Source organism: Embleya sp. NPDC050493 (genome assembly GCF_044458105.1).
Lineage (GTDB): Bacteria > Actinomycetota > Actinomycetes > Streptomycetales > Streptomycetaceae > Embleya.
In genome coordinates, this window is the sequence record NZ_JBITHP010000014.1 from 104005 (window position 1) to 159968 (window position 55964).

53 protein-coding genes and 1 pseudogene (1 of these 54 running past the window's edge) are annotated in these 55964 nt (G+C 72.0%); 23 read left to right on the top strand and 31 right to left on the bottom strand.

Features of this window, described 5'->3' with window-relative positions; translation table 11 throughout:
• Positions 1–84: 84 nt before the first annotated feature.
• The 11 genes and pseudogenes from ACIBM5_RS25710 to ACIBM5_RS25760 all read right to left on the bottom strand — a co-directional run bounded on the left by ACIBM5_RS25710 (position 85) and on the right by ACIBM5_RS25760 (position 10219).
• Positions 85–1338: a cytochrome P450 gene (locus ACIBM5_RS25710; RefSeq protein WP_396008985.1), complete on the bottom strand. Its 1254-nt coding sequence runs from the start codon at positions 1336–1338 to the stop codon at positions 85–87.
• Positions 1339–1586: 248 nt separating this feature from the next.
• Complete coding sequence (locus ACIBM5_RS25715; RefSeq protein ID WP_396009108.1) at positions 1587–2816, bottom strand: cytochrome P450; 1230 nt, start codon at positions 2814–2816, stop codon at positions 1587–1589.
• Positions 2817–2974: 158 nt separating this feature from the next.
• Positions 2975–3583, bottom strand: coding sequence for an ATP/GTP-binding protein (locus tag ACIBM5_RS25720; RefSeq protein WP_391583477.1), 609 nt, complete (start codon positions 3581–3583; stop codon positions 2975–2977).
• Positions 3564–3932: a DUF742 domain-containing protein gene (locus ACIBM5_RS25725; protein ID WP_391583476.1), complete on the bottom strand. Its 369-nt coding sequence runs from the start codon at positions 3930–3932 to the stop codon at positions 3564–3566. Before ACIBM5_RS25725 ends, ACIBM5_RS25720 begins: the two co-directional genes overlap by 20 nt.
• Complete coding sequence (locus ACIBM5_RS25730) at positions 3929–4330, bottom strand: roadblock/LC7 domain-containing protein (protein WP_020551519.1); 402 nt, start codon at positions 4328–4330, stop codon at positions 3929–3931. Before ACIBM5_RS25730 ends, ACIBM5_RS25725 begins: the two co-directional genes overlap by 4 nt.
• Positions 4327–5640 (bottom strand): ATP-binding protein, encoded by a 1314-nt coding sequence (locus ACIBM5_RS25735; RefSeq protein ID WP_396008986.1) that lies wholly within the window; start codon positions 5638–5640, stop codon positions 4327–4329. The genes ACIBM5_RS25730 and ACIBM5_RS25735 overlap by 4 nt, the downstream gene beginning before the upstream one ends.
• A 748-nt stretch (positions 5641–6388) precedes the next feature.
• Positions 6389–7561: a hypothetical protein gene (locus tag ACIBM5_RS25740; RefSeq protein ID WP_396008987.1), complete on the bottom strand. Its 1173-nt coding sequence runs from the start codon at positions 7559–7561 to the stop codon at positions 6389–6391.
• A 20-nt stretch (positions 7562–7581) separates the two neighbouring features.
• Complete coding sequence (locus ACIBM5_RS25745) at positions 7582–8067, bottom strand: indole-3-glycerol phosphate synthase (protein ID WP_396008988.1); 486 nt, start codon at positions 8065–8067, stop codon at positions 7582–7584.
• A 169-nt stretch (positions 8068–8236) separates the two neighbouring features.
• Positions 8237–8444, bottom strand: a pseudogene (locus tag ACIBM5_RS25750) (VOC family protein); the annotation flags it as partial.
• Positions 8445–8530: 86 nt separating this feature from the next.
• On the bottom strand, positions 8531–8992 hold the full coding sequence (locus ACIBM5_RS25755) for a MarR family transcriptional regulator (RefSeq protein WP_396008989.1): 462 nt from the start codon (positions 8990–8992) through the stop codon (positions 8531–8533).
• Positions 8993–9259: 267 nt separating this feature from the next.
• Positions 9260–10219, bottom strand: coding sequence for an EamA family transporter (locus tag ACIBM5_RS25760; RefSeq protein WP_396008990.1), 960 nt, complete (start codon positions 10217–10219; stop codon positions 9260–9262).
• A gap of 39 nt (positions 10220–10258) precedes the next feature.
• Between ACIBM5_RS25760 and ACIBM5_RS25765 the strand changes: the two genes are divergently transcribed.
• The 4 genes from ACIBM5_RS25765 to ACIBM5_RS25780 all read left to right on the top strand — a co-directional run bounded on the left by ACIBM5_RS25765 (position 10259) and on the right by ACIBM5_RS25780 (position 13549).
• Complete coding sequence (locus ACIBM5_RS25765; RefSeq protein WP_396008991.1) at positions 10259–10828, top strand: CGNR zinc finger domain-containing protein; 570 nt, start codon at positions 10259–10261, stop codon at positions 10826–10828.
• Between the two features lie 95 nt (positions 10829–10923).
• Positions 10924–11565, top strand: coding sequence for a TetR family transcriptional regulator (locus ACIBM5_RS25770; RefSeq protein ID WP_396008992.1), 642 nt, complete (start codon positions 10924–10926; stop codon positions 11563–11565).
• Positions 11562–13235: an acyl-CoA dehydrogenase family protein gene (locus tag ACIBM5_RS25775; protein ID WP_396008993.1), complete on the top strand. Its 1674-nt coding sequence runs from the start codon at positions 11562–11564 to the stop codon at positions 13233–13235. Before ACIBM5_RS25770 ends, ACIBM5_RS25775 begins: the two co-directional genes overlap by 4 nt.
• A 155-nt stretch (positions 13236–13390) precedes the next feature.
• Positions 13391–13549, top strand: a complete 159-nt coding sequence (locus ACIBM5_RS25780) for a hypothetical protein (RefSeq protein WP_396008994.1) — start codon at positions 13391–13393, stop codon at positions 13547–13549.
• 79 nt (positions 13550–13628) lie between these two features.
• Here the strand turns inward: ACIBM5_RS25780 and ACIBM5_RS25785 are convergent, their stop codons facing one another.
• The 7 genes from ACIBM5_RS25785 to ACIBM5_RS25815 form a co-directional block, all read right to left on the bottom strand.
• Entirely contained in the window at positions 13629–14087 is a 459-nt protein-coding gene (locus ACIBM5_RS25785) for an SRPBCC family protein (protein ID WP_396008995.1), read from the bottom strand.
• A 477-nt stretch (positions 14088–14564) separates the two neighbouring features.
• Positions 14565–14777, bottom strand: coding sequence for a hypothetical protein (locus ACIBM5_RS25790; RefSeq protein ID WP_396008996.1), 213 nt, complete (start codon positions 14775–14777; stop codon positions 14565–14567).
• Positions 14778–14809: 32 nt separating this feature from the next.
• A complete protein-coding gene (locus ACIBM5_RS25795; protein ID WP_396008997.1) occupies positions 14810–17110 on the bottom strand; it encodes a peptidase domain-containing ABC transporter in 2301 nt (766 codons plus the stop codon).
• A gap of 2 nt (positions 17111–17112) precedes the next feature.
• Positions 17113–20427, bottom strand: a complete 3315-nt coding sequence (locus ACIBM5_RS25800) for a type 2 lanthipeptide synthetase LanM family protein (RefSeq protein WP_396008998.1) — start codon at positions 20425–20427, stop codon at positions 17113–17115.
• A 452-nt stretch (positions 20428–20879) separates the two neighbouring features.
• The gene (locus ACIBM5_RS25805) at positions 20880–21521 is read right to left on the bottom strand and encodes a TetR/AcrR family transcriptional regulator (RefSeq protein ID WP_396008999.1); all 642 of its coding nucleotides are present in this window, start codon (positions 21519–21521) and stop codon (positions 20880–20882) included.
• 149 nt (positions 21522–21670) lie between these two features.
• A complete protein-coding gene (locus tag ACIBM5_RS25810; RefSeq protein ID WP_396009000.1) occupies positions 21671–23590 on the bottom strand; it encodes a VWA domain-containing protein in 1920 nt (639 codons plus the stop codon).
• A 373-nt stretch (positions 23591–23963) separates the two neighbouring features.
• Positions 23964–24590, bottom strand: a complete 627-nt coding sequence (locus ACIBM5_RS25815) for a VOC family protein (RefSeq protein WP_396009001.1) — start codon at positions 24588–24590, stop codon at positions 23964–23966.
• A gap of 346 nt (positions 24591–24936) precedes the next feature.
• Here ACIBM5_RS25815 and ACIBM5_RS25820 point away from each other — a divergent pair, with 346 nt between their 5' ends.
• The 5 genes from ACIBM5_RS25820 (at position 24937) to ACIBM5_RS25840 (ending at position 29661) form a co-directional block, all read left to right on the top strand.
• Positions 24937–25737 (top strand): alpha/beta fold hydrolase, encoded by an 801-nt coding sequence (locus ACIBM5_RS25820; RefSeq protein WP_396009002.1) that lies wholly within the window; start codon positions 24937–24939, stop codon positions 25735–25737.
• Positions 25737–27062 carry a PP2C family protein-serine/threonine phosphatase gene (locus ACIBM5_RS25825; RefSeq protein WP_396009109.1) on the top strand — a complete coding sequence of 442 codons (1326 nt, stop codon included), beginning with the start codon at positions 25737–25739 and terminating at the stop codon, positions 27060–27062. The genes ACIBM5_RS25820 and ACIBM5_RS25825 overlap by 1 nt, the downstream gene beginning before the upstream one ends.
• 98 nt (positions 27063–27160) lie before the next feature.
• The gene (locus tag ACIBM5_RS25830) at positions 27161–27847 is read left to right on the top strand and encodes a TetR/AcrR family transcriptional regulator (RefSeq protein WP_396009003.1); all 687 of its coding nucleotides are present in this window, start codon (positions 27161–27163) and stop codon (positions 27845–27847) included.
• On the top strand, positions 27844–29232 hold the full coding sequence (locus ACIBM5_RS25835; protein WP_396009004.1) for an MFS transporter: 1389 nt from the start codon (positions 27844–27846) through the stop codon (positions 29230–29232). The genes ACIBM5_RS25830 and ACIBM5_RS25835 overlap by 4 nt, the downstream gene beginning before the upstream one ends.
• Positions 29233–29313: 81 nt before the next feature.
• Positions 29314–29661 (top strand): DUF1330 domain-containing protein, encoded by a 348-nt coding sequence (locus ACIBM5_RS25840; RefSeq protein ID WP_391583456.1) that lies wholly within the window; start codon positions 29314–29316, stop codon positions 29659–29661.
• A gap of 63 nt (positions 29662–29724) precedes the next feature.
• On the opposite strand, the gene ACIBM5_RS25845 is transcribed toward ACIBM5_RS25840, so the two are convergent.
• From ACIBM5_RS25845 to ACIBM5_RS25855, 3 genes are all read right to left on the bottom strand, one after another.
• Entirely contained in the window at positions 29725–30345 is a 621-nt protein-coding gene (locus tag ACIBM5_RS25845) for a TetR/AcrR family transcriptional regulator (RefSeq protein ID WP_391583455.1), read from the bottom strand.
• Positions 30346–30421: 76 nt separating this feature from the next.
• Complete coding sequence (locus tag ACIBM5_RS25850) at positions 30422–32068, bottom strand: alpha-keto acid decarboxylase family protein (RefSeq protein ID WP_396009005.1); 1647 nt, start codon at positions 32066–32068, stop codon at positions 30422–30424.
• Positions 32065–33297 (bottom strand): amidohydrolase family protein, encoded by a 1233-nt coding sequence (locus ACIBM5_RS25855; protein ID WP_396009006.1) that lies wholly within the window; start codon positions 33295–33297, stop codon positions 32065–32067. Before ACIBM5_RS25855 ends, ACIBM5_RS25850 begins: the two co-directional genes overlap by 4 nt.
• 172 nt (positions 33298–33469) lie before the next feature.
• Between ACIBM5_RS25855 and ACIBM5_RS25860 the strand changes: the two genes are divergently transcribed.
• Positions 33470–35185, top strand: coding sequence for an amidohydrolase family protein (locus tag ACIBM5_RS25860; protein ID WP_396009007.1), 1716 nt, complete (start codon positions 33470–33472; stop codon positions 35183–35185).
• Between the two features lie 243 nt (positions 35186–35428).
• On the opposite strand, the gene ACIBM5_RS25865 is transcribed toward ACIBM5_RS25860, so the two are convergent.
• Positions 35429–35659 (bottom strand): hypothetical protein, encoded by a 231-nt coding sequence (locus ACIBM5_RS25865; protein ID WP_396009008.1) that lies wholly within the window; start codon positions 35657–35659, stop codon positions 35429–35431.
• A gap of 204 nt (positions 35660–35863) precedes the next feature.
• Positions 35864–36478: a DUF2867 domain-containing protein gene (locus ACIBM5_RS25870; protein WP_396009009.1), complete on the bottom strand. Its 615-nt coding sequence runs from the start codon at positions 36476–36478 to the stop codon at positions 35864–35866.
• Positions 36479–36606: 128 nt separating this feature from the next.
• Between ACIBM5_RS25870 and ACIBM5_RS25875 the strand changes: the two genes are divergently transcribed.
• A complete protein-coding gene (locus ACIBM5_RS25875) occupies positions 36607–37170 on the top strand; it encodes a TetR/AcrR family transcriptional regulator (protein ID WP_396009010.1) in 564 nt (187 codons plus the stop codon).
• 113 nt (positions 37171–37283) lie between these two features.
• A complete protein-coding gene (locus ACIBM5_RS25880) occupies positions 37284–37874 on the top strand; it encodes an HAD family hydrolase (protein WP_391583448.1) in 591 nt (196 codons plus the stop codon).
• A 19-nt stretch (positions 37875–37893) separates the two neighbouring features.
• Here the strand turns inward: ACIBM5_RS25880 and ACIBM5_RS25885 are convergent, their stop codons facing one another.
• A complete protein-coding gene (locus tag ACIBM5_RS25885) occupies positions 37894–38787 on the bottom strand; it encodes an alpha/beta hydrolase (protein WP_396009011.1) in 894 nt (297 codons plus the stop codon).
• A 414-nt stretch (positions 38788–39201) separates the two neighbouring features.
• On the opposite strand from ACIBM5_RS25885, the gene ACIBM5_RS25890 reads away from it, so the two are divergent.
• The 3 genes from ACIBM5_RS25890 (at position 39202) to thrS (ending at position 41909) form a co-directional block, all read left to right on the top strand.
• On the top strand, positions 39202–39399 hold the full coding sequence (locus ACIBM5_RS25890) for a hypothetical protein (RefSeq protein ID WP_391583446.1): 198 nt from the start codon (positions 39202–39204) through the stop codon (positions 39397–39399).
• 169 nt (positions 39400–39568) lie between these two features.
• The gene (gene nadE / locus ACIBM5_RS25895) at positions 39569–40411 is read left to right on the top strand and encodes an ammonia-dependent NAD(+) synthetase (protein WP_396009012.1); all 843 of its coding nucleotides are present in this window, start codon (positions 39569–39571) and stop codon (positions 40409–40411) included.
• Between the two features lie 214 nt (positions 40412–40625).
• A complete protein-coding gene (gene thrS, locus ACIBM5_RS25900) occupies positions 40626–41909 on the top strand; it encodes a threonine--tRNA ligase (protein WP_396009013.1) in 1284 nt (427 codons plus the stop codon).
• A 139-nt stretch (positions 41910–42048) separates the two neighbouring features.
• Here thrS and ACIBM5_RS25905 read toward each other — a convergent pair whose 3' ends face one another.
• Positions 42049–43080 (bottom strand): helix-turn-helix transcriptional regulator, encoded by a 1032-nt coding sequence (locus ACIBM5_RS25905; RefSeq protein ID WP_396009014.1) that lies wholly within the window; start codon positions 43078–43080, stop codon positions 42049–42051.
• A gap of 100 nt (positions 43081–43180) precedes the next feature.
• On the opposite strand from ACIBM5_RS25905, the gene ACIBM5_RS25910 reads away from it, so the two are divergent.
• From ACIBM5_RS25910 to ACIBM5_RS25925, 4 genes are all read left to right on the top strand, one after another.
• Positions 43181–43768, top strand: coding sequence for a DinB family protein (locus tag ACIBM5_RS25910; protein ID WP_396009110.1), 588 nt, complete (start codon positions 43181–43183; stop codon positions 43766–43768).
• 330 nt (positions 43769–44098) lie between these two features.
• Positions 44099–44287: a hypothetical protein gene (locus tag ACIBM5_RS25915; RefSeq protein WP_396009015.1), complete on the top strand. Its 189-nt coding sequence runs from the start codon at positions 44099–44101 to the stop codon at positions 44285–44287.
• On the top strand, positions 44284–45393 hold the full coding sequence (locus ACIBM5_RS25920; protein WP_396009016.1) for a winged helix DNA-binding domain-containing protein: 1110 nt from the start codon (positions 44284–44286) through the stop codon (positions 45391–45393). The genes ACIBM5_RS25915 and ACIBM5_RS25920 overlap by 4 nt, the downstream gene beginning before the upstream one ends.
• 356 nt (positions 45394–45749) lie before the next feature.
• Complete coding sequence (locus ACIBM5_RS25925) at positions 45750–46829, top strand: MerR family transcriptional regulator (protein WP_396009017.1); 1080 nt, start codon at positions 45750–45752, stop codon at positions 46827–46829.
• Between the two features lie 133 nt (positions 46830–46962).
• Here the strand turns inward: ACIBM5_RS25925 and ACIBM5_RS25930 are convergent, their stop codons facing one another.
• On the bottom strand, positions 46963–48084 hold the full coding sequence (locus tag ACIBM5_RS25930) for a sulfite oxidase (RefSeq protein ID WP_396009018.1): 1122 nt from the start codon (positions 48082–48084) through the stop codon (positions 46963–46965).
• 175 nt (positions 48085–48259) lie between these two features.
• On the bottom strand, positions 48260–49591 hold the full coding sequence (locus tag ACIBM5_RS25935) for a phosphoribosyltransferase family protein (protein ID WP_396009019.1): 1332 nt from the start codon (positions 49589–49591) through the stop codon (positions 48260–48262).
• Between the two features lie 351 nt (positions 49592–49942).
• Here ACIBM5_RS25935 and ACIBM5_RS25940 point away from each other — a divergent pair, with 351 nt between their 5' ends.
• Positions 49943–50980 (top strand): zinc-dependent alcohol dehydrogenase family protein, encoded by a 1038-nt coding sequence (locus ACIBM5_RS25940; RefSeq protein ID WP_396009020.1) that lies wholly within the window; start codon positions 49943–49945, stop codon positions 50978–50980.
• 650 nt (positions 50981–51630) lie between these two features.
• On the opposite strand, the gene ACIBM5_RS25945 is transcribed toward ACIBM5_RS25940, so the two are convergent.
• The gene (locus ACIBM5_RS25945) at positions 51631–52038 is read right to left on the bottom strand and encodes a RidA family protein (protein WP_396009021.1); all 408 of its coding nucleotides are present in this window, start codon (positions 52036–52038) and stop codon (positions 51631–51633) included.
• Positions 52039–52328: 290 nt separating this feature from the next.
• Here ACIBM5_RS25945 and ACIBM5_RS25950 point away from each other — a divergent pair, with 290 nt between their 5' ends.
• On the top strand, positions 52329–52607 hold the full coding sequence (locus tag ACIBM5_RS25950) for a hypothetical protein (protein WP_396009022.1): 279 nt from the start codon (positions 52329–52331) through the stop codon (positions 52605–52607).
• Between the two features lie 79 nt (positions 52608–52686).
• On the opposite strand, the gene ACIBM5_RS25955 is transcribed toward ACIBM5_RS25950, so the two are convergent.
• On the bottom strand, positions 52687–53097 hold the full coding sequence (locus tag ACIBM5_RS25955) for a VOC family protein (protein ID WP_396009023.1): 411 nt from the start codon (positions 53095–53097) through the stop codon (positions 52687–52689).
• 10 nt (positions 53098–53107) lie between these two features.
• The gene (locus tag ACIBM5_RS25960) at positions 53108–53545 is read right to left on the bottom strand and encodes a helix-turn-helix transcriptional regulator (protein ID WP_396009024.1); all 438 of its coding nucleotides are present in this window, start codon (positions 53543–53545) and stop codon (positions 53108–53110) included.
• Between the two features lie 306 nt (positions 53546–53851).
• Here ACIBM5_RS25960 and ACIBM5_RS25965 point away from each other — a divergent pair, with 306 nt between their 5' ends.
• On the top strand, positions 53852–54340 hold the full coding sequence (locus ACIBM5_RS25965) for a hypothetical protein (RefSeq protein ID WP_396009025.1): 489 nt from the start codon (positions 53852–53854) through the stop codon (positions 54338–54340).
• Positions 54341–54448: 108 nt separating this feature from the next.
• Here ACIBM5_RS25965 and ACIBM5_RS25970 read toward each other — a convergent pair whose 3' ends face one another.
• A complete protein-coding gene (locus ACIBM5_RS25970) occupies positions 54449–55447 on the bottom strand; it encodes a helix-turn-helix transcriptional regulator (protein ID WP_396009026.1) in 999 nt (332 codons plus the stop codon).
• A 192-nt stretch (positions 55448–55639) separates the two neighbouring features.
• Between ACIBM5_RS25970 and ACIBM5_RS25975 the strand changes: the two genes are divergently transcribed.
• A protein-coding gene (locus ACIBM5_RS25975; protein WP_396009027.1) for a VOC family protein crosses the window boundary here: on the top strand, positions 55640–55964 show its 5' portion. It continues 137 nt past the right edge of the window; 325 of the gene's 462 nt are visible here — the first part of the coding sequence; the start codon lies at positions 55640–55642; the stop codon falls past the right edge of the window.

A 55964-nucleotide genomic window follows, 5' to 3' on the forward strand; every position in this document is an offset into this window, starting at 1 on the left:
GGGGGGGGGGGGGGGCGGGCGGGGGGGGGGGGGGGGGGGGGGGGGCGGGCCCCCCCCCCCCCCCCCCCCCCCCCGGCCGATCGCTCAGCGCACGCTCACCGGCATCAGGGTGATCCGACGAAAGGCCAGCCGGGGCTCCCAGGTGGGCGGTGCCACCACCCGCAGCGCCGGGAGGCGACGCAGGACGGTTTCCAGCAGGACACCGGCCTCCAGGCGGGCCAGGCCGGCCCCGATGCAGTAGTGGATGCCGCCGCCGAAGGAGATGTGCCGGGCGCGGCGCGAGACGTCGAAGGTGCCGGCGTCGGGCGTCAGGGCGGGATCGTGATTGGCCGCGCCCAGCATCGTGTGCACGACCTCGCCGCGGGCGATGGGCACACCGGCCAGAATCAGGTCCCTGCCCGCGTGGCGGGTGGTCACATGGATCGGCGGGTCGTAGCGGAAGACCTCCTCGACGGCATCGGCCAGGGCCGCCGGGTGCGCGCGCAGCCACGCCCGCTGCGCCGGGTGCCGGTCGAAGGTCCAGATCATCGTGGACAGCAGCGTGGAGGTGGTCTCCAGGGACGCGATGACCACGAACATGGCCAGCGAGTAGACGTTCTCGTCCGCGAGTTCGCGATCGGGTTCGAGGGCGTCCCAGGCGCGCAGCCATCCGGAGATCACGTCGTCGCCGGGGTCGGCGCGGCGGCGCGCGATCAGCGTGGTGAAGTACTCGCGCAACCCCCGGATGGCGTCGTCCGCCGCCAGGAGTTGCCGTTTGGTGGGCAACAACTCCTGGGCGTACGCCTGCGCGTGGGTGAGCGCGCGGAGCAGGTCGAAGTCCTCCGGCGGCAGGCCGAGCCAGTGTCCGACGGTGGCCACCGGCAGTTGCTCGCCGACGAGTTCGGCGAAGTCCGCGTCGGCGTCCCCGGCCTGCTCGATCAGGGTGTCGAGCAGGGTGTTCGCCACTCGTTGCACCGTCGGGCGCAGCGCTTCGAGGGTACCGCGGTCGAAGATGTTGTTCACGGACCTGCGAATGCGGGTGTGCTCCGGCGGATTGAGTGCCACCAGGGTCTGTTCGAGTTCGCGGGACGACGGCGTCGACCAGCGCGAGCCCTCCGTCTGCCGCGCCCGCCACGCCCGGTCCAGGGCGAGCCAGTCGGGGCTGCGCAGCACCTCGTCGCACGCACGGTGACCGGTCACCAGGAAGCCGCCCCAGGGCGCGGGCACCACCTCGCCCATCTCGCGTAGACTCGCGTACAGCGGCAGGGGATCCGCCTGGCCGGCCACGGAGCGCAGCCGGGACAACAGGGCGACGACACTTCGGCTGTCGATGACGGTGGTGGGCGCTGAAGACTGCACGACGGCTCCTTCTGACTCGACACGAGGTCGCCTGACGACGACTCGGCACAGCGTTGATCGATCGGCCGCCCCGGGTGTGGGCGACCGACGGTGAAGGGTGTCTGCGGTTGTCGGGCGGGGCGTTCGGCACGCATGTCGAACGCCCCGCCCGCGGGCATCGGCGGCGGGCCCGAAAGACGCGCGTCTCCCGGGCCACGGCCGGTCCCGGCGGTGGGCGCGGCCCGCCTGGGCGGCGGGTCAGGGTGCGGCTATTGGCCTCGCCACCAGTTCAGGAACGAGCTCCACACTCCGCCCTTGCGCGCGCCGGGGTCCGGCCGCTCGGGGGTGGCGGGGCGTGCGGGTGCCGGATCGGCGGGCCGGGCCGCACTGCGCGGCGCGACGGGGGTGAAGCGGGCCGGCAGCGCGGTGAGCGCCCGGTTGAAGGGGCCCGGTCGCCAGTCCAACTCCGATACCGGAACGGCGAGTTCGAGGTCGGGCAGGCGGTTGAGCAGCTTTTCGATCGCGGCGGTGGCGATCAGCCAGGCGGAATCCTTGGCCGGGCAGGCGTGCGGTCCCGCGCTCCAGGCCAGGTGGGAGCGGTTGTTGGGCCTGCGGCCGTTCGCGAACAGCGCGGGGTCGCTGTTGGTGGCGGCGAAGCTGATCACCACCGGGGTGCCCCGGCGGAGCGGGACGCCGGCCAGGTCGACGTCGCGCACCGGGTAGTGCACGGCGTAGTTGGCCATCGGCGGGTCGGTCCACAACACTTCGTCGAGTGCGTCCTCCACCGATGCCCCGCCGCCGAACAGGCTGACCGAGAAGCGCTCGTCGGAGAGGATCAGCCGCAATCCGTTGGCGATCAGGTTGCGTTGCGGTTCGGTACCGGCGCTCATGAGCATGACGAGTTGATGGATCATCTCCTCGTCGGTGAGACGGTTGGGGTGGGCCATCAGCCACGAGGTGACGTCGGCGCCGGGCTGTTCGCGTTTGAGCGCGACGAGTTCGATCAGGGCGCCGGTGAGCATCCGGTTGGCCGCCTCCGCGTCCCCGACGGCGTCGAAGATGCCGGCGATGCCCGCGACCAGGCGGTCGCCCAACTCGGGAGGACTGCCGAAGAGTTCGCTGAACACCAGGAGCGGCAGGGTCTTGGCGTAGGAGTTCAGCAGATCGACGGTGCCGGCGCCGGACCACTGGTCGACCAGGTAGTCCGAGCTGCGTTCGACGAAGCGGCGCAACTGGTACGGGTCGATCCGGTCCAGGCTGTCGGTGACGGCCTGGCGCAGCCGCAGGTGCTCGGCGCCGTCGGAGAACAGGGCGTTGGGGCGGTGCATCATCATGGGCACGACCGGGCTGTCGGCGGGGACCGTACCGTCCGCCAGCGCGAGCCAGCGTCGGGGGTCCTTGGCGAACAACTCGGGGGAGTGCAGGACGCGCAGTGCGGCGGCGTGATCGGTGACCAGCATCGCGTCGACCCCGGGCGCCAGTTCCACCGGCGCGGCCACGCCCTGGCGGCGCAGGTGTGCGTACACGGCGCGCGGGTCGGCCGAGAACGCCTTGTCGTACAGGGGGATCGCTCCGCCTGCGTGGTGGGCGGGGCAGCCCGGGGGTGGTGTGGGGTGATCGCCGGACGAGGATGCCGGACGGTCGAGTGGGCCAGTGTTCACGCGAGTTCCTTGGATGCCCGGAGCTGGAGGTAGCGGACGAGGGCCATCAGGGCCTCGGTCGAGGAGGCGCGGTCGCGGGCGTCGCAGGTGACCAACGGGGTCTCCGGCAACAGGTCGAGCGCGGCGCGCAGCTTCTCCAGGGGATGTTCGAGGGCGCCGTCGAACCGGTTGACGGCGACGGCGTAGGGCACGTCGTACTCCTCCAACAGGCCGATGACGTCGAAGGATTGGTCGAAGCGCTGAGGGTCGATCAGGACGATCGCGCCGAGGGCGCCGAGGGTCATGTCCTTCCATACCTGGGCGAAGCGCTGCTGCCCGGGCGTGCCGAAGAGGTAGAGCACGAGTCGGTCGCTGAGGGTGAGTCGGCCGAAGTCCAGCGCGACCGTGGTGGTGGTCTTGCGACCCGCGCCCGTCAGGTCGTCGACGTGGGCGCCGGCCTGCGTCATCGTCTCCTCGGTGCTGAGGGGACGGATCTCCGACATCGTGCCGACGAAGGTGGTCTTGCCGACGGCGAAGTGCCCGACCACCAGGATCTTCGCCGCGACCTTGACGGAGTCGGCCAGGTAGACGTCGGTGGCGGCGCCGTTAGAGACGGGCGAGCCCATCGAGCACCTCCTGTAGAAGTTGGGCCTTGGGAAGCTCGGCGGCGGGGATGGGTCGGCGGGTGGCCACCAGGCCGGTGTCCATGAGGTCGGACAGCAGCACCTTGACCACGCCGATGGGCAGCTTCAGGTGTCCGGCGACCTCGGCGACCGAGAGGATCCCGCCGCGGCACAGGGCGAGCAGGCGGGTGCTCTCGGGGTCGAGGATGTGTGGGGACTCGTCGCCGGGCAACGCGATCACCAGGCTGACCAGGTCCAGACCCTCGCGGGTCGGGTGGCCGCGGCCGCGGGTGATGACGTAGGGGCGCACTAAGTCGGGGGCGTCGGATTTCGCCGTGCGATCGTTGGTCATACCGAATGATCCGCATTCCGTCGGGGCGGGCTGGTCATTTCCTTTCCGAGTTGGCGAACCAGCTGCTGCATGCGGAACGTGATGATCTCCATGTCCACGTTCTGCGTGGCCGATACCGCCAGATAGGCGCCGGGGCCGGCCGCCACGAGGAAGATGAACCCGTCACCGAACTCGACGAGCGTCTGGCGCCAAGGCGTCTCGGAATCGCCGATGAACTCCGCCGTGCTCCGGCTGATCGATTGCAGTCCGGACAGCGCCGCAGCCTGCCGATCGGCCTCGTCCCGAGATATCCCGTCGGAATGCGCGCGCAATATTCCGTCCGCGGACAACAGGATGGCGTGCCGCGCCTCCGGGACCTTGAGGGCGTCGTTGAGAATCCAGGCCAGGTCGTTGTTCATCGGTTTTCTTGCCCTTTGTCGTCTGTCTCGGGAACGCGGCCGGAGCGGGTTCCGCGCAGGAACGCACCCATCAGCCCCGCGGTCTCCGCGTCCGATCGGTCGGGGGCGTCCGTCGGCGCCGGTTGGTGCGTGCGGTCGACCGGCAGCGGGGCCCGGCGGCGGCGCTGCGGCAGTTCTCCGTCCAGGGCGGCGGTTCCTTCGTCGGCGACGGGAGCGGTGGTCGCGGGCGCGGCGGGCCGGGATTCCGCGGGCGCGGCCGCGGCACGGGGGGCGCGGGTGACGCGGCGCTGCGCGGGGACCGGGGCGGGGTCCGCGTCGACGGCGGTGGTGAGCAGTTCCGAGGGGAGCATCACCACCGCGCGCATGCCACCGTAGGGCGATCGGGTGTCCACCGAGACGGTGAAGCCGTACTGGGCGGCGAGCATGCCGATGACGGGGAAGCCGAACTGCGGCGGGTGGCCCAGGCGGGTGATGCCGACCGGCTCGGTGGCGCCCAGGTAGCGGGCCGCGCTTTGCCGGGCCTCCTCGTGCATGCCCACGCCCGCGTCGTCGACCATGATGCACACCCCGTTGGGCACGGTCTGGAAGTTGATCTCGACGGTGGTGTGCGGCGGGGAGTAACTGGCGGCATTGTCGAGGAGTTCGGCCACCGCGAGGGCGACCGGCTCGACCGCCCGGCCGATGACGGCGACGTTGGACTGCATCCGGATCTCCACGCGGAGGTAGTCGCGGATGCGGCCCTTCGCGCCGCGCATGACGTCGTACAGCGGCGCCGCGGCGCGCTGGCGTCCGGTCCAGCCGCCGCAGAGGGCGGCGATGACCTGGGCGCGGCGGCCGAATTGCGAGTTCATGTGGTCGATCGCCAGGAGATCCTGGAGCAGTTGCGCGTCGACATAGTTGTTCTGCATGTCGGAGATCGCCAACTGCTGTTCGCCGGCCAGCGCCTGAAGTGTGCGCATGGCGGCCTTCAGCGCGTTCTTGGCCGAGTGGTCGGCACGATCGCGGGCGTCCTCGACGGCGGTGGTGAACATCTCCACGACCGTCTCGATGTTGTGCGCGTACGGCGTGGTGCGTAGTTCCTCGTGGCGGAGAAGCGATCCCTTGAGTCGTTCCCCGGTCTCGACCAGGGCCGGCAGCAACACCCGGACGACGTTGTCGATTTCGTCGTCGCGCATGCGCACGTCCTCGGCCAGCAGGCGATTCCTCTCCCTCAGGTCCTTGACGGTTATTCGGCTGCGGGCCACATAAACGGCCGCAGCACAGGTGCCGGCCACCCCGTACCAGAGTGCGGGGTCCTGTACAAAGTTCATTCCCACGGTCCTCGTCGCGCAATCAGGCGGGCAACGGCGCGCGCAGCGAGTCGATTTCGGCGTCGTCCGGGTGCGCGAGGCACGTCGCCCGGTCTCCGTCCGGCGCATCGCGGAAAGCGCGACCCGCCCGCTGCACGTATCACTCTCCGCTGCTCTCTCGTCGATGGGGCGTAGCGAGTGTAGTGGCGTCGACTTCCCCGTTCCGGGCGGCGCCGACACTTCTTCTTTCGCGCCGACTACAGCTGGGCGACCATTCCCGGGATCGAGTTATATGTCCGGTATATCGAGCCATGGCGCCCGAATTCGATGCGCCGGGTGTCCGGGGCGAGTATTCGAAAACACGACCGGACGAACGTGGAAAATGGCTTGAATGCATGGGTCATTCGGAGCATTGCGACCATTGCGACCGCCCGCACGCCGGCGCGTCCCGAGGGCCGCGCTCCCGGCCGCCGGACGCCGACGGCCCGGGTCGAGAGGCAGGGCAAGGAGGCGTTGTGAGGATGTTCACGCATTGGCGGTCTGACCGACACAACTTCTCGACGTGGTGCGGAGGTTCGAGGCATTGGATCTTGGGGGGCTTCGAGGGTCCCGCGGTTCGGCGACGACGCCCGGCGAGGGGGTACGTCGTCGACCCGGAAGGGCACGATCCCGGAAGGCGTCGAACTGCCACGCACGACCCTGCCCACACCGGTGCGCTGAACCCGGGCCGGGGCGGGTCCTCGACGCGTTCTCGTCGGCCCTGCAGGCCCTACCCGCGCGCGGGGTCGGAGGCGGCGTGGCCGGCCCGGTCCCCGGCCGGGTCGGGCCGGGGAGATGCGCCGGCGGTCCTCCTCGTTGCGGTCCCGCTTCGGTAGGGGCAGGCGAGTTGGGTCAGGATCGCCGGCGCCACCAGATCCGCGGGCCCCTTCAACGCGTCCGCCAGACGGTGGTCGAGGGGGAACACCAGCTCCGCCGCGACGTTGTCCTGCACGATTCGGGCGAGGTTGTCCAGGGCGACGTGGATGGGGTCGGCGGGCGGCTGGGCGGTCTGCAGGTCGATCAGGTGCGAGTCGGCCGTCGCGGGGTCCATGAAGCGCTTGACGATGATCGAATTCTGGTTCGGGGCGGACGTGGTCCAGATCGACAACACGACGACGTACAGGCCGGGCCAGTCCGCCGTGCCGACCTTGTCCCGCCAGCGCGTCATGAGCGCTTCGACGCCCTCGATCTGGGCCCGCGCCGCATGTGCGAGGTTGGTCGGGATGTCGTCGGTCAACCGGCTCGTGTAGTTCTCGAACGACGCCATGTCGAAGGAGCGTCGCCGTACCGACTCTTCGACGAACCCGAGCGACGCGTCGAGGATCCGGGTGCTCGATGCCTCGAGGTCCGATGGCATGTCGGCGTCGCCGAGTTGCCGGCGGGCGACGGTCAAGGTGGCGGCGAAGGACTGGAGGGGAGCGACCCAGTCGGTCGTCCCGGGCCCTTTGAACGCCACCATGTCCAGGTCGTGCCGGTCCAGGCGCTCGGAGCCGGGGAGTTCCGGGATCCGACCACCGAGATACGGCGCGATGATCGAGTAGATGCCGAGCGGCGCATGGGCGATCGACTTGGCCAGTTCGAAGATCTCGGACACCGGGTGCAGGGACTCCTGCTCGCCGTTGTGGATCAGGGTGTACCGGCCGCCCCGGTCGTCGTTCCGGACGATGACCACCGGGCCCAGATGTCTGATCAGTTCGGCCCGGAGCGCGTCGTAGTGCGTCTGCGTGTCGGTGTCGATCGCGAAGATCGCATTGCGGGCGTGGAGTTGCCGCGCCGGGTCCGTCCCCGGATCGGCCGCACTCGGTTCCGCCGCTGCGGCTCGACCGCCGCCCAGGAACGTCACGGCACCGAAGGTGCCGACGCCGCCGACGAATTGCCGCCGCGTGGTCAACGTCCGTCCCACCCCGTGCGGGCCACCTCGGATTACTCCTGTTCGCCCTGCTCGTCCTCGCTGTGGGCGTAGAGCTTGAGCACCGGGACGCCCACCTTGTGGCGGGCCCGGCTTGCCCAGTCCCGGTGGAAGAACTCCTCGACCAGGTGCGGGGCGGTCAACACGATCACCTCGTCGGCGCCGACCTGGTCCACGACGGAACGCAGGAGATCCAGCGGGTGGCCGTCGACGACCTGGCCGACGGCCTCGGAGCCGGCCTCGCGCAACAGTCGGAGCGTGTGTTCGAGCGCGAGGGCTGCGGGCCGGCGGGCCTCCTCGCCCTCGGGCTCGTCGCCCTCGTGGACCGCCTCTTCCAACTCGCCGAGGGCGACATCGTCGATGGTGCGCAGGAGTCGGTCCTCCGCGCCTCGCGGGTTCATCAGGATGACGAACGAGATCTGCTCGTCGTGGAGGGTCGTGACGAAGTCGACATCTGTCACGGACAACGGTTGCTCGACCATGAGGACGCTCGTGATCACGGCGGACCTTCCCTCGGCGCACCCGAACCGGCGCGGACGGGGAGTAACGATAGCGACACCGATGGCCTGAACCCGGTCTTCGGCGAGGTCGGGACCGGCGCGTCGTTGTTCCCGTGGTGTCGTGCGCAAGGGCCTCGACCTCCGCAAGGGACCCGGGAGAGCGTCGGAAGGGTCGGAGCCGGGTGCGCGGGAGGCGGAATTCGTTGCCCTCCGGGTCGGCCGGGACGTGCCGGCTCTCCGCGCCGGTCCGGCCGACGTCGACGGGTCGGGCGCCGAGGGCGAGCAGCCGCTCCGACTCGGCGTCCTGGTCGCGATGGTTCGGCGTCCTGGTCGCGATCGGTGGCGTCGACGTCGATGTGCAGTCGGAGCTTCCCGGGCCCGTCGGTTCACCTGGACACCCGAGAGTCGACCGTAGGCCGCGCGCCGGGAGGCGAGGTGCCCCGCGACCGCGTCGCCCACCGGGTCACTCCTCGGTTTTTGCCTTGGCTTCGTCCGCATCGAGGAGGCGGGTGAGGAGTTCGGTGAGTTGCCCCAGGTCTTCGGCCGGGAGGGTGTCGATGGCCGGGGGCGGGCGCAGCAGGATGGCGTCGGCGGTGGCGATGGCCTCGTGCCCGGCGGCCGTGAGCGTGACCAGCTTGCGGCGGCGATCGTCGGGGTGCGGCCGGCGTTCGACGAGGCCGTGGGCTTCGAGCTTGTCGACGATGAGGGTGGCGTAGGGGGCGTCGAGGCGGTTGGCGCCCGCGAGTTGGCTGAGGGTCTTCGGTCCGTCGCGGAGTTGGAAGAGGATTTTGCCGCGGCCGCCGCCGAGGCGGAACCCGAGCGCGTCGGCGAGTTCGCGCCGGCGGTTGTGGGCTTCGACGAACCGGTGCATGAGGGCCCAGGCCTCCCGGCCGGGCTCGGCCGATCGTTTCGAAGTGGCTGCCATCGGTGGTCTCTCCCGCGTCCCTCACGCTGCGCGGTCCGAGCCGCCGCGTCATGTGCCGGCGTGCTGTGGTGCCGCGTTCACCACGCTACCGTGCGGCCGAGATGGTCGACGCAGTGCAGGCCGGGTGCGCCCCCCGGGGCGTCGAGGGTCTCGACGACGTTCGGGGCGCTCTCGTCGATGCCGAACCGGGCGTCCGGGCCGCCAATGTCGGCATGTCGTCCGGATGTTCGGTCTCGTTGTCCGGAGCCGAATCGGCTGATCGGGCCGTCAGGGCGTCTCGCGAGGCGGTCGGTCGTCGAGTTTGGCCAGGGTGACGCCGCCGATGATCAGGAGGCCGCCGGTCGTCTGAGAGGGGGTCGGTGTCTCGTTGATCAGCAACCAGGCGCAGATCACACTGGCGACGACTTCCAACAGCGCGACGAACGAGGCCGTGCGTGAGCCGAGTCGGCGGCCGGCCGCGGTTCCCGTCGTGTAGGCCAAGGCGGCGGTGACCAGGCCGAGCAGGAGCACGGGCAGCCACCAGGGCACGTCACCGATCCGGTAGCCGGCCGGTTCGACGCCGGCGTGCATCGGCAACAGTCCGACGGCCGCGAGGGCGGCGAGGGCGAGCGTTCCGACCGCGAGCCCGGCACCGGTCAGGGCGGCGGGCGGCAGGCCGGTGTCGGTGTCCGCCGCGATGAGGAAGTACGCCGTCAGACCCACCATCGCCGCGAGCGCCCAGGCCACGCCCGACCAGGCCAGGTCGGCGCCGGAGATCAGGTCGACGGCCAGAATCAGGCCCACGGCCGCCAGGCCGGCGCCGGCCATGGTGTACGGCCGCGGGCGCTGACCCCGACGCGCCCACAACCACACCACGACGGCGGCCGGAGCGGTGTACTCGATGAGCAGTGCCGGTGCGACGTCCATGGCGGCGACCGCGGAGAAGAAGCAGAACTGCGCCCCGGCCAGGCCCAGTACGCCGTACACCAGCACGGTGCGGGCCTGCGCGCGCAGTTGCCGCCATCGTCCGCGCAGGGACGCGACCGCGAACGGCGCCACGACGAGCGCGCCGATGCCGACCCGGGCCAGGACGATCGCTCCCGGACTCCAACCGGTCGAGAGCAGTCCGCGCGCCAACGACCCGGACATGCCGAAGGCCGTCGCCGAGACGAGGGCGAGGAGGAGGCCGCCGCGTCCGTCGCCGGTGGGGGTGCGGACGAGCGGTGCGTCATTGGCAACATGGGTCATAGACCATGACGGTAGGAGGGTTGGATGTAAGATGTCAAAATGATTTTTGGTCATGACACCGAGTCCGCCCTGCAGGCAGCCGTGGCGCTGGCCAACAGCGCGGTGGGGTCGGACACCCTCACCACCGTCCGGGAGTTGGACGCGTGGTACGCCGAGCACCGCTACACCGGGCGCCGGGACCGCGATGCCGCCGAACTCGCGAGCGTGCGAGCGCTGCGGCCGGTCCTGCGCGACCTGTTGACCGCCGATCGGGAAGGCGCCGCGGGCCTGGTGAACACGATGCTCGCCGAGGCCCACGCCCTCCCGCAGCTCGTCCGTCACGACGACCAGGACTGGCACCTGCACGCGGTGTCCTCGGACGCGCCGCTGGCCACCCGCGTCGTGGTGGAGACCGCGATGGCCATGACCGACGTGGTGCGCGTCGACGAGCTGTCCCGCCTGTCCCTGTGCGCGGACCAGGGCTGCCGGGGCATCGTCCTGGACCTCACCCGCAACCGCTCCCGCCGCTATTGCAGCACCGCCTGCGCCAACCGCAACGCGGTGGCCGCCTATCGCGCCCGCCTCGGCGCCCGTCAGTCCTCGGACGGGCGGTCGAACCGGGGCGCGTGAGGGCAGACGCCGCGCACCCACGGAGGTGTCCGCCGTGCGGCGTGTCGTCCGCGCGGGCCTTGATCCGAAGCTCTGAATGCTGGTTCACTGCTTGTATGGCCTACCGCAAGACGCCCGCCGAGCAGGACCGCCTGGCCGCGGCCCGCGAACACCTGGTCGAACAGGCCACCACCGTGGTCGCCGACGTCGGCTGGGCCAACGCCTCGGTGACCGCGGTGGCCGCCGCGGCGGGCATGTCGGCCGGCTCCGTGTACCAGCACTTCCCGTCCAAGGCCGCCCTGGCGGTCGAGGTCTTCCGCCGGGCCTCCGGGCGCGAAGTCGAGGTCCTGGGCAAGGTCCTGCAGGACGGGGACGGCGACGCCGCCCACCGGCTCGCGCAGGGCGTCGCGGTGTTCGCCCGCCGCGCCCTGGAGCGGCGCGGCCTGGCCCACGCCCTGCTCGCCGCGCCCGCCGAACCCGCCGTGGGCGAGCAGCGGCTGGAGTTCCGCCGCCGCTACCGGGAACTGTTCGCCCAGGTGGTCCGCGAGGGCATGGCCACCGGGCTGATGCCGGCACAGGACCCGGAGATCACCGCCGCCGCGCTCACCGGCGCGATCGGCGAGGTCCTGGTCGACCCCCTGGCGGCACCCGCCCGGGAGGCCGTCGAGGACCTCGTCGCCGAACTGATCGCCATGTCGCTGCGCTGCGCGGGCGCCCGCGTCGACGCGCGTTCCGTCCCTCCAGGAGGCTCCCGATGACCGTGCCGACAACACCCCCGCCGCGCAGCAACCCGACCGCCCGCACCCACGAGGTCACCAACCAGCCCCCGCCGCTGGTGGGGCACGACGTCGCCGACGACCCGGTGCTGCTGGAGGGCATCCGACGCGAGGGCGCCGACTGGTACGAGACCGACCTGCACCGCGTCGGACGGCTCGCCGGCAGCGCGGAGGTCCAGGCATGGGCGGAGCAGGCCAACCGCTGCGAGCCGGTCCTGCACACCCACGACCGCTACGGCAACCGCATCGACGAAGTCGAATTCCATCCCGCCTACCACCGATTGCTGGACGTCGCGGTCCGCGAGGGACTGACCGGAGCCCCCTGGGCCGACCCCCGTCCGGGCGCGCACGTGGCCCGCGCGGCCGGTTTCATGGTGTGGACCACCCCGGAGGCCGGACACGGCTGCCCCGTCTCGATGACCTACGCCGTCGTCCCGGCGCTCCGCGCCGCACCCGAACTCGCCGCGGTGTACGAGCCGTTGCTCACCAGTCGCAGCTACGACCCCGGGCTGCGCGCGCCCGCGTCCAAGCGCGGCCTGCTCGCGGGCATGGGGATGACCGAGAAGCAGGGCGGCACCGACGTACGCACCAACACCACGACCGCCACCGAACACGCCGACGGCACCTGGCGGTTGCGCGGCCACAAGTGGTTCACCAGCGCCCCGATGAACGACCTGTTCCTGGTCCTGGCCCAGACGCCCGGCGGCCTGTCCTGCTTCCTGGTACCCCGCGTGCTGCCCGACGGCAGCCGCAACACCTTCCGCATCCAGCGCCTGAAGGACAAGCTCGGCAACCGCAGCAACGCCAGCAGCGAGCCCGAGTTCGACGACACCGTCGCCTGGCCGGTGGGCGCCGAGGGCCGCGGCGTACGCACCATCATCGACATGGTCACCATGACCCGGCTCGACTGCATCCTCGGCTCCGCGTCCGGCATTCGCGCCGCCCTCGCACAGGCCGCCCATCACGTGCGCCACCGCTCGGTGTTCGGCCGCACATTGATCGACCAGCCGCTGATGCGCAACGTGATCGCCGACCTCGGTGTGGAGTCGGAGGCCGCGAGCACGCTCGCCCTGCGCGTCGCCGGCGCCGTCGACCGGGCACAACGCGGCGACGACCACGAACGCGCCTTCCTGCGGACGGCCACCGCGGTGGCCAAGTACTGGGTGTGCAAGCGTCAACCCGTGGCCGTCGTCGAGGCACTGGAATGCCTGGGCGGCAACGGATACGACGAAGCCTCGGGATTGCCGCGGCTGTACCGCGACGCGCCGCTCAACGGCATCTGGGAGGGCTCCGGCAACGTCCAGTCCCTCGACGTCCTGCGCGCCCTCCGGCGCGAACCCGAGTCCCTGGCCGCCTTCGCCGCCGAAATCGACGCCGCCTTCGGCGCGGACGCCCGCCTGGACACCGCCTGGCGCACACTCCGCGACGACCTGGCGCCGACCCCGGACATCGAACTGCGGGCCCGCAGCCTGGTCGAACGCATGGCCCTCGTCCTCCAGGGCTCCCTGCTGGTGCGGCACGCCCCGGCCGCGGTCGCCGACGCGTTCTGCGCCTCCCGACTGGCGCCCGACCGCGGCCTGGCGTTCGGCACCCTGCCCGGCGGGCTCGACCTGGGACCCATCCTGGACCGACTGCCGGGGCGGATGGACTGATCCGCGACACGCAACCACCGCTGTCGGTCGAGCGGGCCGACCGCGGGATCCGGACGGATCCGCGCGCCGCCCTCGACGGGGAGGATCGGCGTGGATGAATCATGGTGCCGGATCCGGGTAGGCCGTTGGGCGAGCGACCCGAGGGAGTGAACGCGATGACCATCCCCATGCCGGTGGATCCGGACACCCGCCCGCCGCGCCCGTCGCCCCTGCCGGATCCCGACCCGGTACCCGTGCCGGTGCCGGAGCCACCCCCGGGACCGGTGCCGCCCGACCCCGATCCGGAACCGGAGCCCGAGCCGCAGCCCGTGTAGCCGCAGCCCGTGTAGGAGCCCGGACAGGTGTCCGCTTCGAGAGGGTCGGCGCCCGGGCCGGCGTCGGCGTGGTTCGGCGTCAGTCCGGGGCGATCCGGCTTCGCTCGCCGTGGCCGTGCTTCTCGCGGGCCTCGACGAGTTCCTTGAAGCGCAGCAGGTCCGCCCTGACCCGGGTGTCCGTGAAGGGCGGTACGCCGTCCTCGGGTTCGGCGAGCCCTTCGGGTTCGACCTCGGTGACGACGTTCACCGTGGTGTGGGCCGCGTCGACCGCCCAAAACGTCACGATGGCGTGCTGCCGGGGCTCGTCCGAGACCGTGCGCCAGGACAGACGTTCGTCCGGCAGTTCCTCGACGGTCTCGGTGCCGAACTCGCGGGTCGCGCCTCCGGTGTACGTCTTCCAGTAGTGGTGGTGGGCGTCGAGCCGAACCACCTCCTCGACCCCGTCCATGAACTGCGGGAAATCCTCGAACCGGGTCCACTGGAGATATGCCGTATGCAGCGGGACGTCCACTTCGACGGACTCGGTCACGACGGCCATACCGTTCACCTCCCACGGTCGGACGGACCGGATAACTGCCGCGTGCCCGACGGGTGCGCACCCAAACGAAGTCGAGCGCCCCGGCGCCCACGCCTCGCACGCCCCGAACCGGTGAGCCGCTACGCTCCGCGCACGTATCGGGCCGCACACGTCACTATTCACCCGAAGGGGTACCGAGTGTCGCCGTACGACGCCGTTGTGTGTGGCCCGGCTATATGACCGCGGGCATGCCCCCCCGGCCGATGCCCTCGCGGGCGAAGCGGAGCGCGACCTGCCGCTGCGGCTGAATCGCAGCGGCATCCCCCTGGGCGATCGCGGTGCCCACGTTCACCGGCTCCCGGAAGTCCGGCGAGCACGGCATCGCCCGCCTCGTCGCCTCCGGGCCCGGTACGAACAGGCATACGAGCGCCCTCGGCGACACGGGGCGGCCTCCCTCCGTGCCGGGAGGCCGCCCTTCGTGCCTGTGGATCGGGTCGGCTACCAGCAGCCGGCCGCGAAGGACACGGTCGCGCAGAGCGGGCCGGACAGCAGCCACGTGCTGCGGGCGAACTTGCCGGTGTGCACGTCGCCGCCGGAGATCATGGTGAGGTCGATGTCACCGGAAGGGTGGACGACGCCGGGCAGTTCCTCGCGCCGGTCCTCGTCCTTCCAGGCGCGGATCAGGTCGTCGATGTCGTTCGGATTGTTCATGGACGGTCCTTCCTTCTCGGGATGCGAGTACCTCAGGGTGTGAGAACGGCGCTGGTCGCGCCGTCGCCTCCGGAGCGGACCGGGCCTTCCGGTGCTCCGGCGGAACGGGGGCCGAACAGGTCGGCGTAGTGCCCGCCCAGGTCGAGCAGGTCGGCGTGCCGGCCGCGTTCGACGATCCGGCCGGCGTCGAGCACGACGATCTCGTCGGCGTTCTCGATGGCCGACAACCGGTGGGAGATGACCAGCCGGGTGATCTCCAGCCGGTTCAGGGCCGCGTCGACGGCACGTTCGGTGGCCGGGTCGAGGTGGCTGGTCGCCTCGTCCAGGATCAGCAGCCGGGGGCGGTGCACCAGCGCGCGGGCGAGTGCCACCCGCTGCCGCTGCCCGGCGGACAGCGCGATGCCGCCCTCGCCGACGTTGGTCTCGTAGCCCATCGGCATGCGCCGTACGTCCTCGTGCAGGCCCGCGAGCACGGCCGCGTGCTCCACCTCGGTCCGGGTCGACTCGGGGCTGCCGAGCGCGATGTTGTCGGCGATGCTGCCGTCGAACAGCGACAGGTCCTGGAGCACGGCGCCGCAATGCGTTCGCAGCGCAGGCAGGTCCAAGCGCTCCAGCGGGACGCCGGAGAGCAGGATCGTGCCCCGGTCGGGCAGGAGCAGTCCGAGCATGAGCAGGGCGAGCGTGCTCTTGCCCGAACCGGTGCGCCCGGCGACCCCGATCTTGCGGCCGGGGGGCAGCGTGAGTGCGATGTCGCTCAGCACGGGGGCGGCCTCGCGGTCGTAGCCGAAGGTGACCCCGCTCAGCTCGACGCCGATCGGACTGCGGCCCGGGAGCCGCTCCTCCCCGCTGCGTTCCGGTTCCGAGTCCAGCACGTCGTACATGCGTTCCACCTGCGCCCTGACCAGTTGCAGGGACTGACCGGCGGTGGCGACCGAGTTCAACGGCTCCAGCACCGCGATGGCGACCGCGTTGGCGGCGAGCATCACCCCGACCTGCATCGCGCCGTCCAGGACCAGCCCGACCCCGACGGTCAACAGGACCAGCGGCGAGATCACCCGCAGTGTGCCCAACGCCGCGTCGACGGCGGCGGAGGTACGCCCGCGCCGAAGGCTCGCCTGCTGGTGCACCTCGAACAGCGTCCTCCACCGGCGCAGCGCCCGACCCTCGGCTCCGTTGGCCTTCACCGGCAGCACCGCGTCGAGCGTCTCGACCAGATAGCCCTGTTCACGCGACATCGCCGTCAACTCCCGCTGGGAGAGCCTGCCCTGGCGCCCGTAGCTGCCGATGATCACGGCGAGTTGCAGTCCGCCCAGTCCGAGCGTCACCAGGACGTACTCGGGTGCCAGCACGGCCAGCCCGATCAGGTAGCAGCCGAGCATCGAGGCGTCGAGCGCCACCATGAGCAGTTGACCGGTCAGTGCCTCGCGGGCGGTCGTCACACTGGCCAGCCGCAACAGCAGATCGCCGCGCGAGCGGCGCAGGAAGAACGACAGAGGTTGGCGCAGCAGATGCGTCATGAAGCCGGGCGTGAGTACCGCGTTGGCCCGGGTGCGAAGGGTGACCACGACCCAGCCGCGGGTCAGCGCCGTGACGGCCTGGGCGAGCGCGACGACCGCCACCCCCGCGGCCAGCAGGGGCAACAGGTCGGTTCGCCGGTCCGGCAGCAGGGTGTCGATCACGTAGGCGGTGGCCAACGGCAGGGCCAGGCCCAGGCCTTGCAGTACGGCCGAGGCCAGCAGGATGCCCGCCATCGGCCCCCGGGTACCGGGAACCGCCAGGACGTCCCGCAGGTAGCGCACCATCGGCCAGTCGCGCGGTCGCCCGAGCCGGCGGGTGAAGTCGGGGCGCGGGGTGAGGCGCAGGTAGATGCCGCTGTAGTCGGCGACGAACTCCTCGTGCGATATGCGCGTGCGCCCGTCGGCCGGATCGGCGATGTGGGCCCACTTCGCCGAGCGCCGCTCCAGGACCACGAAGTGCCGTCCGCGCCAGAACAACATCAGCGGGCCCGAAGGCAGTTGCGCCGGATCGGCCCGCTCGACGCGGGCGGACAGCCCGAGTTCGCCGGCGACCTCGATCAACCTGCCGATCGAGAGGCCGTCCCGACCGGCCTCCAGCAGCCTTCGGCCGTCCGCGGTGGTGGTGTGCCGACCGAAGAATCCGGCGATCATCGCCAGGCAGGCGATGCCGCATTCGGTGTCGGTCAGTTGCTGGCGCAGCGGCACGCGCCGGGTCCGGCGCCGTAGCCTCGCGATCACCCAGGCGACCACCCTGGTGAACCGACCCGGCCGATGGCGCGGCGGCGTCTTCCCCGTGGTGGGTGGGGACTTCGGCATGCTCACCCCTTCGCCCCGCACCTCTCGTACGGTGGCCGGAGCAGCAGCACCGAGGGCACCCGCTCCGGGGCCGCCAGGCGCAGCAACCCGTAGCCGATCCCGGCCAGGCCCGTCATCAGCGACGGGGTCTCGATGTGCTGCGGGGTGCCGCAGCGCGGGCCCTCCCCGATCGCCGCCGCGGCGAACCCGGTCGGCTCGGGAATGTCGGCGAGGCCGCGTTCACGGGCCACCAGCAGGAGTTCGGCGTTGCCGAGCGTGCCGTGACACAGGCAGTGCGCGGCGGAAGCGGCCGCGCCGTGCACGGTCGCCGACAGTGCGAGTCGCAGATCCGCGCGCAGGGCGGGGGTGTCGTACGTGTCGTGCAGGCCCAGGACGTCGGCCCTGGCCAGTCCGATTCCCGGGGCGCCGTGGCACCAGCCGTACATGTGCGAGACCGGCGCGTCCGGAGCCCGCCTGTCGTGCCGATAGTCGGGCCAGTTGCGCCACCGGGGGCGGTACTCGGCGCGTTCGTAGGCGAAGGCGGCGCATGCGGCCTCCCGCATCGCGCCGTCGCCCGCCACCGCCGCGAGCCCGGCCAGGGCCCAGCCGATGCCCGCCGCACCGTGCGAGAAGCCGACCAGCGCCTGCGGGTGAGCCGCGTGTCGCCAGCCGATGCCCTCGGCCTGGGGTTCGGCGCGCTCCACGAGCCGGGCGCCGAAGTCGAGGGCGATCTCCAGCGCCTGCGCGGAGCCGGTGTGCGCGTGCACGGCCAGCAACGCCGCGACGGTGCCCGCGTCACCGCCGAGCACATCGGGCGAGTACGCCCCGCCCTCCGTCGACCGCTGCGCGATCAGCCGTACGACATCCGCCACCGGCGGCACCCGGTCCTCGCCCACACACGCGCCGATCTGCATCAGCCCGTACGCCACTCCCGGCAGCCCGGCGAAGCCCGCCGCACCACCGAGCGCCCCGGCCGGCCCGTCGAGCAGCCCGGGTATGTTCCACAACGCCCGGACCGCGAGGTCGAGATGACGCCGCTCGCCGGTGACCGCCCCGAGCCTGGCCAGGAACAGCGCGATGCCCACGGCGCCGTCGTAGAGACCACCACCCGCCGGCGCCACCTGCCAGCCGGCGTCCCCGATCTGCGCGAGCCCCAGCCAGGAGACCCGATCGTCGCGTCGGATCGCCGAAGCGGCCAGCCGGTCACCGATGCGCGTGGCGGCCTCCAGGCAGGCGTCCGCGGTCGGGTTCGTGGCGGGGGAGGGATGGCGGTTGTCGTTCGCGGGCCGGGAGGTGGTGGCGGGGGTGTCGTTTGCCGGTGGGAAGGTGGCGGCGACGGGGGTGTCGTTCGCCGGCCGAACGGTCGGCGCGTACGTGTGTGTCGCGGCCTCGGCGGCGGGGCGCTCGGTGGCCGTGACGTTCGGCCGGGTGGCCAGGGAGGCCCGGATCAGCCACTCCTGTCGGGCCCGGTCGACCGGGCCGAAGCCGGCCTGCTTGGCCCGGACGCGTTCCAGCGGACTCTGCGCGAAGTAGCCCGCGATCCGCTCGCCCCGGCCGGTCCACAGGTCGCGCGAGTCGGGTCGACCGTGGAAGATCGGGACGTCGCCCTCCCACAATTCGGCCTGCTCGTACGGGATGAGGCGGGCGAACTGCGAGTCGTGCCGCGACATCGCCCACAGGAAGTCCTGGAACCGATCCCGGTCCAGCGCGTCCCGGAGCAGGTCCGGGTGCGTGCCCTCGTCCAGCAGCGTCGCGTACACCTGGGTGGGCCGCAGTATCGCCCGCACCTCCAGTCCGGCGAAGCCGGCCAACAATCCGTCCTCGCCCGGCAGTTCGCCGCGACATCGATCGACGACGCGGTATCCGGTGGTGAAGCCCTCGACCAACTCCTCGACGAAATGGGTGGGTTCGGCCGGCTTCCCGTCCAGCGTCGGCCGATTGTCCGCGCCCTCGAAGACGGACCGGGTCCGGACCAGCCGCATCGTGTCGGTGCCCAGGTCCTCCCATGCGGGCGCCGCGAACGGCAGCGAGGCCCCGCGGTCCCCGCCGACCCCGCCCATGTCCAACTCGCCGACCTCGCCGGACAGCACGATGGGCAGCAGCCCCACCCGCATCACCGAGGACATCAGCGCCGCGGATGCCGGGTCCGCTTCGTCGACTCCGAGCAACCGGTGCGGATGCAGCAGCCCCTCCAGATCCAGGAGCACCGGTTGCGCACCGTGCGCGATGAGGTTCTCGTAGTGGAAGTCGGCACCCTCGACCGCATGCAGCAGGGCGAGCAAAGCCCCCAACCGCCGGTAGTAGTCCGCCACCTCGTCGGCCGAACCGCACTCGGCCGGCTCGACGAACTCGATCCACCCGTACGCGTCACGCTCCAGCGCTGCGGGAACGCGCAGCCCCATCCCGCCGATCCGCTCGTCGAACCACGCCAGCAACTCGCCGAACCGGACGTGTACCCCCAACGGTCGCGGCTTGTAGACCAACCGCTGCCCACCGGCGAACCGCAACACGGCCACCGCCCGGCCGCCTCCGTGGGTGTCCCCGCCACCGAGCGCGATCGAGACGGGAGTCCCGGGGTCCCTCCCGGCGAACAGCGCCGACCCGATCGCCTCCCGGTCCGCGTTCCAACGGCGGAACACCTCCGTCACGGCCGTCACCGCCTGCTCGGTACGCCGCGCCAACAGCCGTGCCAGCACCGGGTATTCGAAGAAGAGCCCCGCCCGCCCCGTCGCGGTGGCGAGTTGCTCGACGAACGACCCGAAACGCTCCACCGGCGTGTCCCCGCGCAGCCTCCCGCTCACCCGCATCACGTTGAGTTCCAGGACCAGCGTCCGCAACGCGGCCACGACGAGCGACCTGCTCAGCGCCTCGCCGATGTCGCCGCACAACCCGTCCACGCTCTCCCGCGGCAACTCGGCGCGCAGCCGGTCGAGTGCGTCGGCCACGAACGGCCGTACGATCGACACGACTCCGCTGTGCCGGCCGCCCGCGGCGCCCGCCGCCGGGGGTTCCTCCCGACCCAGGATGCGTTCCAGGTCCTGCCACCATTCGGGCACCCGCCCCGCCCTCTCGGCGAGGTGCCCGGTGGGTTCGGCCAACAGCGCGAACAGCCGGGCCTCGTCCCACCCTTCGCCGAGCGCCGCGAGCCGCGCCGGTAACCACCCCGGGTCCGGGCCGCGCCATCGGGCCAGCCGCCTGAGCGCCCTTTCCTCGGCCTCCCCGGCGGCTTCGCCCCCCAGCGCCGCGCGCTCGACCAGGTTCAAGGCCCGTGCCCACGCCGGATCGCCCAACACGGGCAGCCCGTGCGGCGCGTGGGACGAGACGGTGACATCCGGCATGAGGGCCCCCAGGCACCAACGGACACATACGCACCACCGCGATGCGCGGCCCCATATTTTCAATTGGATGGCTGTCCAGTCAACAAAAATCTCTACCGTCCGTGACTGAAGATCACCCGAAGGTAAAGCGGCTCGATCGCCGGCGTCGGCTTGGGCGGAGGCGACGGCGGCCGCGGGCGCGAAGGCGCCGGCGAGCGGCGGCGTTTCGACGCCCGTGCGGGCCAGGGGCGGTACGAAGTCGCTTCCGTGGGGCACCCGCCGCCCTCGGCGCGGTGTACGTGACGCGCCTGGAGGCCCTGCGGCGGCGGTGTGCGGGGTTGCGGCCGACGGGGGCCTTCGTACGCGGGGCAGCGGGTCGCGGACTTCGCTTTGCGGGCAGAGCATCGGAGCGGCGTGGGCCGCACCGGGCCCGGAGCGTCACCGGGACGGGACGGTATCGCCCGGCGTCGTCCCTACGGCTGCGAAGTGCGGAGGCGTTCCGCGGGGCGGGGTGGGGCGGGGTCGGTGGTCGGGAGGTCGTACATGTGGAAGAGGCGGGCGCGGACCGCGGCCAGTGGGTACGTTTCGGGGTAGACGGCCAGTTTGAAGATCACGCCTTCCAGGACACTTCGCAGCGTGGCCTCCTCGGCGCCCGGGTCGAGTGCGCCGCGTTCGGCGAAGATCGCCCGGATTCGATCCTCGGCATCCTCCAGCGCGGCCAGGTTCGCCCGCTCGGCCTTGGCGTAGGTGGCCCGGGTGGCCGGTTGCAACATGAGCGACAACAGGAGCCGTTGCACATCGACGCTCGCCGCGGCGCCCTGGAGCGTCCGGTCGATGAGCCCGGCCAGCCGCTCGTCGGCGGTGCGCTCGCCCTCCGGCGGAGTGATCGCCCCGTACATGACCTGCAGGGCCTCGGACAGCAACGTCTCCAGCAACTCGTCCTTGGTCGAGAAGTAGTAGGTGACCAGGCCCCTGGCGACCTCGGCGCGGGCGGCGATCTGGGAGATGGTCGCCCCGGCGTAGCCCCGCTCGGCGAAGACGACGAGCGCGGCGTCGAGGATGCGTCGGCGCGAACGCTCACGCAGTTCCTCGTTGGCCGAAGGTGACCGTGGCATGCCCATCCCTCCCCGTCGCGTGCGTCTGTCGGGCCATTGTCCCGGACGCCCGGGCGGGGTCCAGTGCCGGCCCATGATGCATCAGGAGAGGGGTGGGGACCTTGGTGCGGGCCCGCCGTCGTCCGGTGCGGTGCGTCGAGCACGATCGGTCACGAACGGCGGCGGCCTCGGCGCAGGGTCAGCCATGTTGCCGCCGTTGCGACTGCGACGCCCGCGGTGGCGATGGTCGCCCAGCGGAGTGTGGAGGACCGGCCCGAGTCCCCGGCGGAGGAGCGTGCGGCGGCCGGGGGATGTGCCGACGAGGGAGGAGTGCCGGGAGTGGACACGCCTGCCGGGGCGGAGAGTTGCGATTCGGGGGAGCCGAGATTGGTCGGATCGCGGTAGTGCGGGGCGCCGTTCGGGACGCCGTCGATGTTGACGGTGAGCGTGAAGGGCACGCGCAGTTGCGGGTCGGTGTTCGCGACGTCCATCTGGAACCAGATGAAGTAGTCGCCGGGCAGGGACGCCGAGGCGATGGCGTACTCGGCGCTGTCGAGGTTGTTGTGGCGTACCGGGGCGGTGGCGCTCACGAGGGTGAGTGCACTGCCGTCGTAGTCGCGCCAGTCGGTGTTGCCGCCGGGCAGTGCGGCCCAGTCGCGGACCGGGTTCACCGGCCCGGTGCGGATCTTGGCCGTACCGCCGACCGCTCGGCGTTCGGAGGCGGGGAGTTCGGACAGGTCGAGGCGATAGGTCAGGCGTTCGCCCCAGGTCAGGTGTACGCGGTAGTAGACCTCTTCGCCGGGTCGCAGGGCGTCGGTGTGCACGCCGTCGGTGATCGGCGGCGCGTCGCCGTACGAGCCGGCCCCGGTCGTCGGCCGTGCGGTGGCGCGGGCGTGGGCGGTCGGTACGTCGGTGGCCGTCCAGGCGGGCGGCAGCGCTTTCGGGTCGGTGATCTCGGGTTCGATCACGATGCTCATCTCGAGCGGTGCCTGTGTGTCGCGGTATCCGGGTTCGCGGTTGTCGACCCGGACGAGGAAGCGGCCGCCGCCTCCGCAGGCGCCCGGGGCGGCGGCGGGGTCTGGTTCGAGTTCGACGGTGGCATGGGCGGTGACGTAGCCGCCGTTGACGGTGTGGTCACGGTCCTTGCCGCGTACCTGCTCGCGTTCGGCGCACACTCGGCCGTCGACGGTGGTCAGTGCGACCCGCACGGCGTTGCCGGCCGGTTTGCCGGGTGGGGCGTTCCACGGCACGGTCGCCGACACGTGGGCGGTCGCGGCGCGCGGGACGTCGATGCCGTAGTACCGCCGCGGGTGCGTGTCGGCGGTGTCCGGAGGCATCACGTCCAGGTACTCGCCCGGTCGCAGCACGGGTGCCGACGAGGCGGTCGGCGTGCCGGTGACCGGCGTGCCGGCCGGGCGGTACGGGCGCAGCGCACGCTCGGCGGCCCGCCGCAGGCGGTTGGCCAACTCCGCGCCGTTGAGCGTGTCGTGGAACTGTCCGCGGCCGGCCCGGGCGACATCGGTCAGCTGCCTGCGGCCCGCGTCGTCGACCCGGAAGCCGATCACGTCGATGCGCACGTGCACGTCCGAGGCGGCGAGCTCGCGGGCCACCGCGACCGGGTCGCCGCCGCACGTCTCTTGGCCGTCCGAGACCAGCAGGATCGTGCGCGGGCCCGGCCCGGGCAGGTCGCCGGCGGCCTGGCGCAGCGCGTACGCGATCGGCGTGTCGCCATCGGCCTTCACCCCGGCCGCGGCCCTGCCGAACGCGGCCTTGTCGACGGAGCCGACCGGAACGAGCAGCGCGGAGGACGTACAGCCGCCCCCGTACGTGCGCAGGCCCATGCGCGCGCCGGGCGGTACCGCGCCCACCACCTCGTCGACGGCCGCACGGGCCGCGGCGATCTTGGTGAGCCCGGCCCGCGATCCCTCCGGCTCGTTCATCGAGCCCGAGACGTCCAGGGCGACCAGCAGCCGCCCGGCGTCCTCCTCGGCCGCACCCGCGACCGCTCCGCCGCCCCAGGCACCAGCGGCCAGGGCCAGGATCACGAACACCTGTGCCACCAACCGCAACCGCAACCACCGCACGAACACTGCGCTTTCCTTCCCCCGTTCCGCGCGCTTGGGCGCGGTCCCGGCAGCGTGCCGGATGCGCGGCGAACGGGACATCCAACGAGCGGTGGAGATTCCGGGTAAACCTGCGCGGTAGGCCGGGTTCGGGGCCGGGTTCGGGGCCGGGTTCGGGCGAGGGTGAGGGCGCGTACCGGGTCGCCCGAGTCGTCCTGGGTCGGTCGCGGCGGCCGATCACATGCGGATGGTCATCGCCCGGTGACGGTGAATGTCAGGGTTCAGCCCGGCGCCCGCAAGCGGTTTCTCCGAGAGCGCGTACAGGCGGGTCCCCTGCTCCGGGCCCGCCTCGATATGCGCCGGGTGAGCCGGCGCAGGAAGGGGGATTCCGCTCGGCCGGTCAGGGGGCGGTTGCCGGTACCGCGGCCTCCCACGCGTAGCCGTCCGGGTCGGTGAAGGTTCCGGCGTCGCCGCCGATGGTGAGGCGGTGGGATCCGGTGCCGTCGGGAGCCACGCCGACGTCCTTGGCCAGGGCACGGCGGCGGTACAGGGCCGGCTTGACCGGGCCCGATCCGGCGGCGAACTCGACGTAGACGCGGCTGAAGCTCTTCGCCACGACCAGGCCCCGCTCGACGTAGAAGCGCTTGCTCGCGACGACGTCCGCGACGCCGAGCAGGAGCACGATGTCGTCGATGGTCCGGGTGGCGGGGCCGGTGTTCTTCTTCGCCGAAGTGGCGACCTTCCAGATCGTCCCGTCCGGTGCCCGGACGACACCGCCGTAGCCCCACAGCGACTTCGTCGCGGGCTTCAGCGACGTGGCGCCGGCCGCCAGGGCCGCGTCGATCAGGGCGTCGACGTCCGCCGGCTGGGACACCGTGAGTGCCAGTGCGAATCCACGGAAGCCGGTCGTGGGCGCATTCGAGGCCCGCAGGCGCAGTTGCGTGTCCAGACCGAACGCCGTCGCGTAGAAGTGGTGGGCGGCCGAGGGGTCGGCCACGTCGAGCGTCACGGAAGCGATGGTTGCCATGCCCATCAAGCTAGGTGCGGCGATACGACCGGCGCTTCTCGAATCCTGATCGATGCGGCCGGCGCTCGCCGGGCTCGCCGGGCTCGCCGCACCGGAACGCGCGCGGGCGCCCTCCCCGGGCCACCGGCGACCCGTCGGCCGCCATGGAGTCGCCGGCCTCGTCCAGGGCCTTGCCGAGGGCGCGGACGGCGGCATCGGGCATGTCGATCGGGCCCGCCATCGGGGTGCGCGCCGGACCCGGCTGCGGCCCCGGCGCATGGTCTTCGGCGCGTGCGGGGAGTGTGGCGGGGAGTATTCGGCGTGTGGGTGACGGGGTTGGTCGTACAAGCGGTGGGATCATGGTCGCATGCATGTTCGGAGTGGGAATCATGTGCTGGTGTCGGGTCGGCAGGACGGTCCCGTCCTGTTGTTGGCGCACGGGTTCGGATGCGACCTGAACATGTGGCGCTTGGTCCTGCCCGTGCTGGAGGAACGATTCAAGGTGGTGCGCTTCGACCACGTGGGCGCCGGACGGTCGGACCCCGCCGCGTGGGATGCCGAGCGATACTCCACCCTCGCGGGCTACGCCGACGACGTGCTGACGATCTGCGCGGAGACGGACCTGCGGGACGTGGTGTTCGTCGGGCACTCGGTGAGCGCCATGATCGGCGTCCTGGCGGCCATTCGTGAGCCCGAGCGCTTCGCCGGTCTGGTGCTGCTCACCCCGTCGCCGTGCTACATCGACGACGGGGACTACCGGGGCGGCTTCACCCGTGCGGACATCGACGAGCTGTTGGTCTCGCTGGACAGCAACTACCTGGGCTGGTCGGCCGCGATGGCTCCGGTGATCATGGGCAACCCGGAACGCCCCGAACTGGGCGAGGAGTTGACGAACAGCTTCTGCCGTACCGATCCCGGGATGGCCCGGGTGTTCGCGCACACCACCTTCCTGTCCGACAACCGTGCCGACCTGGCCGAGGTCACTACGCCCACCCTGGTGGTGCAATGCCGCCAGGATGCGCTCGCGCCGCCCGAGGTGGGTCGATTCGTCCAGGCCCGGATCCCGGGCAGCAGCCTGGTCACGCTGGATGCCACCGGCCACTGCCCGCAGTTGAGCGTGCCCGAGGCGACCGCCGAAGCGCTCGTCGCCTTCGCGAGCGCGCGATGATGTGCGCGTCCGGGTCGGGGCCGGACGGCGGCGGAACGAGCGGCGAGGACGGGCCCCCGGGCGGTGACGCGGCCGCCTTCGCGGCCCTGCTGGAGGACAGCGCCGAGGACCTGTACGAGCACGCCCCGTGCGGCTACCTGTCCACGCTCCTGGACGGCACCATCGTCAAGGTCAACGCCACCTTGACGGGTTGGCTCGGGTCCACCCGGGAGGAACTCGTCGGTCGGCGCCGCTTCGCCGACCTGCTGACCGTAGGTGGCAGGCTCTACCACGAGACGCACTTCGCGCCCCTGCTGACCATGCAGGGCGAGATCGGCGGCGTCGCCCTCGAACTCCAGGCCACCGACGGCAGCCGCCTGCCCGTCCTGGTCACCTCCATGGTCAAGACCGGCAGCCACGGCCAACCCCTGCTGATCCGCACGACGATCATCGACGCCCGCGATCGTCGCGCGTACGAGACCGAACTGCTGCGCGCACGCCGCGAGGCCGACCTCGAACGCGAACGCCTGCAACGCCTGGCCACCACCCTGCAACGCACCCTGCTGCCGCCGACCCTGTTCGAGGTGCCGGGCCTGGAGGTGGCCGCGCACTACCACATCGCCTCGCCCGATCGGGTCGGCGGCGACTTCTACGATCTGTTCCCGCTCGCCGACGGCCGATGGGGGTTCTTCCTCGGCGACGTGTGCGGCAAGGGCGTCGCCGCCGCGGCCGTGACCTCGCTCGTCCGCTACACGCTGCGTGCGGCGGCCGTGTACGACGCGGACCCGGTCGCGGTGCTGCGCAATCTCAACACCGTGCTCAACCACGAATACCGGGGCGAGGACCCGCGTTTCTGCACCGTGATCTTCGGCCTGATCACCCCCGACCTCGGCCCGATCACCCCCGACATGGATCCGATCACGCCCTATGCCCACGGCTGCACCATCGTGCTCGCCGCGGGCGGCCACCCACCCGCGCTGCTCCTGCGCGCCGACGGCGGCGCCGAGTTTCGGCCCACGCCCGGCGGGCAGCTCGTCGGGGTCGTCCCGGACGCGCACTTCACCACCTCGACGGTGCGCCTGGACCCGGGGGAGACGCTGCTCCTGTACACCGACGGCCTCACCGAGGCCCGCCGCCCGGGGCCGGGCCCGAAGGCCGACCGCTACGGCGAGGACGCCCTGTTCGACTTCGCCGCCGCGCTGGCACCGGTGGGCGCCCGCGCCGCGGTGGACGCGGTCACCGACCTCCTGGCCTCCTTCGGCTCGGGTCTGGACGACGACGCCGCGGTGCTGGCACTGGGTGTGCCCCCTCGGCGCGAGGGGGAAGCGGCGCCGTCGCGCGGCTGACGACATGCGCGGGAGCGGGCGGGCCTGCGCCCCGCGATCGAAGTAGACAGTGTCTACGCAAGGGTAGACAGTGTCTACGCATGTGGTAGACAGTGTCCATGGCACAGGAAGACTCCCTTCGGGAACGGCTGATCGACGTCGGTGTGGACGTCGTCATGACGGACGGCATCGCCGCACTGGGGCTGCGTGAGATCGCCCGCCGGGCGGGGGTGTCGCACGGGGCTCCACGCAGATACTTCGCCACCCACCACGAGCTGCTCTCGGCGATCGCCCGGCGCGGATTCGCGGACCTGGGCGCACGGTTCGAGGTCGCCACCGCCGCGGTCGCGGCACCGCGCCGCCGACTGGAGGCGCTCGCCCGGACCTACGTCGGGTACGCGCTGGAACACCGCGGCATGTTCGAGCTGATGTTCCGGCACGACCTGCTCGACAGCGGGCCCCACGCATCGCCCGGACCACGGCTCCGGGAGTCCACACTCCCGCTGTTCGAGACCATCGTCGCGCTCATCGCCGAATGCCGGGCCGAGCGGGAAAGCGCACACCGGGGCGGCGGGCGGGACACCGCGCGTGCCAACGCCGCCGCCCCGCCACCGGCGGTGACCGCCGCCGCGCTCTGGTCGAACCTGCACGGCATCGCCCAGCTGTGGGTCTGGGACAGCCTGCAACTCGCCCTCGACACCCCGTCGGCAGCGGAAGCCCCCGACGGCGGCCGGCTCGAACTGCTCGTCACCGCGGCCCTGGACGCCCATATAGGCCCGGCGACCACGAGCCCGGCCGCTGCATGACCGAGAACCTCAGGCAACGCTTCGCGCTCGCGGTCAGCGTGGCCGGTGCGATGATCGTCGCGCTGGACGGCACCGTGCTGCTCGTGGCCCAGCCCAGCCTGCAGCGCGACCTCGGGGCGAGTGTGGCGCAGGTCCAGTGGACCAGTACCAGCTACCTGCTCGCGGTGGCCGGGCTTCTCGTGATCGCCGGGCGCCTGGGCGACCGATACGGGCACCCGCGGCTGATGTTCATCGGCGTCCTCGGCTTCGGAGCCGCCTCGGCCGGCATCGCGGTCGCGCCGGACGTGCGCTGGGTGATCGCCCTGCGGGCCGTCCAAGGCGTGTTCGGCGCACTGCTGCAACCCGCCACGCTCGCACTGCTGAGGCTGACCCACGCGCCGGACCGGCTCGGAACGCCCGTCGCCATCCGTACCGGCGCGATCGGGATCGCCGCCGCGGCCGGACCGCTGCTCGGCGGCATCCTCGTCACCCAGCTGGGCTGGCGCTCGGTGTTCTGGATCAACGTCCCCGTGGCGCTCGCGATCGCGGTGCTCACCCTCACCCTCCGGGTGCCGACGCCCGCCCATGCCGGATCGCAGCGGCTGGACCTGCTCGGAGCCGCCCTGCTCGCAGGCGCCCTCGCGGTCCTGGTACACACCCTGGCCGACGTGCCCGCGCACGGATGGACCGCCGCGCCGACGTGGCTCGGACTCGCCGCGACGGCGGGCGTCGCGCTGGTGCTCGTCCTGCACGAGCGCCGCGCCACGCACCCGATCGTGCCCCCGGCGGTGGCCCGGTCCGTCCCCGTGACGGCATCGATGCTGATCATGTTGCTCATCACCGGCGGCATGTTCGGGGCGCTGTTCGTGACCTCGTTCTTCGTGCAGAACGTGCTCGGGCTCGGTCCGCTCGCCACCGGTCTGCGGGTACTTCCGCTGACCGCGCCCATGGTCCTGGGCGCGCCCGTCGCGAGCGCCGCAGTGCGCCGGTACGGACCGCGCCACACCGCGATCGCCGGCGTCCTCCTCGTCGTCCTGGGTATCGTCGCCCTGTCCCGGCTCGATCCGCACAGCACCTGGCTCCTCACCTGGACGGCCTTCGTCGGCCTGGGCACGGGCTTCGCCGCCGTGATGGTCACCGCCACCGGAACCGTCGTCGGTGACGCCCCACCCGGATACGCCGGGGTCGTCGGCGGGCTCAAACAAACCGCCAACAACGTCGGTCCGACCCTGGGAATCGCCGTCGCCGCAGGCATGATGCCGGCCGAGTCGTCCGGGGCCGGACCCGCCGCGGTGACGTCCGCCTCGGCGATCGGTCCCGCCCTCCTGGTCCTGGCCGGACTCGCCGCCCTCGCCCTGGTGCCGGCGTCGCTGCTGCCGCGCGGCCGAATACCTATGCACGACTGATTCCCCGTCGTTTCCGCGTCCCTAGATTGGTGGTCACAAGAGAGCGCCACCACCCGATGGACCGGAACAGAGGAGCGAACCATGACCGCCTACGCCATCGCCAACCTGCGGAACGCCACCCCGCACCCCGAGATCGCCGACTACATCGAGCGGCTGCCCGCCACCTTCGAGCCGTACGGCGGCCGCTTCCTGGTACACGTCACGCAGCACGAGGTGAAGGAGGGCAGTTGGCCCGGGAGCGTCGTGATGATCGGCTTCCCCGGGATCGTCGAGGCACGCACCTGGTGGGACTCGCCCGCGTACCAGGAGATCGCGCCGCTGCGCTCGCGGCACATCGAGGGCGACATCATCCTGATCGAGGGTGTCCCCGAGGGCTACGACCCGGCCGCCACCGCGAGGGCGATGCGCGAGGCGATGTCCGCCGAGTAGCCGTCCGGTGCGACGGCGGACACGGGCACCCGCAGGGCTCGGGGCTCGCCCGGGCGGCGCGGGTCAGTCCCGGTCGTGGGTTTCCGCTTCTTCGTGGGCCGGGGCCGGGATCGGGCCGGTGGCGGCGATCATGTCCCGAAGCAGTTCGAGGACTTCGGCGTGCACGTCGTCCGGGTCGCGGTCGGTGAGCCCGGCGGCCGGGAAGACGTACGGGGCGAACACGCTCCAGGCCAGGACGGCGAGCACGGAGGTCGCGGCGACGACACGCGGGTCGTACCCGTCGCGGGTGCGGTCGGGTGACGGTCCCGCTTCCCACTCCCGTCCGACCAGTCGCGTGAGGGTTCGGATGGCCGGTGATTCGTGGGCGAACACCTTCGATGTGTCGCTGTCCAGAACCGCCCAGGCGAGCATGCGGGCGTATGCGCGCGGGTCGCGACCCAGCCGGGCGAGGGCCGTTTCGGTGTCCTCGGCGTCGGCGAGCAGCCGGCCGCCGTGCAGGGCGGAGGTGCGGAACACCTCGGCGAGCACCGCCTCCTTCGTCCCGAAGTAGTGGTGGATCAGCCCGTAGTTGACCCCCGCCCGTCGGGCGATCTCCCGCAGCGAGACCGCAGCGGGGCTGCGTTCGTGGAAGAGCTCGGTCGCGGCGGCCAGGATCTGCTCGGGGGCGGAGGTCTCGTTCGTCATGCCGTCAGTGTGCTGGACGTCCCGGTGGCGGACATCGCCGGCTCACCCGGCGCGGCGGGCATCGGCGGACGATTCCTCAATCCGGCGGTGCGGGCCGGTATTTGGCGGCGATGGCGGCGAGCCGGCCGGGGTAGTCCTCGGGTGCGACGACGGCCTCGACGAGCACGAGTCGGTCGGGGTTGCGGCCGGCGGTCTCCAGGGCGGCGTCGAGTTCGGCCACGGTGCTGACTCGGGCGGTGAGGGCGTGGTCGGCGCCGAACGCGGCGGGCAGGTCGGTGTAGCGCCAGGGGGCGATGTCGTTGTACGGGGCGTCGGTGGGGTGGATGGCCCGTTCGATCGTGTAGCCCCCGTTGTTGACGACGAGGATCACCGGTGTCGCTCCCGCGCGGGCGATGGTGCCGAGTTCCTGTGCGGTCAGCTGGAACGATCCGTCGCCGATGGCGAGCAGGGTGCGCCGTTCCGGCGCGGCGATGCAGGTGCCCAGTGCGGCGGGCAGGGTGTAGCCGATCGACGACCACAGGACTTGGCCGACGACGGTGACTCCGGCGGGCATGCGGGTGTCGACGATGCCGAAGAAGGACGTGCCCTGTTCGGCGACGACCACGTCGCCGGGGCGGATGAGTGCGGCGAAGCGGTCCCACAGCGCGGCCTGGGTGAGCGGCTCGTGCGGCGCGCGGACCCGCGTGGCGCGGGCCGGGAGTCGTGGCAACGTCCCGCGTACGCCGCTCCTGGCGATGTCGGTGAGCACCGCGAGCGCATCCGTCATGGGCAGACCGGGGAACTCGGTGTCCCCGATGCGCGACGCGTACGGTCCGACGTGGATCGTCCGGCCGGCCGGGAAGTGGTGGGTGAAGCCGCCGGAGTTGCCGTCGCTGATGAGCACGCCGACGGCGATGAGACAGTCGGCGTCCTCGACGAGGGGGCGCGTGGCCGGCCCGCTGCCGGCTCCCACGTACATCCCGGCGAAGGTCGGGGCGCTCTCGTCGACGACCCCCTTGCCCATGTTCATGACGGCGGCCGGAAACGGGCCCGCGGCGATGAGGTCGGCCAGCGCCTCGTGAGCGCCGTGCCGTTCGACGAGGTGGTCGGCGAGTACGGCAGGGCGCGATGCGTGGGCGAGCAGCGCCGCGGCCCGCGCGCGGAAAGCGTCGGTCAGTGGGGCCCGTGGCGGGACGGCGTCGGGAAGCAGAGGCTCGTCGGGTTGCGGCGCGGGGTGGTCGACCAGGTCGCAGGGGAGCGCGATGCGCACCGGGCGTTTGTGCGCCCAGCAGGCGCGCAGGACCCGGTCCATCTCGACGGCGGCGTCCGCGGCGGTCAGGGTGACCCGGTCGCAGGTGACCTCGGCGTGCATGCGTTCGAAGCGGCCGAAGTCGCCATCCGCCATGGTGTGGTGCACGGGGAGCCGGGCATGCACGGCTCGGGTGGACGGTGCGCCGACGATCTGCACGACGGGAACGGACTCGGCGTAGGAGCCGCCGATGCCGTTGATCGCGCCGAGTTCGCCGACGCCGAAGGTGGTGACGAGGGCGCCTGCTCCGCGCAGCCGCGCGTAGCCGTCCGCGGCGTAGGCGGCGCCGAGTTCGTTGCAGGTGCCGACGAAGGCGAGTTCCGAGGCGTACACGCGGTCGAGGAAGTCGAGGTTGTAGTCGGCGGGCACGCCGAACAGGTGCTCGATGCCGAGTTCGCGGAGGCGGGTGACCAGCCGGGCGGCGATGGTGGTCATCGGGCACTCTCCGCGGGGGTCGCGCCGAGAGCGGGGTCCGCCATGCCGAGCATCGCGAGCGCGTTGCCGCGCGCGATCCGGTAGAGCTCGTCCGGCTCCACCTGTTCGGCGATCCGCGCGAGCACGTCCCGGGTGCGCGGCCAGGTGCCGTCCTGGTGCGGGTAGTCGGTCTCGAAGGTGATCCGCTCGATGCCCACCGCCCCGCGCGAGGCGACACCGAAGTCGTCCTCGAAGAAGCAGCCGAAGACGCGGCCCCTGGCGTAGCTGCTGGGAGGTTCGGTGAGGGAGGGGTCGAGGCCGGCCCACGCGGCGCTGTGTCGGAAGATGTTGTCGACGCGTTCGAGCACGAACGGCATCCAGCCGATCTGCCCTTCCGAGTAGGCGATCCTCAGGTTGTGGAAGCGGGCGAGGACGCCGGACATGAGCCAGTCGACGAACGAGTACTGGGCGTTGGCGAAGGTCAGTGCCATGCGTACGCCCTCGGGCGCGTCGGGCGAGGTCACCGGCATGCGCGAGCCGGACCCGATGTGCATGCAGACCACCGTGCCGGTTTCGTCGCAGGCGGCGAGGAACGGGTCCCAGTGCCGGTCGCGGTCGTGGATGCTCGGCAGTCCGAGGTTGGTGGGAAGTTCGGTGAACGCCACGGCGCGGCAGCCGCGTTCGGCGTTGCGTCGGACCTCGGCCGCCGCGGCGTGCGGATCCCACAGGGGGACGATGCACAGCGGCAGCAGCCGCCCGCCGGAGCCGCCGCACCACTCCTCGATCATCCAGTCGTTGTAGGCGCGTATGCACAGTGTCGCCAGGTCGCTGTCCTCGGCTTCGAGGAACGTCTGGCCACAGAAGCGCGGGAACGTCGGGAAGCACAGTGACATCTCGGTGTGGTTGAGGTCCATGTCGGCCAACCGGGCAACCGGGTCGTGGCAGCCGGGGCGCATGTCGGCGTAGGCGATCGGCTCCATCGTGAGCTTGGCGCGGTCGATGCCGACGCAGGCCATCACCTGGGGGATCGGTTTCCTGAGGTCCTCGTAGGCCCACCAGTCGGTCCGGGGCCCGTCGCCGCCGAAGTGGTATTTCACGCTGTTGGCGGTGACGTATTCGGTGCGGCAGGTCGCGCGCACCACGCGCGGGCCGCGATCACGGTGGCGGGCGGGCAGTCGGCGGGTCCACAGGTCCGGTGGTTCGACGACGTGGTCGTCGACGGAGACGACAAGCGGGAGTTCACGGGTCACGGGGGCCTCCATGCTGGGCGGGCGGCGCTCGGAGCGCTGGGTTAGCCAATGGCTAACCCGACGAGAAGTCAAGGGCTCCGATCGCCCTTGACTTCGCCCGCGGGGCACGCGACGGTGACCGTTAGCCATTGGCTAACCGCTGGCGGAGCACCTGCGAGGAAAGGTGGGGCACATGTACGACCTGGTCATCCGAGGCGGCACCGTGGTCGACGGCTCGGGCCTGCCCGGCTACCGCGCCGACGTCGGCATCACCGCCGGGCGCATCACCCGGATCGGCCGCGTCCCCGGGCGCGGCGCCGAGGAGATCGACGCCGCGGGACTGGTGGTCACGCCGGGCTTCATCGACGGCCACACCCACATGGACGCCCAGGTCTTCTGGGACGAGCAGGGCAGCTGCTCGGCCTGGCACGGCGTCACCACCGCCGTCATGGGCAACTGCGGCTTCACCCTCGCCCCCGCCCGGGCCGATGCCCGTCACCTGGTCACCCGCAACCTGGAGCGCGCCGAGGAGATCTCGGCGGCGGCCATGGAAGAGGGCATCACCTGGACCTGGGAGACCTTTCCCGAATACCTGGACGCCGTCGACGCACTGCCCAAGGCGATCAACTACGCCGCCCAGGTCGGGCATTCGGCGCTGCGCACCTGGGCGATGGGCGAGCGCGCCTTCGACGGCGCCGCTTCCGAGAGCGAACTCGCGGTGATGGAAGCGGTGTTGCGCGAGGGCCTGCGCGCCGGCGCGGTCGGCTTCACGACCACCCGCAACGACAACCACGAAACCGCCGACGGCCGGCCCGTCGCCTCGCGGCTCGCCGCCTGGGAGGAGGTGCGCCGGCTCGTGGGCGTCCTCGCCGAGGAGGGCGCCGGAGTCTTCGAGATCACCCACGAGCCGGCCGCGGCCGGCACCGAGGAGGCGCGGGAGGAGTACTTCGCCCGCGTCCGCACCCTTGCCGTGGAGACGGGCGTGCCGTTCAACTTCGGGGTCACCGGCCGCAACGGCGTCTTCCACGGCCTGCACCTGCTGGATTCCATCGCGGCAGCCGGGGGAGTCGCCTACGGCCTCGGCCACAGCCGCGGCATCAACACCGTCACCTCCTTCCGCACCCGGACCGCCTTCGACAAACTGCCGCTGTGGCGGGAGATCCGCGCGCTGCCCCTGGACGCGCAGCGCACCGCGTACAGCGACCCCCGCACGCGCGCACGACTGGTCGCCATCGCCACCGACGGACCCTACGGCCGCGCCATCGGCGCCGAGGCGCGGAAGCCCGACTTCGACCGCATGCGCGTCTACGACAGACCCATGCCGCCGCTGCGCACCGTCAACGAGGCAGCCGCCGCACGCGGTGTGGGACCGGTCGAGCTCATCCTCGACCTGGCGCTGGAGAGCGACTTCCACCGGATGTTCATCCAGGCCGTGGTCAGCGACGATCCCGCGGACCTGCTGCCGGTCATGCGCCACCCCCGCACGGTGATGACCTTCACCGACAGCGGGGCGCATGTCGGCTCCATGGCGGACGCGTCCCTGCACACGCTGCTGCTGGGCCACTGGGTGCGGGAACAGCGAGCCTTCACGTTCGAGGAGGCGATCCGCATGATCACCTACGCTCCGGCCGCGGCCTGGGGCTTCCCCGACCGCGGCCTGCTGCGCGAAGGACTCGCCGCCGACCTCAACGTCATCGACCCGGACACGGTCGCCCCGCTGATGCCGGAAGTCGCGTACGACATCCCCGGCGGCGCGTACCGCCTCCGTCAGCGTGCGACCGGCATCGCCGCCACCGTGGTGTCCGGCGAAGTCGCCTTCCGCGAAGGCGTCCACACCGGCGCCCTGCCGGGACGCCTCCTGCGCGGCCCCCTGGCACCGATCACGAACCGCCCCGGTCGTCGGCGGTGAAGACGACGTCCACCCGTTCCCGGTGCCGGTCGGGAAGCCGCCGGCGCCGTACTCGTACACGCCGTTGCCGCCGACGCTGCCGGCCGCCGGGGCGGTCGGTGAACGTGGCGGTGGCCGGTCGACAGCCACTGTCGGTCCGGATCGTTCCGGTGTGCGGGCCGGTGTTGCCGGGGCCTTGTGGAACCGCACCCACCATCGGCTTGGGCAGGTGGGTCGGGCGCCCGCTGGGCCGGCGGGTGTGGGTCAGCGGCCGGTGTGGCGATCGAGGTGGTCGATCAGGGCCGCCTCCTTGCGGAGCAACCGAGTTCGCTCGTCGGCGGGAAGCGACGCGAGCGCGTCGACGAGCGGGAGGGTGCGGGGGACGTACACCATCGCGCCGATGTAGATCCGACACTCGGGACACCAGGCCAGGCCGATGCACCGCTCGAACATCGCGGATTCGGGCGGGTGGTGGCGGAATCGGTAGGTGCGCACGGTCGTTCCGCAGCCTGCGCAGGCCTGTCGGTCCCCGTGCCCGACGGTGTCCAGGGTCGAGACCTTGGTCCACCCCCGCCGTCCGCCCGGTGCTCTTCAAGTCGTCATGCGCTTCACTCTCCCACGACGGGCGCCCACCGATCCCGGTGGGCGGGGCCGTCGTTGGTGGCGGGCGCGTCGGGACGCGTCCGGCGGCTTCGGTGGTTACGGGCGGGGGGCGGGGGACTCGGGGTGTGGGGTGGTGCGTTCGCGCCAGGCGCGTTCCCATTGGCGGGTCAGCGCCGGGTAGACGATCAGGTGGCGAAAGGGTGCGATGGCGGCCATGTAGAGCCTGCCGAGGCGGCCGTTGGGCTTGACCAGGACGGCCATGTGCAACTCGTGGTCACCGTCGTCGGTGGGCACCCAACCCAGGTGCATCACGGCGTGGCAGGTCTTGTTCGCCAGTTCCTGGGCGGCCTCGTCGGCCAACTCGTACATCGGGGTGAACGGGCTGCCGCCGGCCTTCGAGGCGTCCACGGTCTCGGTCAGGTCCTCGGGGAGGCGGTCGCGCAGCGGTCGAACCCGCTCTCCCAGGCTCGCCGTGGCTTCGTCCCAGCCGAGGAGGGCGCCGAGCTTCCAGCGCACCGCGAAGAGGAACCGGGCCGGAGCCGCCTGTTTGCCGAATCCGCCGCGGTTGCGCATCGCGGTGAGCATGGTGGGGAAGTCGGCCGGGCCGGCGCCGGGAGTGCGGTAGGACCACACGTCCTCGACCCGGAAGTCACGGGTGAACTCGTGGATCCGCCACGGGCGTTCGGTGTGGGCCGTGCGGGCAAGCCTCATGGCTGCGGCCTTCCTGGGGTGGGGCGGTGTTTCCCCACCTGTTATACGCTTGCGTATAAGACAAGGCAAGATCGACTATGCGGTTGCGTATATCGGGGTCGAAGAGTGGAAGAGTGAGGTGGCACACCGTGGGCGTTGCTCGCACGCCGCGCGACAGATGGGTCGAGGAAGGTCTGCGAGCCCTGGCCGACGGCGGCCCGGACGCCGTCCGGGTCGAGGCACTGGCGAAACGCCTCGGCGTCACCAAGGGCGGGTTCTACGGCTACTTCGCCGACCGCGACGCGCTCCTGGCGGCGATGCTCGACACCTGGGAACGCGAGTGCACCGACGAGGTGATCGAGCAGGTCGAACGCGAGGGCGGCGACCCCAGAACCAAGGCCCGGCGTGCCGGCATGCTCACCTTCTCCGACGACCGGCTGCTGCCCATCGACCTCGCGGTCCGCGACTGGGCCCGCCGGGACGAGGCGGTCGCCGAGCGCCTGCGACGCGTGGACAACCGACGCATGGACCTGCTCCGCGAAATGTTCGGGACCTTCTGCTCAGACCCCGACGAGGTCGAGGCCCGCGGTCTGATCGCCTTCTGCGTGGCGATCGGACACCACTCCCTCGCCGCCGACCACCAGGGCCGCACCCGCGCCGAGGTCCTCGCCCGCGCCGCCGACCTGATCATGGACAACACCCGCGACCGGTAGCGGGGCGGCGGTCCGGTCGGACGGCGCCGAGCAGGCGCCGCAGCTTCACACCGTCGAGGTTCGGTCGGCACCCGACGCGGCCGTGAGCGATCGGAGCGCTATACGGTGCTCGGATGATCATCCCCCTGCCGCCCGGCGAGTTCCGTGCCTACCTGTTCGACTGCGACGGCACCATCGCCGACTCGATGCCCTTGCACTACCGGGCCTGGAAGCAAGCGCTGGACGAGTGGGGCTGCTCCTTCCCCGAGGACCTCTTCTACGCCTGGGGCGGCCGGACGGTGGCGGGCATCATCGCCTCGCTCAACCGGGACCAGGGGCTGGACATGCCGGTCGAGGCCGTCGCGCAGCGTCGCGAACTCCTGTTTCGTGAACTGCTGCCGCAGGTGACCGTCGTACCGGGGGTGCTTCCGCACATCGACGACGCCTGCGGACGCATACCCACGGCCGTCGTCTCCGGCAGCACCCGCGATTCCGTCACCGCGTCGCTGACCGCACTGGGCCTGCTCGACAGGTTCGACGTACTGGTGTGCGCCGGCGACTACGCCAGGGCCAAGCCCGACCCCGAGGGGTTCCTCAAGGCCGCCGAGCATCTGGGCGTGCCGGCGCGGGAGTGCCTGGTGTTCGAGGACACCGACCTGGGGATTCGGGCCGCCACCGCCGCGGGCATGGCCTCCGTCCGCGTTCCGCAGCCCGGGCGGGGCTGAACGGCACCACGACCCGCCGTCACAGCCGGTCGAAGAGTCCCAGCAGGGCCCGCGACATCGCTGTCTCCGGATCCGCGAGATCCAGGACCACGTCGAAGTGATTGCGCTCCGGCACGACCAACAACTCCGTGCCCCAGTGCGCCGCGAACGCGCGCGACTGCTCGGTGAAACCGCTCGCCTCGTGCCGGGCCATCACCGTGACACCGGGCATCCGGGGCCGCGCCCCCAGGACGAGCGGGCTCAGCGCGGCCGCACGCTCCTCGTCGAACCTCAACCACTCGTTGGCCCGGGTACGCACCAGGGGCCGGACGTCGAACAATCCGCTGATCGGGAACCCGGCCGCGACCACGTTCTCGGGAAGGCCGACCTCGGCCTGCCAGCCGTCGACCATCGTCATCGCGGCCAGGTGACCCCCCGCCGAACTGCCGCCCACGACCAGCCGCGAACGATCCAGCCCGTACCGCGCTCCCTCGTGGTACACCCACGCGATCGTCGCGCGCACCTGCCGGGTGATCTCCTCCAGGGTCGCTCGCGGAGCCAACGTGTAGTCCGGCACGACGGTCGCCACACCACGCTCGGCCAACATGCGCGCCGCGAAGGCCGAGTCCGCGCGCGACAACGCCCGCCAATAGCCGCCGTGCACGAACACGAACACCGGGCGCGGCGCCTCCTCCGAGCCGGGCCCCCAGACATCCAGCCGCTCCCCGCTCGGGGCGTCATAGACCAGGCCCGTCACGCCCGGCAGATCGGTGACCGCCTGCACCGACTCCGCTCGGTAGCGCTCCATCAGCCGGGCGAACCGTTCCGGCCCCACCGTCGCCCGGGCATCGAACGCGACATCCAACTCGGCGTCCACATTCACCGCGTCCCTCTTCGCCGGGTTCACGTCCATGTCCACGCTCGCGTCACTCATGCGCCGGCACCCCGCGCGAACCCCGCCACCGTCCGGGTGACCGCCTCGGGGGACCGACGCCCGCCGTTCGGTGTCGGCAACGCCGGCCCGCCGGAACCTTCGCGTCGCTCGGCGATGTCGTCGCGGTCGATGGCGCGTCTGCCCAGGGTTACGGTCCGCACGGCCCGGCACTTCCTTCCCGATCGGCACTGACTGACAAGCATTCAGGCAGCCTGTCCGGTTGGCGCATGCCGATCAAATGCCATTCCCGGAGAGCTCCATGCCGTGATGGGTATGCGGTGCCAGTCCTCTCCGTCCCTTCCGGCGCCACACGGCACGCCCACGCTCGCCCGAACCGCCGCCGGGTCCGTGTCCCGGCGGCCGTTCGATCGTTGCGCCCATGAGGTCTTGTCCATATGCCGGAAGGAATTCCCCATGCGCCGCATCTGCACGGCCGCCGCCCTGGCCGCGACCGCGTTGACGCTGGGATCGGCCGCCGCCCACGCCGCCGCACCCAAACCACCGGTCTTGGACCGGCTCGCCAACTTCGACCCCTCCGGGCTGGGCCACACCGTGGACGGGCCGGCCCAGAAGGTGGCCGGGATCGTGACGACGCCGAACACCCGGCGGTGATCGACCCGACCGGCCGGCGCTGATCGCCGGGCCGCTACGGCGGGCGTGACGGGCCGTGCGGGAACCGGCGACGGGGCCGCACGGCCACCGCCGAAAGGGACCGCCCGGAGGGCTGCGTCGCCGCCGGGTCGCTCCGCAGGCCGATTCCGGCCGCCGATACAGTACGTGGATGGTGAACCCACGGGAGCAGATTCTTGCCGAACTCGGCGTCAAGGCGACCATCGTGCCCAAGGTCGAGATCCGGCAGCGGGTCGACTTCCTCAAGCACTACCTGAGGTCGACCCCGGCCAAGGGCTACGTGCTGGGGATCAGCGGAGGCCAGGACAGCACGCTGGCCGGCCGGCTGTGCCAACTCGCGGCCGAGGAACTGCGGGCCGAGGGGCACGAGGCCACGTTCGTCGCCGTACGGCTGCCCTACGGGGTGCAGGCCGACGAGCACGACGCGCAGATCGCACTGGAGTTCATCCGGCCCGACCGGTCGATCACGGTCAACGTCAAGCCCGGCGCGGACGCCGTCGCCGCCGAGGTGGCACTCGGCCTGGGGGAGTCGTCCGGTGACGCGCCCGGGCTGCGCGACTTCGTGCGCGGCAACATCAAGGCGCGCGAGCGCATGGTGATCCAGTACTCGATCGCCGGCCAGCTGGGTCTGCTCGTCGTGGGCACCGACCACGCGGCCGAGGCGGTGACCGGCTTCTTCACCAAGTACGGCGACGGGGGTGTCGACATCACCCCGCTGACCGGGCTGACCAAGCGCCAGGGCGCCGTGCTGCTGCAGGAGTTGGGGGCACCGCCGAGCGTCTGGGAGAAGGTGCCCACCGCCGACCTCGAGGACGACCGGCCCGCGCTGCCGGACGAGGTGGCCCTCGGTCTGACCTACAGCCAGATCGACGACTACCTCGAAGGTCTCGACGTCGCCCCGGAGGTGGCGGAGAGGCTGGAGTCCATCCACCGCGCGACCCGCCACAAGCGCGCCGTCCCGGTCACCCCGCTCGACGACTGGTGGCGGGACTGATCCGCCGGTAGCCACCGGACGCGCGCGGCGACCCGAGCCCGGTCGTCGCCCGGGACATTCCCCGGACGCTCCGGTGAAAAAGACTCGTGGAGGCGGAGCATCGGTTGCTATCGTCGACGACATGAAGCGCGCTGCAATGACGACGACGCCGGAGAGTGTCCCGGCGCGCTGACAGAGTTCTTGGTCGAAGCCCCGGGGCGAGTGCCCCGGGGCTTTGTCTTGCGGTCACTCGCCCGATACAGCGAACACCCGCGAGGAGACCGCCATGCACGACCACCGCAGGCTCGGCCGCGAGCTGGATCTGTTCGACACCGACCCGCTGATCGGCGCCGGATTGCCGTACTGGCTGCCCGACGGCGCCACCGTACGGCACGCCCTGGAGGAGTACATCCGCGCCGCCGAGCGCCGGGCGGGCTACCGGCACGTGTATTCGCCGGTGCTCGGCAAGCGGGAGCTGTACGAGATCTCGGGCCACTGGTCGCACTACAGCGACGACATGTTCCCGCCGATGGACCTGGGCGGCGAGCAGGTGGTGCTGCGGCCGAGTCTGTGTCCCCACCACGCGGTGATCTTCCGCTCCCGCGCCCACAGTTACCGCGACCTGCCGCTGCGCATGGCCGAGTTGGGCGCGATGTACCGCTCCGAACTCTCCGGCGTGCTCGGCGGGTTGACCCGGGTGCGGGCCATCCAACTCAACGACGCGCACATCTTCTGCACCCTGGACCAGGTCGCCGAGGAGGCGCGGGCCGCGCTGGGGATGATCGCCGACGCGTACCGGGCGCTGGGTATCACCGCGGCGCGCCATCGCCTTTCGCTGCCGGGGCCGGGCGGCAAGTACGTGGCCGCGCCCGAGATGTGGCGGCGGTCGGTCGCGCTGCTGACCCGGGTGCTCGACGACTCCGGACTCGCCTATGAGGCGGTCGAGGGCGAAGCCGCCTTCTACGGGCCCAAGATCGACGTCCAGGTCGTCGACCCGGCCGGCCGGGAGTCCACCCTGTCCACCGTCCAGGTCGACTTCCACCAACCCGAGCGGTTCGACCTGAACTACATGGGCGCGGACGGCGCCAAACACCGGCCGGTGATGATCCACCGCAGCATCATCGGCAGCGTGGAACGCGCCGTCGCCCACCTCATCGAAGAGCACGGCGGCGCCTTCCCCGCCTGGCTCGCGCCCGTGCAACTGGTGGCCCTCCCGATCTCGGCGAACGAACTGCCCACCGCGCGAGCGCTCGTGGCGCGCTGCGCGGATCTGGGACTGCGGGCCGAAATCGCCGAGCCCGAGCGCGGCACCCTGGGCGCCCGCATCCGCGAGGCCCGCCTGGTCCCCTACCAGGCGGTCATCGGCGCCAAGGAAGCCGTGAACGACCACATCGCGCTACGCCTGCGCGACGGCCGCCGCCTCGACCCGCAACCCGCCGGCGACATCCTCACCCGCATCCGCGCCCTCGTGGCCGCGCACGACACCGCCCTGTGGGACCACGACGGCGGGGCCGCCTAGGGGGGCGGCACCAGGGTCCGTCGGCCCGTCCGGCTTTCTTCGGGGAAGGCCGGACGGGCCGGCCGGTACGTGGTGGGGCGGGCGGGCGAGTGCGGCAGGCGGTGCGTTGCCGCCCGGCCGTGGCCGATGCGAACCCGGTTCACCGGATCGGGCCGGGTGCGGTGGGTCGGCCGGCGGCGGCGTAGCGGTGGGCCAAGTGTGCGAAAGCGTCCCTGAGTTCGGGCGGGCCGACGACTTCGATGTCTGCGTCGAATGCGCCGACGGCGGCGGCCAGGCCGGGCCAGGACCACGAGCCCAGCACGAGGCGGCAGCGGTCCGGGCCGAGTTCCTCGACGATGCCGTCGCGGACGTAGCGGGAGACGGCGGTGGCCGGCAGGTCCAGGATCACCTCGCCGCGGCAGGGCCAGCCGCCGGAGCCGTCGGAGTCGCGAAAGCGGCCGGCGACGAAGGTGGCCACGTCACCGCCGGGCAACTCGCGCCGGATGAAGCGGGGTCCGGTGGGGACGCGCGGGGTGATCCGGTCCGCGCGGAAGGTGCGCCAGTCCTCGCGGTCGAGGTCCCATGCCACCAGGTACCAGCGCCCGCCCCACGTGACCAGGTGGTGGGGCTCCGCCCGGCGCGGCGGGGACTGGGCGCGGTCGCCGTCGGCTGCCGCGGAGACGGGCCCGGAAGCGGATGCGGAGGCCGGGACGTAGTCGAAGCGCAGCACCTCGCGCGCGTGCACGGCAGCGCCCAGCGCCATGAGCACGCCGCTGTCGACCGTCGAGTCCGGTCGCATCGTGGGCCGCCGCACGGCGGTGACCTGCAGGATGTCGATCCGGCGGCGCAGCCGCGGCGGCATCACCTGCCGGACGGTGGTCAGCGCCCGTGCCGCTGCCTCGTCGATCCCGACCCCGGCGGTGTCGGCGATCTGCAACGCGACGGCGAGGGCGACGGCCTGGTCATCGTCGAACAACAGCGGCGGCAACTCCGTGCCGGCGCCGAGCCGATAGCCGCCGTCGGGTCCCTTGAAGGCGACGATGGGATAGCCGAGTTCGCGCAGGCGATCCACGTCACGGCGCACGGTGCGCGGGCTGACCTCCAGCCGCTCGGCCAGCAGCGCCCCGGGCCAGTCCCGGCGGGCCTGGAGCAGCGAGAGCAGGGAGAGCAGACGCGCTGAGGTCTTCGGCATGACTCCATCCTCTCTCCGGTAGAGGACACTACCTGTCCTCTTCTGTTGCGATGGTTGTCTCGTGCCGAAGAACGAGAACGACCGGAAGGACCCGATCACCGTGACCCCCACGACCACGTCCGCCACGCCCGCGACCCCCCTCGATGCCGAGCGGGCCGACCTGCTCGACGCGCTCGCCACCGCGCGGCGGAACCTGACCGGCACGGTCCGCGGGCTCGACGACGAACAGGCGGGTGCACACCCGACGGTCAGCGCGCTGTGCCTGGGCGGGCTGATCAAGCACGTGGCATCCATCGAGGAAGGATGGCTGCGCTTCGTGCTCGAAGGGCCGTCGGCCATGCCCTACGACCTGCCCGACGGTGTCACCTGGGCCGACCTCGCGGCGGGCACCGCACGCGAGGTCCCGCAGTGGGCGATCGACCACGCCAACGGTTTCCTGATGTTGCCCGGCGAGACGCTCGACGGCATCCTCGCGCGCTACGAGCAGGTCGCCGCCCGGACCGAGGAGGTCGTGGCCGCCGTGCCCGACCTGTCCGCCACGCACCCGCTGCCCCGGGCGCCCTGGCACGAGCCGGGCGCGGTACGCAGCGTGCGCCGGGTGCTGATGCACGTCATCGCCGAGACCGCCCAGCACGCCGGGCACGCGGACATCCTGCGCGAGACGCTCGACGGGCAGACGTCGATGTGATCGAGGACCGGCCGCCTTGACCGCGGGCCGTCGTGCGGACCGGTGCCGCCCGGTGCATACCGCGGCGTCACCGGCCCCTCGACACCTGCGGACGAGGAACCGGCCGAACGGGTACCGGACCCGCGCGACCGCGGATCCGCCCTCGGCCACATCACCCCCGCGGGCCGCGCCCGGCCGGACGACTCCCGGACGGCCACCCGGGCGCGCGACCCGGCCCGCCGTCATGCCGGCGCCGCCCCGGCCCCGACCCAGGGGCGAACACCCGGGCGGGCCGCGAACCTCGACGGCACTCGAATCCCGCACGACGACATCGAAGGAAACGGCGCCCCCGTGAACAAGCGCGAGCCGACCCGACCCGGTGGACCGCTGCGCCCCCGGCCCGACGACCACCCCGCCGACCGCCGCCTCACCGGCCACGGCTCCACTGCCCGCGGCTCCGCCGACGACCGTCACCTCCCGATTCACCATCCCGACGACGGGCGCACCCGCGTGGCCGGCGAGGAGCGTGCCGCGCGATGACCGCGACGACCGTCCTCGACACCCGGGCGCTCAACCGCGCCACGCTCGCCCGGCAGTTGCTCCTCGATCGCGCCGAACTCCCCGTCCTCGACGCCGTCGCCCATCTCGCCGGCCTGCAGGCGCAGGAACCGCAGGAGCCCTTCGTCGGACTCTGGTCGCGGCTGCACGCCTTCGACCCGGCGACGCTCTCCGACCTGCTCGTCGAGCGGCGCGTGGTGCGTACCCACCTGATGCGCCGTACCGTCCACCTCGTCACCGCCGATGACGCCCTGGCCTGGCGCGCCCGCCACGACGCCATGCTGCGCCAACGTGTCCTCGGCACCTACCGCAGCGAACTCGACGGAGTCGACCTCGACGAACTCGCCGCCGCGGGCCGGGCGATCATGGCCGACGGCGAACCCCGCACGATGGCCGAACTCGTCCGCGCCCTCGCCGAACGCCGGCCGACCCCACACCCGCGCGCACTGGGGGAGATGCTGATCGCCGCCCTCGTGCCGATGGTGCAACTGCCGCCGCGCGGGCTCTGGCGCACCAGGGCAGGAGTACGCAACGCACAACTCTCGTCCTGGCTGGGCCGCGAGATCGACCCGCCCGCCGCGGACGGCTCCGATCCCGTCGGCCGGGCGCTGGTCCGGCGCTACCTCGCCGCGTTCGGCCCGGCCGCCACCGCCGACCTGCGCGCCTGGAGCGGCCTCGCCGGCCTCCCGGCCGCGGTCACCGCCATGCGCGAGGAGCTGATCAGCTTCCGCGACGAACAGGGCCGGGTACTGCTCGACCTCCCCGACGCGCCGCGCCCCGACCCCGACACCCCCGCCCCGGTACGCTTCCTGCCCGCGTTCGACAACGCGATCCTCGGCTACCACGACCGCACCCGGATCATCGACGACGCCCACCGCGGCCTGTCGGTCGCCGGGGCCCGCGTCGTCCTGGTCGACGGCCGCGTCGCAGCCACCTGGACCGTCGAGACCGACACCGTGGTCGTCACCCCGCTGGGCCGCCTCTCCCGAACCGACCGCACCGCCGTAGCCGAACAGGGCCGGAAACTCGCCTCATTCCTCTCCGACCACGCCAACACCCGCGTACGCATCGCCACTTCCCCCGCCTGAACGGTGCCCGGCCGAACGGTATCCGGCCAAACGGTGCCCGGAGGGGCGACTCCCGAAGGAGCGATCCCGATCGAGCGGATCCCGACGCCCTTCGGCGGCAGCACGGGGCGCATCTCGTTGCCCCCGTGCCGCTGCGCCGTGCCCCCGTGCCGCCGCGGGAATCGACCGAACGCGAACGGGCCGCCTACCCGCCCACACTCGCCGCCCGGCTCCGAACGAACCCTCCGAAGGAGCCCGGCCTCCGACGCACGACCCGCATCCGACCACCGAACGGGAGCACCGATTGACCTTCCCCCGGGGGCAGGCCCCAGCATCGATGGAGCCGGACGACGTGCCCGGCACGAGGAGGAATGGCCATGGCGCTGCTGACCATCGGGGCGTTCGCAAAGCTGTCCCGGCTCTCGCCGAAGGCGCTGCGTCTGTACGACAAGCTCGGACTGCTGTCCCCCGCCCGGGTCGACCCGACCACCGGCTACCGGTTCTACGCCCCCGAGCAACTGGAGCGGGCCCGTCTGGTGGCGTGGCTTCGCCGGCTCGGAATGCCGCTGACGCGCATCCACCGGGTGTGCGAACTGGACGCAGCCGCGGCGGCTCGGGAGATCCGCACCTTCTGGGCACAGGTCGAAGCCGACACGGCCGCACGCCGTGACCTCGCCACCTTCCTTCTCGACCACCTGTCCCGGAAGGACGCAGCCATGGCACCGACCACCCAACCCCTGCACATCCGCTACGCCGCACTGTCCGACACCGGCCTGGTCCGCACCTGCAACCAGGACACCGTGTACGCCGGACCGCGACTTCTCGCCGTGGCCGACGGCTTCGGCCCGGCCGGCGCCCCCGCAGGCGCAGCGGCCGTCGACGTCCTCAAGCGACTGGACACCGAGCACATCCCGGCGGGTGAACTCCTCAACGTCCTGGGCGACGCCGTCGAGCAGGCCCGCCAGGCGGTGCACGCCGTCGCCGCGGACGACCCCGCCACCCCGGCGGCGGGTACGACCCTGACCGCGATGTTGTGGACCGGATCCCAGCCGACCCTGGTCCACATCGGCGACTCGCGCGCCTATCTCCTGCGCGACGGGGAACTTTTCCGGATCACCCACGACCACACACTGGTGCAGGCGATGGTCGACGAGGGCCGCATCAGCGCCGACGAAGCCGCCTCCCACCCGCAGCGTTCACTGCTGATGCGTGCCCTGACCGGAAACTCTCCGGTCGCCGCGGACATACACCGGCACGATGCCCGCGCCGGAGACCGCTACCTGCTGTGCTCGGACGGGCTGTCCTCGGTCGTTCCGCCCCAGGACATGCACCACGTCGTCTCCACCGTCGCCGACCCGGAACACGCCGTACGCGAACTCGTCGCCCTGGCCAACCACTCCGGCAGCCCCGACAACGTCAGCTGCGTGATCGCCGACGTACTGGAACTTCGGCCGTAGCAGCGAGGTGAGCGACCGGCGTCGTGTGGGTGTCTCGGGGAGGTGGATCGCGTGGATGCGTGACGCCCGCCGCAATGGTCGCCGCCGGCACGGTCGCCGGCGCCGTCTTTCCGTCGGGGCTCGAGCGGCTCGGTTATGGTGCGATGCACGAAACGGCAACCCGTTGTGCGGCGTTGTTGCCGAAGCCGCCGCGGTTCCAGGACTGGGTGAGCGACTGCGTGTTACCCGCCGCATCGGTCGCCCGCACACTCAGTACATGGGTGCCGACCGTGGCCCGCCAACTCGCGGTCCACCCCCGCCAGGCCCACCGATGGTCGTCCTCCGGGTCGAGGTCCGCCGCACTCCACGTGTGCCCGTCGTCCGTGCCGACCTCGACCCGGGCCACCGCCCCGAACCCGGACCACGCCCTTCCCCGCAACAGCACCGGGCCGGGCCGTACCACCCGGGTCCTCGACATGAAGTCCGGAAACCCGGGCGGGATCATCAACGCCCTGGGCGCGATCCGCGTCACCGGCTCACCGGGTTCGTCCCGCTCCTGCCGATACCGATAGGCCACCGTCTGTTGGAAGCCCGCGAACGGCTCGGCGACCAGAGTGATCTCCCGCAGCCATTTGACGTGCGCCATCCCGTACCAACCCGGCACCACCAGGCGCAGCGGGCAGCCGTGTTGCGGCGGCAGCGGCAGCCCGTTCATCTCGTACGCCACCAGCACCTCCGGCTCCGGATCGCTCCCGGTGCAGACCGCCGTCGGCAGACTGCGCCGGTAGTCCTGCTCGACGCCGCGCTCCACGCCGTGGTCGGCCCCGGCGAAGACCGCCTCGACGGCATCCGCCTCCACCCCGGCCTCCGCAAGCAACAGGCGCAGCGGCACACCGGTCCACTCGGCGGTGCCGACCGCCTCGACCAGCCACGGTTGACTGACCGGCCGGGGCGTCAGGCGCGCCCGGCCGTTGCCTGCGCACTCCATCGTCACGCGATGGGTGACGGCCGGGAGGGATCGCAGCGTCCGCACATCGAGGGTCAGTGGGGTCCGTACCCGCCCGCCCACCACGAGCCGCCAGTCGTCGACCCGGGTGTCGGGGATGTCGTAGTGGGTGAGCAGGTAGTGCAGTCCGGGTGGGGTCACGTCGTGGCGCAGGGCCTCCAACGGCATGCCGTGGTTGCGCGCCGCGAGGGCCAATTCCTCCGGGCTGATCCCCTCGTCCGGCCCGGCGAGTCGTCCCGGGAGGCTGATGTCGCCCATGCTCTGGTTCATGGCTTCATCGTGCGCTCCGGCCCGGGTCCGGGCATCCGCTGCGGAACCGTGCGGCTCCCGGATCGGTGGGCGGCGGGACCGGTCGGCGGACGCGGCGCGGATGCGCCGATCGGCATCGGGCGGGCCGGGCGACGTGGGCGGGTGAGCGGCACGCAGGGCACGCAGGGCACGCAGGTCAGGCGGCCGGTCGGCCGAGGAACCAGTCCCGGGCCAGGTCGGCCACCGCGTCGAGGGTGCCCGGTTCCTCGAACAGATGGCCGGCCCCGGGGACGACCTCGAGGCGGTTCTCGCAGCGCAGGAAGGTGCGCGCGCGGCTGTTGAGCTCCAGTACGGCGTGATCGTCGCCGCCGACGATGAGCAGGGTCCGGGCTGTGACGGTGGGCAGATGTGCCTGGGCCAGGTCGGGCCGGCCGCCTCGGGAGACGATCGCTCCCACGTCGGTGCCGAGTTCGGCCGCCGCCCACAGCGCGGCAGCGGCGCCGGTGCTCGCCCCGAAGTAGTCCACCGCCCGCCCTCGGGTTTCGGGCCGCTCCCGGAGTTCGCGGGTGACCTCGATCAGCCGCCGGGCCAGTAGTTCGATGTCGAAGACGTTCGAGCGGGCGTGTTCCTCGTGCTCGGTGAGCAGATCGAACAGCAGCGTGCCCAGGCCGGCCCGGTTCAGCGCGGTCGCCACGTAGCGGTTGCGCGGGCTGTGTCGACTGCTGCCGCTGCCGTGCGCGAAGACGACGACGCGTTCGGCTCCTGCGGGCAGGCTCAGGTGTCCCGGAAGCCGCATGGGTCCGACCTGTAGCGGTAGCTCGACGTCATGGTTCGCGGCCCGCTCCGCTTCCGCGTTCGCTTCGGGCGGCGGCTGCGCACGGCGGGCAATGGCCCGGTCGAGGCATTCGACCACCTCCTCGTCGGTGGTCTGGGAGAAGTCCGCGTAGAACTGTCCGACCGCCAGGAAACCGACCGGGTTGTGCAGGCAGACCACCTCGTCGGCGTCCCGCTCGGGTCCCTGCCCCCAGCCGGCCGGTGCGACCGGTACGGCGAGCACCACGTGCGCCGCACCTCGATCCCGGGCGGCGCGGCAGGCCGCGCGGGCGGTGGATCCGGTCGCGATGCCGTCGTCGACGACCACGACGGTTCGGCCGCCGAGTTCCAGCGGCGGCCGTTCGCCCCGGTAGCGCCGGGCACGCCGTTCCAACAGGTCCCGTTCCCGCCGTTCGATCTCCGCCAGTTCGGCCTTGGAGACACCCGAGGCCTGCACGACGTGGTCGTTGAGGACGGTGACCCCCTCTTCGGCGACGGCGCCCATGCCCAGTTCCGGTTGGAAGGGGACGCCCAGTTTCCGCACCAGGCACACGTCCAATGGGGCGCGGAGCACCTCGGCCACCTCGGCGGCCACCGGCACCCCTCCCCGGGCCAGGCCGAGCACGATCAGGTCCTCGTCCTCGTCGTTGTCCATGGAGGCCGCCAGGTGTTCGGCCAGCTTTCGTCCCGCGTCGACACGATCGGTGAAGAGCACAACTTCTTCTCCTTCCGGGCACCGGTCCCGGACGGATGGGCGGTGGGGAACCGTCTGTCGAATCCGCCTGCCGAATCCGTCTCCCCCGCTCCTTCGATTCTCCGATGTCCGCGGCCGAAGCGCCCACCGTCCCCTGCCCGGCACGGCCTCCCCGCCGCGACGACACCGGAGCCCGAGCGGTTCGCCCCGCCATCGAGGTGCTCGCGGAGAGACAGTGGAAGGCGGCTACCGGACGGTGGGCGGTTCGGCGGGGCGACCAAGAGGTCTACATCCGCCGTCGCCCGTCCGCCGTCCCATTTCGCCACGCGGCGCGATCGCGACTGCGATCGTCCCGCAGGAAGGAGACGTCGGATGAACGCCGACACGGCGCGGACCCGCCGGGCGGACCGTTCGTGGGTGGTCGCCCGCCCGGGGCCGATGGAGAGCCGGCCCCTCGACCTCGTCCAACGTGGGCCGAGCCCGCCGGGTCCGGGTGAGGTTCTGGTGCGGGTCGAGGCGTGCGGCGTCTGTCGTACGGATCTACACCTCGCGGAGGGCGACCTGGCGCCACACCGGGCGAACACCGTCCCCGGCCACGAGGTGGTCGGGGAGGTCGAGGCCGTCGGGCCGCGCTCGACGCGATTCGCCCCCGGCGATCGGGTCGGCATCGCGTGGCTTCGCCACACGTGCGGGCGCTGTCGGTACTGCCGATCGGGAGCGGAGAACCTGTGCCCGGCCTCGCGCTACACCGGCTGGGACGCCGACGGAGGTTTCGCCGACCGGGCGGTGGTGCCCGAGGACTACGCGTACGCCTTGCCGGCGAGCGCCGACGCCGAGCGCCTGGCACCCCTGCTGTGCGCGGGCATCATCGGCTACCGCGCACTGCTCCGCGCCGATCTGCCGCCCACCGGTGGCAGGTTGGGCATCTACGGCTTCGGCGCATCGGCTCACCTCACCGCGCAGGTCGCGCTCGCGCGGGGCGCCTCCGTCCACGTGATGACCCGTTCCGAACAGGCCCGCCGACTGGCCCTCGAACTCGGCGCCGCCTCGGCCGGCGACACCCGTGCCGCGCCGCCGGAGCCGCTGGATTCCGCCATCGTGTTCGCGCCGGTCGGCGACATCGTGCCCGTCGCGCTCGCCGCGCTCGACCGTTCCGGAACCCTGGCCGTCGCGGGCATCCACATGACCGACATCCCGCCACTCGACTATCAGCGGCACCTCTTCCACGAACGCACCTTGCGCAGCGTTACCGCCAACACCCGGCACGACGGCGTCGAATTCCTTCGCCTGGCCGCCGAGATCGACCTGCGGGTGACGACGACGCCCTATCCGATGAGCCATGCCGACCGAGCCCTCGCGGACCTGGCGGCCGACCGCGTCCACGGCGCAGCGGTCCTGATCCCGGACTGACCGGTGCGGAGGAGGCCGCGCCGCCGGACGGTGCGGTGTTCGTTCCGGCCCGACCGTAGCCCGGCTCGCACGGGTGATCGGCTGGAGAGGGCGACGCAGTGCGTGTCGAGTGTGCTCCTGATCGTGTTGCTCTGCATTGGCGGACCGATCGTGGTCGGGCCGGCGTTCCTTGCGCTGATCGGTGCGACGTTCGGACGTCGCGCCCGGGCAGGACGTCGAACCGGTCGCTACACCTCTCGTTCCGGCAACTCCTCGTACAACCGGCAACTCCTCGGGCAACTGGTGGCGTCGAACCTCCGCGTCGATGAGCAGCGGCCGCATCGGGAGCCGATCGGCGCGTCCGCGACGCCGACGACCGAGCGCAGCGCCGCCTGCGCCGTTTGTGGGTGCGGCCGTGCGGCCGAATACCCTGCGCCGTGGACGAATCACCTTCCGCGAGCCGGGTAGTCGTGCACGTGTGCCGGCGAACCCCCGTGGCCGGCACACGCGCGGCCCGACGCTCGTTCACCCCCGTCCGGCCGTCGGGCCGCGTTTCATCTCCGGCCGCAGCTGCGCCGCGAGGTCCGTGGGTCGGTCCGTTGATGCCGGTTCCGGGCCGGGAGTTGCGGCGGAGCGTCCGGGCGACGGAGGCCCGGATGCTCCGCCGAGAGTCAGTCGATGATCGCGGTGGCCTCGATCTCGACCAGGTGGTCGGGGATGTCCAGGGCGGCAACTCCCAGCAGGGTGCCCGGCGGTACCGGGGTGACGCCGAGCTTCGCGGCGGCTCGGGCGGCTCCCTCCATGAACAGGGGCAGCTTGTCGGGAGTCCAGTCGACGACGTGGACGGTCAGCTTCGCCACATCGTCGAAGGACGCGCCGACACCGGCCAGGGCGGTGCCGATGTTGAGGTAGCACTGCTCGACCTGCGCCGCGAGATCACCTGCGCCGACGGTGGCCCCGTCGGCGTCCCAGGCGACCTGCCCGGCGATGAAGACCAGCTTCGTTCCCGTCGCGACCGACACCTGCCGGTACGCATCGACGACCGGCAGTCCGACGGGGTTCACCAGGGTCACAGCCATACCGAATCCGCTCTCTCGTAGTTACTCGAGAACTGTAGGAGAGTGAAGGCTGACCTGGAAGAACGCACTTTTCGGTGACTGAGGAACCTCCTGGTGACCAAGCAGCTCACGGGCTCACCCGACGAAGCAGACCCGCGGCGTGCGGACTCCCTCGGGCGTGCGGGCCGTGGCGACGGGAAGGCGCGCGGATCGGCGTCGCGAGCCGCTCGCCCGAGGGATGCGCGGCCGAGGCAGATGACGGATCGACGCCGTGCGGTGACCGGGATCCGGTCGCGGCGGGGCCTCGGGCCGTGCAGCGCGACGAGGTGGCGGGCGAGGGCGACGGCGGCGAGCGCGGCCACCAGGGCGCAGACGCCGCGCCGGCCGGCTCGGTCGTGGCTGCGGACCCCGATCCAGGAGCCCGCGCTGCCGCCCAGGTACGCGCAGGTCAGGTAGGCGGTGTCGAGCCGGCTGCGGGCGTCGGGGCGCAGGGCGAACACCCTGGCCTGGTTGGCGACCATGCCGGACCGCATGGCGATGTCGAGCACCAGGGTGCCGAGTACCAGGGCGGCCGGTCCCGGTCGGCGTGATGCGTGACGGTCTCCCGAGCACCTCGCGCACGCCGGCTGCGGCCCGACGGCCGTCGGCGGGTGCTCGGGAGACCGAGGGCTACGCCTTGGGTCCCTGCTGGATCCGGACCATGTTGCCGGAGGGGTCGCGGAAGGCGCAGTCGCGAGGGCCCCAGGCCTGGTCGATGGGCTCCTGCAGTACTTCGGCGCCGGAGGCCCGCACCCGTTCGAAGGTCGCGTCGACGTCGTCGGTGCTGAAGACGGTCATCGGCAGGACGCCCTTGGTGAGGAGTTCCTGCAGGGTGTCTCCGTCGGCCTGGGACCGGCCCGCGTGAGGTGCCGACAGCACGATTTCCAGGCCCGGTTGGGTGGGACTGCCGAGGGTGACCCAGCGGAATCCGTCGGAGGCGACGTCGTTGCGGACTTCGAGGCCCAGGCCGTCGCGGTAGAACGGGAGCGCCTCGTCGGGGTCGTTGACGGTGATGTGGCAATACTGGAGTGCGATGCTCATGCCGCCCACGTTAGGCGGCGTCGCCGCGGCCTGCTTCTCGAATCCTGCTCGGATTCCTCGTCGGGCGGGTGTGTACCTTCGCCACGCATGCGGGCATCGCCGCTGGGGCGTGGTGCTCGCGGCTGCGGTACGCGCTGGGGGTCTCGCCGGTGATCTCGGTGAACCGTGAGCTGAACGAGCCGAGCGAGGTACAGCCGACCGCCATACAGGCGTCGGTCACGCTCACTCCCCCGCGCAGCAGGGCCATCGCCCGCTCGATGCGGCGCGTCATCAGGTAGCTGTACGGCGTCTCGCCGTAGGCCGCCCGGAAGCGGCGCGAGAAGTGCCCCGGGGACATGAGCGCACGGCGGGCCATCGTCGGCACGTCGAGCGGCCGGGCGTACTCGCGGTCGATCAGATCCCGCGCACGGCGCAGGTGAGCGAGGTCGGCGAGTTCTTCCGGGGTCATGCGTCGACGCTAGCACCGTCCGGCGACATGGCCCCGACCTGCGGGAACGGGTGGCGGGGCGGCGGCCGGCCGGACCCGGCCGGGGGCAACGAGCACCCGGGGTCCGTACTCGTGCGGGGTGCTTCGAGCCGGCTCCCGCCGACCGGCGGGAAATTGGCCGAAGTCGGCGTAGGAAATCGCGGGGGGTTCGGGCTGAATGGGGGAGTGTCGGACTCGGCGTCGACGCAGATGACGACCGGGCCGGTCCCGCGTACCTGCACTCCGCTGCCGCACACGCACTCCCGCCGCTCAAGAAGGAGTCCGACCATGTCCCTTTCCCGCCTGTGCCCTTCCCGCGTTTCCGATTCCGGCGATGCCGATTCCCGCGTATCCGACGTGTCCAAGCTCGCGGTCCGGTTGCTGGCCGCCGCCACCTGTGCCGTCGCGGCCGTGGGCACGATGGCCCCGGTCGCCGGTGCCGCGCCGGGTGCGGTTGCGGGCACCAGGTCGCTGGAGGTGTTATGGGCCGAGGCGCACCCGGCATGGCTTCCGGTGCAGAACGGCACGCTGACGATCGGTGGCACGTACACGTGTACCGGCCCCGCCGGGACCAGCGTGCCGATCTCCTTCACGTCCCTGCAGATCATGCCGACCGCGCTGCCGTCCGGCGCGGGCAACCTGCCCTGCGGCCCCGGTGTCGTCGGCGCGTACTGGGAACTCACCAGTTTTCCCACTGCCGACGTGCACCACGGGTACGTCAGCGTCTTCGTCACCTTCCAGGGCGCGACCGTGCCCCCGAAGCAACTGACCGCGTAGCGGCCGGTCCGCCTGCCCGCCGGCCGGTCTCGCGGCGGCGCGGGCGATCCGCCGGGGCCGCCGCCCGGGTGGGCGGAGGGCGCAGCGGCGCGCCGGGCCGGTCGCGGCTCAGGGCTCCGGTGCGTCCTCCGCCGGTGGGGTCGCGGTGCCGACCGAGAGGAGCTTTTGCGCCAGGGCGCGGGCTCGGGTCGCGAGTTCGGGAGGGTCGAGGATTTCGAAGTCGTGTCCGAGCATGACGACGTGCAGGAGGATGGCGTCGAGGGATCCGGCGCCGCTGAGCACCTCGCAGCGCTCGTTTCCGCGTGGTCGTACGACCGCAGCCGAGGCCGAGATCCGGGTACGGACCGTGTCGGCCGACGCGTGCACGAGCAGGCGTGCCCGGTGCGGGTAGACCCGATTGGCCACGCCCTCCTGGACGTAGGCGGCCGCGTCGGGCGCGCTGCGCGGGTGGTAGCGCCAGGTGCGCGCCGCGACATCGGTCATGCGGTCGACGCGGAAGGTGCGCCAGTCGTCGCGATCGAGGTCGTAGGCGAGGAGGTACCAGCGGCGATCGGAGGCGACCAGGCGGTAGGGCTCGACCCGTCGCCGGCGTACCGCGGTCCCGGACGGATAGTCGAAGCCTGCCTCGACCTCGTCGCGGCAGGCTGCGGCAAGTGTCATGAGTGTCGAGGGGTCGATCGCCGTGGGGCCGGCGCCGAAGGATTCCACCGAGGCGGAGAGCGCGCGCACCTCGTGTCGTAGCCGGGTGGGCAGTACGCGGTCGAGTTTGCTCAGGGCCCGCAGCGCGGCGTCGCCTGCGCCGGGGACCGCTCCGGCGGCTCCGGCGATGAGCGAGACCACGGTGGCGATCGCCTCCTCGTCGTCGAGCAGCAGCGGCGGCAGGTCCGTGCCGGGGCCCAGTCGGTAGCCGCCGCCGATCCCCGGGTCGGCGTGTACCGGGTAGCCGAGTGTGCGCAGTCGTTCGACGTCGCGCCGTACGGTGCGCGCGGTGACGCCGAGGCGGCCGGCGAGTTCGGGGCCGGTCCAGGCCCGGCGCTGTTGCAGCAGGCCCAGGAGGGTGAGTACTCGCTCGGTCGTGCGTAGCTCGTCGCCGTTCGCCGCGTCCATGGCGCCCACCCTGGCAGAGATCGCGGACCGAAACGGTCCGCATGTGGTGTCAGGGTGGTCCGGGGCGACGAGGAGTACTCGTGGTCGACGAAACTCGTCACGCAGCCCACGACCGACCCCGTCACGAACCCCGTCACGAACTCCGTCGCGAACCCCGTCGCGACATCCGCCACGAACGAACGGAGCAAGCCGATGAGCCGCCACATCCAGGTCACCTTCGACGCCCACGACCCGCGGGCGTTGTCGTGCTTCTGGCGCGACGTGCTCGGATACGTCCACCCCGGGCCGCCCGGGGTGGACGTGCCCGAGGGCGTGGATCCGCTGTCCGCGTGGGACGACTTCCTGGCGCGGATCGGCGTACCCGAGGAGCAGCGCAACACGCGCTCGGCCATCGAGGATCCGCAGGGGCACGGTCCGCGGGTGTTCTTCCAGCAGGTACCGGAGGACAAGGTCGCCAAGAACCGCGTGCACCTGGACGTGCGGGCGGCTCCCGGGCTCCGGGGGGAGGAGCGGATGG

Bases quoted from the DNA above. Each gene is read 5' to 3' on its own strand.
- ACIBM5_RS25955 (WP_396009023.1), bottom strand. From the start codon at position 53,097: ATGAGCATCGCACTCCAGTATTGCCACATCACCGTCAACGACCCCGAC.
- ACIBM5_RS25720 (WP_391583477.1), bottom strand. From the start codon at position 3,583: ATGGGCTCGCCCGTCTCTAACGGCGCCGCCACCGACGTCTACCTGGCC.
- ACIBM5_RS25930 (WP_396009018.1), bottom strand. From the start codon at position 48,084: ATGAACCAGAGCATGGGCGACATCAGCCTCCCGGGACGACTCGCCGGG.
- ACIBM5_RS25835 (WP_396009004.1), top strand. From the start codon at position 27,844: ATGACCGAGAACCTCAGGCAACGCTTCGCGCTCGCGGTCAGCGTGGCC.
- ACIBM5_RS25920 (WP_396009016.1), top strand. From the start codon at position 44,284: ATGACCGCGACGACCGTCCTCGACACCCGGGCGCTCAACCGCGCCACG.
- ACIBM5_RS25840 (WP_391583456.1), top strand. From the start codon at position 29,314: ATGACCGCCTACGCCATCGCCAACCTGCGGAACGCCACCCCGCACCCC.
- ACIBM5_RS25870 (WP_396009009.1), bottom strand. From the start codon at position 36,478: ATGAGGCTTGCCCGCACGGCCCACACCGAACGCCCGTGGCGGATCCAC.
- ACIBM5_RS25925 (WP_396009017.1), top strand. From the start codon at position 45,750: ATGGCGCTGCTGACCATCGGGGCGTTCGCAAAGCTGTCCCGGCTCTCG.
- ACIBM5_RS25960 (WP_396009024.1), bottom strand. From the start codon at position 53,545: ATGACCCCGGAAGAACTCGCCGACCTCGCTCACCTGCGCCGTGCGCGG.
- ACIBM5_RS25785 (WP_396008995.1), bottom strand. From the start codon at position 14,087: ATGGCCGTCGTGACCGAGTCCGTCGAAGTGGACGTCCCGCTGCATACG.
- ACIBM5_RS25725 (WP_391583476.1), bottom strand. From the start codon at position 3,932: ATGACCAACGATCGCACGGCGAAATCCGACGCCCCCGACTTAGTGCGC.
- ACIBM5_RS25760 (WP_396008990.1), bottom strand. From the start codon at position 10,219: ATGACCCATGTTGCCAATGACGCACCGCTCGTCCGCACCCCCACCGGC.
- nadE (WP_396009012.1), top strand. From the start codon at position 39,569: ATGGTGAACCCACGGGAGCAGATTCTTGCCGAACTCGGCGTCAAGGCG.
- ACIBM5_RS25735 (WP_396008986.1), bottom strand. From the start codon at position 5,640: ATGAACTTTGTACAGGACCCCGCACTCTGGTACGGGGTGGCCGGCACC.
- ACIBM5_RS25780 (WP_396008994.1), top strand. From the start codon at position 13,391: ATGACCATCCCCATGCCGGTGGATCCGGACACCCGCCCGCCGCGCCCG.
- ACIBM5_RS25940 (WP_396009020.1), top strand. From the start codon at position 49,943: ATGAACGCCGACACGGCGCGGACCCGCCGGGCGGACCGTTCGTGGGTG.
- ACIBM5_RS25830 (WP_396009003.1), top strand. From the start codon at position 27,161: ATGGCACAGGAAGACTCCCTTCGGGAACGGCTGATCGACGTCGGTGTG.
- ACIBM5_RS25800 (WP_396008998.1), bottom strand. From the start codon at position 20,427: ATGCCGGATGTCACCGTCTCGTCCCACGCGCCGCACGGGCTGCCCGTG.
- ACIBM5_RS25820 (WP_396009002.1), top strand. From the start codon at position 24,937: ATGCATGTTCGGAGTGGGAATCATGTGCTGGTGTCGGGTCGGCAGGAC.
- ACIBM5_RS25845 (WP_391583455.1), bottom strand. From the start codon at position 30,345: ATGACGAACGAGACCTCCGCCCCCGAGCAGATCCTGGCCGCCGCGACC.
- ACIBM5_RS25790 (WP_396008996.1), bottom strand. From the start codon at position 14,777: ATGAACAATCCGAACGACATCGACGACCTGATCCGCGCCTGGAAGGAC.
- ACIBM5_RS25775 (WP_396008993.1), top strand. From the start codon at position 11,562: ATGACCGTGCCGACAACACCCCCGCCGCGCAGCAACCCGACCGCCCGC.
- ACIBM5_RS25755 (WP_396008989.1), bottom strand. From the start codon at position 8,992: ATGGCAGCCACTTCGAAACGATCGGCCGAGCCCGGCCGGGAGGCCTGG.
- ACIBM5_RS25905 (WP_396009014.1), bottom strand. From the start codon at position 43,080: ATGCCGAAGACCTCAGCGCGTCTGCTCTCCCTGCTCTCGCTGCTCCAG.
- ACIBM5_RS25965 (WP_396009025.1), top strand. From the start codon at position 53,852: ATGTCCCTTTCCCGCCTGTGCCCTTCCCGCGTTTCCGATTCCGGCGAT.
- ACIBM5_RS25730 (WP_020551519.1), bottom strand. From the start codon at position 4,330: ATGAACAACGACCTGGCCTGGATTCTCAACGACGCCCTCAAGGTCCCG.
- ACIBM5_RS25770 (WP_396008992.1), top strand. From the start codon at position 10,924: ATGGCCTACCGCAAGACGCCCGCCGAGCAGGACCGCCTGGCCGCGGCC.
- ACIBM5_RS25815 (WP_396009001.1), bottom strand. From the start codon at position 24,590: ATGGCAACCATCGCTTCCGTGACGCTCGACGTGGCCGACCCCTCGGCC.
- ACIBM5_RS25805 (WP_396008999.1), bottom strand. From the start codon at position 21,521: ATGCCACGGTCACCTTCGGCCAACGAGGAACTGCGTGAGCGTTCGCGC.
- ACIBM5_RS25795 (WP_396008997.1), bottom strand. From the start codon at position 17,110: ATGCCGAAGTCCCCACCCACCACGGGGAAGACGCCGCCGCGCCATCGG.
- ACIBM5_RS25945 (WP_396009021.1), bottom strand. From the start codon at position 52,038: ATGGCTGTGACCCTGGTGAACCCCGTCGGACTGCCGGTCGTCGATGCG.
- ACIBM5_RS25850 (WP_396009005.1), bottom strand. From the start codon at position 32,068: ATGACCACCATCGCCGCCCGGCTGGTCACCCGCCTCCGCGAACTCGGC.
- ACIBM5_RS25890 (WP_391583446.1), top strand. From the start codon at position 39,202: ATGCGCCGCATCTGCACGGCCGCCGCCCTGGCCGCGACCGCGTTGACG.
- ACIBM5_RS25880 (WP_391583448.1), top strand. From the start codon at position 37,284: ATGATCATCCCCCTGCCGCCCGGCGAGTTCCGTGCCTACCTGTTCGAC.
- ACIBM5_RS25765 (WP_396008991.1), top strand. From the start codon at position 10,259: ATGATTTTTGGTCATGACACCGAGTCCGCCCTGCAGGCAGCCGTGGCG.
- ACIBM5_RS25970 (WP_396009026.1), bottom strand. From the start codon at position 55,447: ATGGACGCGGCGAACGGCGACGAGCTACGCACGACCGAGCGAGTACTC.
- ACIBM5_RS25885 (WP_396009011.1), bottom strand. From the start codon at position 38,787: ATGAGTGACGCGAGCGTGGACATGGACGTGAACCCGGCGAAGAGGGAC.
- ACIBM5_RS25860 (WP_396009007.1), top strand. From the start codon at position 33,470: ATGTACGACCTGGTCATCCGAGGCGGCACCGTGGTCGACGGCTCGGGC.
- ACIBM5_RS25825 (WP_396009109.1), top strand. From the start codon at position 25,737: ATGTGCGCGTCCGGGTCGGGGCCGGACGGCGGCGGAACGAGCGGCGAG.